Annotated in this window: 55 protein-coding genes, 1 other RNA gene and 1 riboswitch (2 of these 57 cut by a window edge); of the genes, 24 read left to right on the forward strand and 32 right to left on the reverse strand. The window is 66.7% G+C overall.

Translation table 11 applies throughout. The features are described 5' to 3' along the window. Positions 1-698, reverse strand: partial view of a glucose-1-phosphate thymidylyltransferase RfbA gene (rfbA, locus tag AC1DZQ_RS08880; RefSeq protein WP_390203977.1) — the 5' portion only. It extends 172 nt beyond the left edge of the window; only the first 698 of its 870 coding nucleotides appear in the window; it begins with the start codon at positions 696-698; its stop codon lies beyond the left edge, outside the window. Between the two features lie 188 nt (positions 699-886). Between rfbA and AC1DZQ_RS08885 the strand changes: the two genes are divergently transcribed. Next, positions 887-1,924 carry an acyltransferase family protein gene (locus AC1DZQ_RS08885; protein WP_476963228.1) on the forward strand — a complete coding sequence of 346 codons (1,038 nt, stop codon included), beginning with the start codon at positions 887-889 and terminating at the stop codon, positions 1,922-1,924. A 91-nt stretch (positions 1,925-2,015) separates the two neighbouring features. On the opposite strand, the gene AC1DZQ_RS08890 is transcribed toward AC1DZQ_RS08885, so the two are convergent. The 8 genes from AC1DZQ_RS08890 to AC1DZQ_RS08925 all read right to left on the reverse strand — a co-directional run bounded on the left by AC1DZQ_RS08890 (position 2,016) and on the right by AC1DZQ_RS08925 (position 10,671). After that, positions 2,016-3,941: a hypothetical protein gene (locus tag AC1DZQ_RS08890; RefSeq protein ID WP_476963168.1), complete on the reverse strand. Its 1,926-nt coding sequence runs from the start codon at positions 3,939-3,941 to the stop codon at positions 2,016-2,018. A 339-nt stretch (positions 3,942-4,280) separates the two neighbouring features. Further along, a complete protein-coding gene (locus AC1DZQ_RS08895) occupies positions 4,281-5,174 on the reverse strand; it encodes a glycosyltransferase (RefSeq protein WP_476963169.1) in 894 nt (297 codons plus the stop codon). A 17-nt stretch (positions 5,175-5,191) separates the two neighbouring features. Further along, on the reverse strand, positions 5,192-6,286 hold the full coding sequence (locus AC1DZQ_RS08900; protein ID WP_476946889.1) for an NAD-dependent epimerase/dehydratase family protein: 1,095 nt from the start codon (positions 6,284-6,286) through the stop codon (positions 5,192-5,194). Positions 6,287-6,309: 23 nt separating this feature from the next. Next, positions 6,310-7,197, reverse strand: a complete 888-nt coding sequence (locus AC1DZQ_RS08905; RefSeq protein WP_476963170.1) for a glycosyltransferase family 2 protein — start codon at positions 7,195-7,197, stop codon at positions 6,310-6,312. Next, positions 7,197-7,691: a DUF2304 family protein gene (locus AC1DZQ_RS08910; RefSeq protein ID WP_476963171.1), complete on the reverse strand. Its 495-nt coding sequence runs from the start codon at positions 7,689-7,691 to the stop codon at positions 7,197-7,199. The genes AC1DZQ_RS08905 and AC1DZQ_RS08910 overlap by 1 nt, the downstream gene beginning before the upstream one ends. Before the next feature lie 3 nt (positions 7,692-7,694). Beyond that, positions 7,695-8,444 carry a glycosyltransferase family 2 protein gene (locus AC1DZQ_RS08915; protein WP_476963172.1) on the reverse strand — a complete coding sequence of 250 codons (750 nt, stop codon included), beginning with the start codon at positions 8,442-8,444 and terminating at the stop codon, positions 7,695-7,697. Positions 8,445-8,522: 78 nt separating this feature from the next. Further along, a complete protein-coding gene (locus AC1DZQ_RS08920) occupies positions 8,523-9,449 on the reverse strand; it encodes a glycosyltransferase (protein WP_476963173.1) in 927 nt (308 codons plus the stop codon). After that, positions 9,436-10,671 (reverse strand): polysaccharide biosynthesis protein, encoded by a 1,236-nt coding sequence (locus AC1DZQ_RS08925; RefSeq protein WP_476963174.1) that lies wholly within the window; start codon positions 10,669-10,671, stop codon positions 9,436-9,438. The genes AC1DZQ_RS08920 and AC1DZQ_RS08925 overlap by 14 nt, the downstream gene beginning before the upstream one ends. Positions 10,672-10,758: 87 nt before the next feature. Here AC1DZQ_RS08925 and AC1DZQ_RS08930 point away from each other — a divergent pair, with 87 nt between their 5' ends. Further along, a complete protein-coding gene (locus AC1DZQ_RS08930) occupies positions 10,759-11,514 on the forward strand; it encodes a glycosyltransferase (protein ID WP_476963175.1) in 756 nt (251 codons plus the stop codon). Between the two features lie 96 nt (positions 11,515-11,610). On the opposite strand, the gene AC1DZQ_RS08935 is transcribed toward AC1DZQ_RS08930, so the two are convergent. Beyond that, the gene (locus tag AC1DZQ_RS08935; protein ID WP_476963176.1) at positions 11,611-13,401 is read right to left on the reverse strand and encodes a GH25 family lysozyme; all 1,791 of its coding nucleotides are present in this window, start codon (positions 13,399-13,401) and stop codon (positions 11,611-11,613) included. 157 nt (positions 13,402-13,558) lie between these two features. On the opposite strand from AC1DZQ_RS08935, the gene rfbB reads away from it, so the two are divergent. Together rfbB and AC1DZQ_RS08945 are read left to right on the forward strand one after the other, a co-directional pair. Next, positions 13,559-14,557, forward strand: coding sequence for a dTDP-glucose 4,6-dehydratase (gene rfbB / locus AC1DZQ_RS08940; protein ID WP_476963177.1), 999 nt, complete (start codon positions 13,559-13,561; stop codon positions 14,555-14,557). Between the two features lie 3 nt (positions 14,558-14,560). Further along, the gene (locus tag AC1DZQ_RS08945; RefSeq protein WP_476963178.1) at positions 14,561-15,985 is read left to right on the forward strand and encodes a sugar nucleotide-binding protein; all 1,425 of its coding nucleotides are present in this window, start codon (positions 14,561-14,563) and stop codon (positions 15,983-15,985) included. Between the two features lie 80 nt (positions 15,986-16,065). On the opposite strand, the gene AC1DZQ_RS08950 is transcribed toward AC1DZQ_RS08945, so the two are convergent. Together AC1DZQ_RS08950 and AC1DZQ_RS08955 are read right to left on the reverse strand one after the other, a co-directional pair. Then, on the reverse strand, positions 16,066-17,730 hold the full coding sequence (locus tag AC1DZQ_RS08950; RefSeq protein ID WP_476963179.1) for a DUF2142 domain-containing protein: 1,665 nt from the start codon (positions 17,728-17,730) through the stop codon (positions 16,066-16,068). Beyond that, positions 17,727-18,731 (reverse strand): substrate-binding domain-containing protein, encoded by a 1,005-nt coding sequence (locus AC1DZQ_RS08955; protein WP_476963180.1) that lies wholly within the window; start codon positions 18,729-18,731, stop codon positions 17,727-17,729. The genes AC1DZQ_RS08950 and AC1DZQ_RS08955 overlap by 4 nt, the downstream gene beginning before the upstream one ends. Positions 18,732-19,404: 673 nt before the next feature. Here AC1DZQ_RS08955 and AC1DZQ_RS08960 point away from each other — a divergent pair. The 13 genes from AC1DZQ_RS08960 to ssrA all read left to right on the forward strand — a co-directional run bounded on the left by AC1DZQ_RS08960 (position 19,405) and on the right by ssrA (position 29,884). Next, the gene (locus tag AC1DZQ_RS08960; RefSeq protein WP_476963181.1) at positions 19,405-20,628 is read left to right on the forward strand and encodes a CpaF family protein; all 1,224 of its coding nucleotides are present in this window, start codon (positions 19,405-19,407) and stop codon (positions 20,626-20,628) included. Then, the gene (locus AC1DZQ_RS08965) at positions 20,628-21,482 is read left to right on the forward strand and encodes a type II secretion system F family protein (protein ID WP_476963182.1); all 855 of its coding nucleotides are present in this window, start codon (positions 20,628-20,630) and stop codon (positions 21,480-21,482) included. The genes AC1DZQ_RS08960 and AC1DZQ_RS08965 overlap by 1 nt, the downstream gene beginning before the upstream one ends. Then, positions 21,479-22,420, forward strand: coding sequence for a type II secretion system F family protein (locus AC1DZQ_RS08970; RefSeq protein WP_476963183.1), 942 nt, complete (start codon positions 21,479-21,481; stop codon positions 22,418-22,420). Before AC1DZQ_RS08965 ends, AC1DZQ_RS08970 begins: the two co-directional genes overlap by 4 nt. Before the next feature lie 206 nt (positions 22,421-22,626). After that, positions 22,627-22,878 carry a hypothetical protein gene (locus tag AC1DZQ_RS08975; RefSeq protein ID WP_476963184.1) on the forward strand — a complete coding sequence of 84 codons (252 nt, stop codon included), beginning with the start codon at positions 22,627-22,629 and terminating at the stop codon, positions 22,876-22,878. 12 nt (positions 22,879-22,890) lie between these two features. Beyond that, positions 22,891-23,307 (forward strand): TadE family protein, encoded by a 417-nt coding sequence (locus tag AC1DZQ_RS08980; RefSeq protein WP_476963229.1) that lies wholly within the window; start codon positions 22,891-22,893, stop codon positions 23,305-23,307. Next, positions 23,288-23,740, forward strand: a complete 453-nt coding sequence (locus AC1DZQ_RS08985; protein ID WP_476963185.1) for a hypothetical protein — start codon at positions 23,288-23,290, stop codon at positions 23,738-23,740. The genes AC1DZQ_RS08980 and AC1DZQ_RS08985 overlap by 20 nt, the downstream gene beginning before the upstream one ends. 80 nt (positions 23,741-23,820) lie before the next feature. Further along, the gene (locus tag AC1DZQ_RS08990) at positions 23,821-24,234 is read left to right on the forward strand and encodes a pilus assembly protein TadG-related protein (RefSeq protein ID WP_476963186.1); all 414 of its coding nucleotides are present in this window, start codon (positions 23,821-23,823) and stop codon (positions 24,232-24,234) included. Positions 24,235-24,359: 125 nt separating this feature from the next. Further along, a complete protein-coding gene (gene prfB, locus AC1DZQ_RS08995; protein WP_476963187.1) occupies positions 24,360-25,475 on the forward strand; it encodes a peptide chain release factor 2 in 1,116 nt (371 codons plus the stop codon). A gap of 192 nt (positions 25,476-25,667) precedes the next feature. After that, complete coding sequence (ftsE, locus tag AC1DZQ_RS09000; RefSeq protein WP_476963188.1) at positions 25,668-26,489, forward strand: cell division ATP-binding protein FtsE; 822 nt, start codon at positions 25,668-25,670, stop codon at positions 26,487-26,489. Beyond that, positions 26,486-27,400 (forward strand): permease-like cell division protein FtsX, encoded by a 915-nt coding sequence (ftsX, locus tag AC1DZQ_RS09005; RefSeq protein WP_476963189.1) that lies wholly within the window; start codon positions 26,486-26,488, stop codon positions 27,398-27,400. Before ftsE ends, ftsX begins: the two co-directional genes overlap by 4 nt. A gap of 26 nt (positions 27,401-27,426) precedes the next feature. Next, positions 27,427-28,827 carry a peptidoglycan DD-metalloendopeptidase family protein gene (locus tag AC1DZQ_RS09010; protein ID WP_476963190.1) on the forward strand — a complete coding sequence of 467 codons (1,401 nt, stop codon included), beginning with the start codon at positions 27,427-27,429 and terminating at the stop codon, positions 28,825-28,827. Positions 28,828-28,941: 114 nt separating this feature from the next. Next, on the forward strand, positions 28,942-29,412 hold the full coding sequence (smpB, locus tag AC1DZQ_RS09015) for an SsrA-binding protein SmpB (protein ID WP_476963191.1): 471 nt from the start codon (positions 28,942-28,944) through the stop codon (positions 29,410-29,412). Between the two features lie 103 nt (positions 29,413-29,515). Then, positions 29,516-29,884: a transfer-messenger RNA gene (ssrA, locus tag AC1DZQ_RS09020) on the forward strand. Between the two features lie 142 nt (positions 29,885-30,026). Here ssrA and AC1DZQ_RS09025 read toward each other — a convergent pair. From AC1DZQ_RS09025 to AC1DZQ_RS09095, 15 genes are all read right to left on the reverse strand, one after another. Further along, positions 30,027-30,371, reverse strand: coding sequence for an SHOCT domain-containing protein (locus AC1DZQ_RS09025; RefSeq protein WP_243181221.1), 345 nt, complete (start codon positions 30,369-30,371; stop codon positions 30,027-30,029). 33 nt (positions 30,372-30,404) lie between these two features. Beyond that, positions 30,405-30,893 (reverse strand): DUF6325 family protein, encoded by a 489-nt coding sequence (locus tag AC1DZQ_RS09030; RefSeq protein ID WP_476963192.1) that lies wholly within the window; start codon positions 30,891-30,893, stop codon positions 30,405-30,407. Positions 30,894-31,196: 303 nt separating this feature from the next. Then, positions 31,197-31,331, reverse strand: coding sequence for a hypothetical protein (locus tag AC1DZQ_RS09035; protein WP_476963193.1), 135 nt, complete (start codon positions 31,329-31,331; stop codon positions 31,197-31,199). 47 nt (positions 31,332-31,378) lie between these two features. Next, positions 31,379-31,750 (reverse strand): hypothetical protein, encoded by a 372-nt coding sequence (locus tag AC1DZQ_RS09040; protein ID WP_476963194.1) that lies wholly within the window; start codon positions 31,748-31,750, stop codon positions 31,379-31,381. Positions 31,751-31,837: 87 nt separating this feature from the next. After that, entirely contained in the window at positions 31,838-32,206 is a 369-nt protein-coding gene (locus AC1DZQ_RS09045; protein WP_476963230.1) for a fluoride efflux transporter FluC, read from the reverse strand. Beyond that, complete coding sequence (locus AC1DZQ_RS09050; RefSeq protein WP_476963195.1) at positions 32,206-32,655, reverse strand: fluoride efflux transporter FluC; 450 nt, start codon at positions 32,653-32,655, stop codon at positions 32,206-32,208. The genes AC1DZQ_RS09045 and AC1DZQ_RS09050 overlap by 1 nt, the downstream gene beginning before the upstream one ends. Positions 32,656-32,670: 15 nt before the next feature. Continuing rightward, on the reverse strand, positions 32,671-33,384 hold the full coding sequence (locus AC1DZQ_RS09055; protein ID WP_476963196.1) for a metal-dependent transcriptional regulator: 714 nt from the start codon (positions 33,382-33,384) through the stop codon (positions 32,671-32,673). A gap of 16 nt (positions 33,385-33,400) precedes the next feature. Beyond that, the gene (locus AC1DZQ_RS09060) at positions 33,401-34,687 is read right to left on the reverse strand and encodes an Nramp family divalent metal transporter (RefSeq protein ID WP_476963197.1); all 1,287 of its coding nucleotides are present in this window, start codon (positions 34,685-34,687) and stop codon (positions 33,401-33,403) included. A gap of 191 nt (positions 34,688-34,878) precedes the next feature. Further along, positions 34,879-35,673 carry a class I SAM-dependent methyltransferase gene (locus AC1DZQ_RS09065; RefSeq protein WP_476963198.1) on the reverse strand — a complete coding sequence of 265 codons (795 nt, stop codon included), beginning with the start codon at positions 35,671-35,673 and terminating at the stop codon, positions 34,879-34,881. A gap of 84 nt (positions 35,674-35,757) precedes the next feature. Further along, positions 35,758-37,212 (reverse strand): aminotransferase class V-fold PLP-dependent enzyme, encoded by a 1,455-nt coding sequence (locus AC1DZQ_RS09070; protein ID WP_476963199.1) that lies wholly within the window; start codon positions 37,210-37,212, stop codon positions 35,758-35,760. Positions 37,213-37,246: 34 nt separating this feature from the next. Continuing rightward, positions 37,247-37,360, reverse strand: a riboswitch (SAM riboswitch). A 76-nt stretch (positions 37,361-37,436) separates the two neighbouring features. Beyond that, positions 37,437-38,852, reverse strand: coding sequence for a glutamyl-tRNA reductase (locus tag AC1DZQ_RS09075; RefSeq protein ID WP_476963200.1), 1,416 nt, complete (start codon positions 38,850-38,852; stop codon positions 37,437-37,439). 102 nt (positions 38,853-38,954) lie between these two features. Beyond that, positions 38,955-39,767 carry a histidinol-phosphatase gene (gene hisN, locus AC1DZQ_RS09080; RefSeq protein ID WP_476963201.1) on the reverse strand — a complete coding sequence of 271 codons (813 nt, stop codon included), beginning with the start codon at positions 39,765-39,767 and terminating at the stop codon, positions 38,955-38,957. Between the two features lie 76 nt (positions 39,768-39,843). Next, a complete protein-coding gene (gene rsgA / locus AC1DZQ_RS09085) occupies positions 39,844-40,959 on the reverse strand; it encodes a ribosome small subunit-dependent GTPase A (RefSeq protein WP_476963202.1) in 1,116 nt (371 codons plus the stop codon). Further along, positions 40,943-42,331 (reverse strand): 3-phosphoshikimate 1-carboxyvinyltransferase, encoded by a 1,389-nt coding sequence (gene aroA / locus AC1DZQ_RS09090; RefSeq protein WP_476963203.1) that lies wholly within the window; start codon positions 42,329-42,331, stop codon positions 40,943-40,945. The genes rsgA and aroA overlap by 17 nt, the downstream gene beginning before the upstream one ends. A 7-nt stretch (positions 42,332-42,338) precedes the next feature. Next, complete coding sequence (locus tag AC1DZQ_RS09095; RefSeq protein ID WP_476963204.1) at positions 42,339-42,854, reverse strand: DoxX family protein; 516 nt, start codon at positions 42,852-42,854, stop codon at positions 42,339-42,341. Between the two features lie 248 nt (positions 42,855-43,102). On the opposite strand from AC1DZQ_RS09095, the gene AC1DZQ_RS09100 reads away from it, so the two are divergent. Together AC1DZQ_RS09100 and rsrA are read left to right on the forward strand one after the other, a co-directional pair. Then, on the forward strand, positions 43,103-43,939 hold the full coding sequence (locus tag AC1DZQ_RS09100) for a sigma-70 family RNA polymerase sigma factor (protein WP_476963205.1): 837 nt from the start codon (positions 43,103-43,105) through the stop codon (positions 43,937-43,939). Beyond that, entirely contained in the window at positions 43,936-44,196 is a 261-nt protein-coding gene (rsrA, locus tag AC1DZQ_RS09105) for a mycothiol system anti-sigma-R factor (protein WP_476963206.1), read from the forward strand. The genes AC1DZQ_RS09100 and rsrA overlap by 4 nt, the downstream gene beginning before the upstream one ends. Positions 44,197-44,286: 90 nt before the next feature. Here the strand turns inward: rsrA and AC1DZQ_RS09110 are convergent, their stop codons facing one another. The 5 genes from AC1DZQ_RS09110 to AC1DZQ_RS09130 all read right to left on the reverse strand — a co-directional run bounded on the left by AC1DZQ_RS09110 (position 44,287) and on the right by AC1DZQ_RS09130 (position 50,618). Continuing rightward, positions 44,287-44,361, reverse strand: a complete 75-nt coding sequence (locus AC1DZQ_RS09110; RefSeq protein WP_104061284.1) for a 50S ribosomal protein bL37 — start codon at positions 44,359-44,361, stop codon at positions 44,287-44,289. Between the two features lie 115 nt (positions 44,362-44,476). Further along, positions 44,477-45,115, reverse strand: coding sequence for a PadR family transcriptional regulator (locus AC1DZQ_RS09115; protein WP_476963207.1), 639 nt, complete (start codon positions 45,113-45,115; stop codon positions 44,477-44,479). After that, positions 45,115-45,957, reverse strand: coding sequence for a DUF4097 family beta strand repeat-containing protein (locus AC1DZQ_RS09120; protein ID WP_476963208.1), 843 nt, complete (start codon positions 45,955-45,957; stop codon positions 45,115-45,117). The genes AC1DZQ_RS09115 and AC1DZQ_RS09120 overlap by 1 nt, the downstream gene beginning before the upstream one ends. 149 nt (positions 45,958-46,106) lie before the next feature. Beyond that, a complete protein-coding gene (locus tag AC1DZQ_RS09125) occupies positions 46,107-46,706 on the reverse strand; it encodes a GDSL-type esterase/lipase family protein (protein WP_018775290.1) in 600 nt (199 codons plus the stop codon). 111 nt (positions 46,707-46,817) lie between these two features. Beyond that, positions 46,818-50,618 (reverse strand): multifunctional oxoglutarate decarboxylase/oxoglutarate dehydrogenase thiamine pyrophosphate-binding subunit/dihydrolipoyllysine-residue succinyltransferase subunit, encoded by a 3,801-nt coding sequence (locus AC1DZQ_RS09130; RefSeq protein ID WP_476963209.1) that lies wholly within the window; start codon positions 50,616-50,618, stop codon positions 46,818-46,820. A gap of 345 nt (positions 50,619-50,963) precedes the next feature. Here AC1DZQ_RS09130 and AC1DZQ_RS09135 point away from each other — a divergent pair, with 345 nt between their 5' ends. The 5 genes from AC1DZQ_RS09135 to AC1DZQ_RS09155 all read left to right on the forward strand — a co-directional run. Beyond that, entirely contained in the window at positions 50,964-52,442 is a 1,479-nt protein-coding gene (locus AC1DZQ_RS09135; RefSeq protein WP_476963210.1) for a GuaB1 family IMP dehydrogenase-related protein, read from the forward strand. 321 nt (positions 52,443-52,763) lie between these two features. Further along, positions 52,764-54,101 carry a hemolysin family protein gene (locus AC1DZQ_RS09140; protein WP_476963211.1) on the forward strand — a complete coding sequence of 446 codons (1,338 nt, stop codon included), beginning with the start codon at positions 52,764-52,766 and terminating at the stop codon, positions 54,099-54,101. Beyond that, positions 54,098-55,162: a hemolysin family protein gene (locus tag AC1DZQ_RS09145; RefSeq protein ID WP_476946911.1), complete on the forward strand. Its 1,065-nt coding sequence runs from the start codon at positions 54,098-54,100 to the stop codon at positions 55,160-55,162. The genes AC1DZQ_RS09140 and AC1DZQ_RS09145 overlap by 4 nt, the downstream gene beginning before the upstream one ends. A 132-nt stretch (positions 55,163-55,294) precedes the next feature. Continuing rightward, positions 55,295-56,254 (forward strand): metal ABC transporter solute-binding protein, Zn/Mn family, encoded by a 960-nt coding sequence (locus AC1DZQ_RS09150; RefSeq protein ID WP_476963212.1) that lies wholly within the window; start codon positions 55,295-55,297, stop codon positions 56,252-56,254. A gap of 49 nt (positions 56,255-56,303) precedes the next feature. Further along, positions 56,304-56,826 carry the 5' portion of a metal ABC transporter ATP-binding protein gene (locus tag AC1DZQ_RS09155; RefSeq protein ID WP_476963213.1) on the forward strand. 293 nt of this gene lie beyond the right edge of the window, so 523 of the gene's 816 nt are visible here — the first part of the coding sequence; its start codon is at positions 56,304-56,306; its stop codon lies off the right edge, out of view.

Consider the following 56,826-nt stretch of genomic DNA (forward strand, 5'->3'; position numbering starts at 1 on the left):
GAGGCGTCGCTGAGGTCATCGAACGTTCCGGTGTCCAGCCAGGCCGTACCGCGCGGAAGAATCTCCACCTGCAGCTTGCCGCGCTCCAGGTAGGTCCGGTTGACATCGGTGATCTCCAGTTCACCGCGCGCCGAGGGCTTCAGGTTCTTGGCTATGTCGATGACGTCATTGTCATAGAAGTACAGGCCCGGCACGGCGTAGTGGCTGCGCGGCTTCGCGGGCTTCTCTTCCAGCGAGAGAGCCTTGCCGTCGTCGTCGAATTCCACGACGCCGTAGGCCTTGGGATCCCGGACCCAGTACCCGAACACGGCACCGCCGTCGATGTCGGCGTGCCTGCGCAGCTGCGTGCCCATGCCCTGGCCGTAGAAGATGTTGTCACCGAGGACCAGCGCCACGGTCTCGTTCCCGATGTGCTCGGCACCCAGCACGAACGCCTGGGCCAGGCCGTCCGGCGAGGGCTGCTGGACGTAGGTGAGGTTGACGCCGAACTTGGACCCGTCGCCCAGGAGCCGCTGGAACTGCTCCGCGTCATGGGGCGTGGTGATGATGAGGATGTCCCGGATGCCGGCAAGGATCAGCGTGGACAAGGGGTAGTAGATCATCGGCTTGTCATACACGGGGACCAGCTGCTTGCTGATGCCGAGGGTGATCGGGTGAAGCCGGGAGCCGGTACCGCCGGCCAGGATTATTCCACGCATGGGCCCAATCCTTCCGTAACTGAGTCGCCACAGCAAACCAGGCGCCGCTTCGGTCGCTCCGGGGAACGACCCCCTGGGACCGGCGACTGATGGCCGCAAGGTAGAATCGACGGTCTGGACAACATCACGAAGGAAGCCCGGGATTGAGCACAGCCGTACTGAAACCAAAAGCATTTCCGGCCCCCGCGATGGGGAGCCGGCTTGATCCGCGGGGAAACAGCCTCAACCTCATCCGATTGTTCCTCGCCTTCCTCGTGCTCCTGGCGCACAGCTGGCACATTGTCGGTGCGGGTAATGGCTGGGGCTTCCGCGGAGAAAACTTGGGTGGCTGGGCCGTGGCCGGGTTCTTTGGCATCAGCGGGTACCTGATTACCGCGAGCAGGTTCAGCAACCGGATCGGTCCGTACCTCGTGCACCGTGTGGCCCGTATTTTTCCCGCTTTTATTGTGTGTTTGGTGGTCATGGCGTTCGGCTTTGCGCCGACAGCCTACGGCATCCAGCACGGATCGCTTTCCGGCTTCCTTCACACGCCCACCACACCCCTTAATTCCGTGTTTGCGAATATGGGGCTCCACATCGTGAGCTATGACATCGCTGGGACCCCGGCCGGTGTGCCGTATGCCAAGGCCTGGAACGGTTCCCTCTGGACGCTGTATTTCGAGTTCGTGTGCTACCTCCTCGTGGCATTGGTTGGTTTCCTGCCGTTTTTCAAGAAGACGCCTTGGCCCATGATTGCCGCATTCCTGGCAAGCGTGGCCGTGTGGGCCAACATCGACGCCCTCAAGCCCTACTTCCAGTCCAACCTGGACTTTGAGCTCGCCGCACGTCTGGTGCCTTTCTTCCTCGGCGGCGCGGTCGTGCAGGTTCTCAGCTCCAGGATCGGCATTCACAGGGTGGCGGGACCTGTTTCCCTCGCACTGGCGGCGCTGTCGATTTTCTTCGTTGACGGGTTTGGCGGGCAGCTTGCCGCGCCGTTCATTGCGTACGGGTTGCTGTGGATTTCGACGTGGCTTCCGCAGCCGGCCGTCGTCGCACGGCACGATATCTCCTATGGCGCATACATCTACGCGTTCCCTGTCCAGCAGCTGCTGGCGGTCTTCGGGGCATACCACTGGGGGGTGTTCTGGTTCACCGTCGCCGCTGCGCTCTGCACCATACCGCTGGCGGCCGCAAGCTGGTTCTTAGTCGAGCGGCCCGTCATGCGCCGCGCCAAGAAGAGCGTCTAGCGGCCGGGCACTGAGACAGAACGGGCAAAACGAATGAGGCCGGACCCTGGGGGTCCGGCCTCATTCGTTTTGGGGGTTGGCTGCATCCGGCCTACGCCAGGCGGATCAGCCTGTCAGCGCCGCCGTGGACCAACAGATATTCATGGACCGGATCGAACAGCTCAGGGTCAACAATCACGGACAGGGCAGGATGCTCCTTCAGGATGCGGCTGACGATTTCCGGGGAACGGGAATAGTCCTTTGAGATGTCCAGTACGTCAAAACTAAGCTTCGTGGTCGCTGATGACGACATGCCTCGCATTCCCCAATGCCAGCGGGCGGCCAACACCGGGTCAACAGTGCCGGGGCCGGAAATGTAAAGCGTCGACGCCGGCTGCGGCTGCCGGGCGCTCTGCAGCAACCGGTAAACGTAAGCAGGTGTGGCCTTGAGATGGGCCGCCTGACTGGACAATTCCGTCAGCGGGCGCGCAGTGGGCGGAAGCCCTGCCTTCTCCAGCCCGGGGACCGCGAAGCCAAAGACCTGCGTTCCGGTTACTGCCAGGGCGCAAAGAGCTACAGCCAAGCCGGGCCTGCGGACCGGTTCTTCGCCAGGCACTCTAAGCGGTATCAGGGCGGCAGCGGCCACAACGGCGAGTGGCCATGCCAGCAGTAGGACAGCAATGAGGTACTTGTAGAAATAGTAGGAAATAGCACCGTTGTTGATGCTTTGCGAGACAGCGAGCCCTACGCACAGGGCTATCGGGATCAACAGTCCCAGCGACGCGCGGGAGACATCGATGCGTTCCATCCGTAACCGTCGGGAGGCCGTCCGCGCCAATGCGGTGCTGTTGCCGTAGCCCAGAACGAGTGCCAGAGCCAGGGTGAGCAGGGCCAATCCGAAATCGGGGACGGCGATGCCACCCGGGGCATCAAGGATCTTCTGGCTCTCGCCAATCAGCGGTATGACCTGAAGGATGGGCAGCGCAGCACCAAGAAGTGTGAAGGCAGTGGCAGCGACAGCCAGGACCCACCAATTCCGGCTGTAGTCGTGGCGGTGGCGCACCACTGACCACAGCTTCGTAGTCAGGAGCGCTGCAATCAGTGAGACAAGCAACAGCCAGTTGTTGCAGATGCCAACGACACCCGCGCCTACCGCGGCGACGCCCACCACCGGGACGCGGCGCTGGAATGTCAGCAGCGCCAGGACGGTGGCAGTTGCCATGCCGCAGGCCAGATAGAAGTTGCCGAAGCCCTCGTAGACTGGGATTGAGCCGGGACCGTAGACCCACGCAGCCGTTGCGATGGCGATGCCGGGAGCCATTACGGAAGCCCGGCGACGGATAGCGGGGAGGGCGCACATGCCCGCGACAACGATCAGGACAGTGGCCACGCTGCACAATGCCTGCTGGTTGATGTAAGAAACCAGCTCACTGTCGATGCTGATCATTGACGGGCGGAGAATGTCGGACACGGTGGCCAGCAGAGTGTGGAAGCCTTGCGGGTACTCGCCGAAGCCCCAAGACTCTCCCGCGGTGCCCTTCGGAATGGTCGGGATGACCTCACCGTGGCTTCGGATCATGTAGTAGATGCTGAAGTGGGACTGGTAGTCCCACCGGCTCATCATGATGGACAGAGCATCCGCAGCTGTCCTAATGGTCAGCATCGTGAAGAGCGACAACGCCGACAAGGTGGCGGCCAGGAACGGCACGGAGTCAATCCAGGCGACCTTGGGGAGCAGCCGCCGCAGCCGTTGCCGAACCGAGCGGGCCGAGAGCACCCACCAGGCGAGAGTTCCCGCGAGGACCGCGAGTAACAGCGTGCCGTGATCCGTGCCCAGGAGCCGCTCCGGCAACCACCACGACACCGGGACCATGCCGGCAAGGATCAGCCCGTTGAAGAGGATGCGTTGCGAAAGTATCCTGGCAGTCGGGAGCATCAACACCAGTACTCCGGCCAGGCCGAGCGCCGGCACGCCCTGCAGCAGCCCGGAGGACCTCAGGAAGACCACGAGACTAACTGCAACGACGAACGCAGCCATTGCCCGAGCCTGGCGGACTGCCGGACCAGGCCAACCGTGGCTCCGCGGGGACGCCGCAGAGGCCTTGGGGCGAAGTTGTTCTTTGTCTCTTACCGCGATATTCACTGACTCATTCCCCAATTTTCAGACTGTGACGATCCTGCGGTGGTGCGGACGACGCGGTGCGGATAGTGCAATTGACATGGTGCGGCCCGGACAACGCGGTGCAGAAATCACTGTGTGGTGCGGGTAGATCGGTGCAGATGCGCCGGTGGTTGCTGCTCCGGGAGTGTGCCCGCACACTGTGCGCAGGGCGCATGCCCGGCGCTACAGTGGCGGCGCCGGGAACACGGTGTCCTGCTACTTGCGGCAGCGGGGACCGGATACGCCGCGCACGCCGTCTACAATACCAGTCAGCGCGTTGGCGAGCCGTGCAAGCCGGCCGGGCGCCAGCAGCGTGACGATGGCCAGGTGGCGGTAGTCGGCTAGCAGGCCCTTGAGCGTCCACAGCGGAAAGCGCCGGCCGTACTGGCGGGCGAGCAGGATCCGGTTCCTGAAGAGGTAGTAGTAGCGCCAGTCGGCGGCCGTCCTGACCTTCAGCGGCCGGCCTGCGACGGACACGTCCCGGCCAAAGACGTTGGCTGCGGCCGGGCTGCCCAGGGCGTGATTGAGCGCGGCGTTCGGGGCCAGCACGGTGCGCAGCCCCTCGGCCTCGCACCTGAGGAAGAACTCGCTGTCCACGCCGTCGATGAACAGCGTGCCCTGGAAGAGGCCGAGCCGCTCAAGCACCGGCACGGGCACCAGGAGGCCTGACTGCATAGGTTCCCCGCCGAGCTGGATGCCGTTGAGGACCGGGCCGCGGCGCACCGGCAGGCCCCGGACCGACGCCGGGGCAACCATGCCGACGGGGACGCCGGCCTCCCCGGCAGCCGCCGCGGCGGCCAGGAGCGCGTCGACGTAGCCGGCGTCCAGCAGCGAATCCTGGTCCATGGTCAGGACGTAGTCGGGCTTCGTGTCCGACGCCAGGGCCGCGGTGATTCCGGCGTTGAGCGCGGCCGCGATTCCGGAGTTCTCCGGGAGCCGTACTGCCTTGCAGCCCATGGACTCCAATTCGGCCAGGATCCGTGCGGGGTCCTCGGGGCTGCCGTCATCGACCACCACCACGGAATCAACCTGGCCGAGCAGGGCAGCGGCGTTCGCCAGCACGCCGTCGTCGGGGTTAAAAAGCGAAACGACGGCGGTAGTCTGAGGCACTGGGGCGTCCGTCCGGGTCAAGCAGGCTGGACGTCGGGCTGGGCGTCGATCCAGTTGGCGAGGCGGTCGATGCCCTGGGCGAGGTTGTACTGCGGGGTCCACCCGAGCACGTCCTTCGCCGCCGAGATGTCCGCCCACGCGTGCCGGACATCGCCCTGCCGGTACTGTCCGGTGACATGCGGTTCGGGGGCGTTGTAGTGCGCCGCGATGAGCTGCGCCGCGGTGCCGATGGTCTGGAATTCACCGGATCCGATGTCCATGGGCTCGCCCTGGACCGTGGGGGAGACGGCGCCGGCGACAATCGCCGAGGCGACGTCGTCGATCAGGATAAAGTCGCGGCGCACTTCGCCGTCCTCGTAGAGCGGAATGGACTTCCCGCCCATCGCCATGCGGCAGAACAGGCTCATGATGCCGGTGTAGGGGTTGATCAGCGACTGGCCGGGACCGTACACGTTCTGCAGCCGCAGGATGACGGTCTCGACGCCGTAGGACTTGGCCCAGGCCTGCAGGACGTGTTCCTGGGCCAGCTTCGTGGCGCCGTAGACGCTCACGGGGGCCGGGAACGTTGCGGAGGCCTTCATCGGCAGCGGGGTGGCGCCGGGGAAGTCCCACTGGGCCTGGTCCAGCGTGGCGCTGGTGCGCTGGCCCGGGTAGAAGGGCTTGCCGTCGCTGTCGCTCCAGGCGCCCTCGCCGTAGACTGCGCGGCTGGAGGAAAGGACGATCCTGCGCGGAAGCTTGCCGTGGCGGTTGAGCCCGTCCAGGAGCTGGGATGTGCCCACCACGTTGACGTGGGTGTGCCGGGTGGACTCTTCGAGCGACTGGCCCGTTCCGGTCTCCGCGGCCAGGTGGATGACGACATCGGGGGAGTGCTGCGCCAGGACCGTGTCCCAGGTCTGGGCCTCGGCGACGTCGGCGACGACGAGTTCCGCCCGAGCGTCCAGTTCCGCCGGACGCTCACCCGTGGCGTGGATCTGCGGGTGGAGGCTGTCCACCACGACGATCCGGTCGAAGGCGTCGGCGAGGGACGCTGAAATGGCGCAGCCGATGAAACCGGCGCCGCCGGTGACAAGGACAGTTCCGCCGGGGCGTGCGGAGGTTTCAAAAGAAGTCACAGCGGACCTTTCGTTGCGGGCGTTTACTTGCCGAAGGAATGGCGCACGAGTGCGCTGACGGCTGTGGAGTTGCGGTCCAGGACCGCCTGCGGAAGCAGGGAGAGCGCATGCGCCCGGGACGTAAGCCTCAGCATGGCGGCGCGCTTTGCCCGGCGCCAGCCGAGCGCGTCGGCCTGTGCCGCGGAGACGGCGAAGTATTCGCGTTCGCCGGCGAACCGAGAGCCGTCAACGAGCTTGGTTGAGGAGGCGCTGTTGGAGTGTCGGCGGTACTGGAAGCACACCGTCGGCTCGATCAGCAGCTGGTCGCCCTTGTAGATCATGTCCATGATGAGGGCGAGATCCTGGATGATCGGGAACCCGTCCCGGAAGTCCACTTCGCGGATCTTGTCCGTCCGGAAGGCCAGGGAGGGCCAGTACAGCCAGTCCCCGTGCATGAGGTTGCTGGCGATGGCCTCGCCGGCGATGAGCTGCTTGCCGCGGCCGCGGGGCCGGACGATCTTCTGCTTGACGGAGTCCGCCAGCGTGGCCACCACCTGGCTTTGTTCGTCGATGACCTGCACCCCCGGCTGGATGATCGCCGCGTCGGGGAAACGCCGGTGGGCGGCGAGGATCACGTCAACGTAGTTCGGCAGCAGGACGTCGTCGCAGCCCAGGATGACCATGACCTCCTGGCTGGCCATCCCCACGCAGGTGCGGTAGTTCTCCGTGATGCCCGCGTTGATGTCCTTGCGGATGTAGCGGACACGGGCGTCCTGGATCCCGGCCATGTACTCGGGAATTTCCGTTCCGGGGTAGGCGTCGTCGACCACCGTCAGGAGCCAATCGCCGTTCTCCTGGGCAAGGACGCTGCGGACCGTTTCCTTCATGTAGGCGGGGTCGCCCCAGTAAGGAATGAAAATATCGAGGGGCATTAGGCTTCCGAGCTTTCGGCGGGACGGTCGGTGGTGTGCATGCTTCCAGGGGCTGCAGCCCCTGGAAGGGGAGTGGCGAGGGTATCGGGCCGGAGATCAGGCAGGGGATTCGCGGCCGGAGCGGGGCGGGCCTTGTCCAACGCAGGCAGGCGGCGGTGCTGCTCCAGGGACTCGAGCTGGGTGCGCAGGATGGCCACCTCCTCTGCCAGTGTCCTCGTTTCGTCCTCCACGACGGAGATCTCCCACGACAGGTGCAGGCAGACGCCCAGCAGCATGAGGATGCTCATAGCGAAGAGCAGGTTGGACGGGATCTGGACACCGACATATTCGGCGACGATATTCAACAGCCGGGGGAAGGCAGCGAGTACCAGAGTGGCGACGCCGACAATCAGCCAGAGGACGGCGTACTTCTCCCGGAGCTTCTTGCGCCGGAGCATCTCGACGACCAGGGCAACGATGGCAAGCGCCAGCAGGAAGGCGGCGATGTTTCCCATTCCCTAGGCTCCTGCGGGTTCAGCGGCCACGGCGGCCAGTCGTGTGGGTTTCCGGGTGAGGGCGAAGAGCAGGGCGAACACGGACCTTCCGAGGTAGATGGCGGCCTTGACGGGGTTGTGGCTTGGCGTGCCGCCCTGGCGTGCCCGCATCTCCACGGGCACTTGCGTGACCGTGCAGCCTGAGCGGAYGGCCACGACGAGGGAGTCGATCGTGTCGCCCAGATATTCGGCGGGGTAGTGGTCGAGGTACTGGGCGACGGCGCGCTCGTTGGCGGCCCGAAAGCCACTGGTGACGTCCGTCAGGCGCGTCTTGGCCAGACCCGAAATGACTTTGGCCAGCAGCTGCATGGCCCACTTCCGGGGGCCGGTGACCTTGTATTCGCCGCGGTCGGCGAAGCGGGCGCCGATCGAGATATCCGCGTGCTGAAGGCCGGCGAGAACTTCGTCAATGTTCCGGGGATCGTGCTGGCCGTCCGAGTCCACCTGGATTACCTGGACGTAGCCGAGACGCTGGGCGTACTTGAAGCCGGCCCGCATGGCGCCCCCGACGCCGAGGTTGAAGGGCAGGTTCAGGACGGTCGCGCCAGCCGCTGCTGCCTCGTCCGGCGTCGAGTCCGTGGAGCCGTCGTTGACGACCAGCACGTCGTAGCGGGCATTAGTGCGGAGGACTTCACGCACGGTGCTGCCGACTACGGCGCCTTCGTTCCAGGCAGGCATAATCACCAAGACGCGCGGGGAGGGTAGGGCTTCCATATCGTCCAAACTATATCAATTCAGTGCAGGGTCCTCGCCGGCGTGGGCCGCCGGGCCGGCGTCGGGCGCCCCCGGGCGTCAGCGCAGGCGCCGCTCAAGCTCCGCCGGTATGCGCCCCGTGGAGCCCCGGACCGCGTCCGCGAACCCCGCGGCGGCGGCGCGCAGGAGCTTGCCGCGGCCGGGACTAAAGGTAAAGCGAAGGACATGCGCCTTCATCTCCTCAACGAGGCGCCGCAGCACCCAGCCCGGATATTTGCGCAGGTAGCGAAGGGTCAGCAGCGTTCCGTTCCGGCAGATGTAGTAGACCCGGCTCGGGGAATGGTAATTGTAGGAAATTTCCCGGCCCAGCACCCTCAACGGCCGGCCAAAGAACCGGCCGGGTTCGCGCTGTCCCAGGTCGTGGGCGATGTCACAGCCTTCGCCCACCAGCACCGCGAGCCCTGCCGCGCGCGTCCGCATGGTGAATTCGGAGTCAACGCCGTCGATGAACAGGGCCTCCTCGAAGGGACCGATCCTGTCAACGGTGGCACGTGGGATGAGGAAGCCGGACTGCATCGGATCGAAGGCGTGAACGAACGGGCCCTCGACGTGCAGCACGGGGATTGGGTGCCCGCTGTACGAGGCGGCCGTTACGAATCCGACGCCGACACCGGCGGCGGTGGCTTGGGCGTAGGTGGCCAGGCCCCGCCGGACGTACTCGCCGGTAGGACGTGAGTCTTGGTCCAGTGTCAGGAAAAAGTCCGGGTTCCAGCGTGCCCGCGCCGCCGTCACGCCAGCGTTCAGCGCGGCCGCGATCCCGGAATTCTGCTGCTGCCGGACAACCAGGGCGCCGGCCTCCGCGAGGGCCGCCAGGACGGCTTCGGAGCCGGCAGGCGATCCGTCGTCCACGACGACGACGTGCCCCACCTGCTGTTGGAGGGCCCGCACGGTGTCGGCCAGCGATGGATCGGGGCGGTAGGCGGCGACGACCGCGGCGACGGCGGGGGAGGGATCATTCGGCGTCAACGGTTTCCTTGCTTTCTGTGGCGAGCAGTTTCGACCCCGGGATCAGCAAGGTCACGAACAGGATGGCTTCGCTGAGGGCCATGCCCAGCGCGATGCCCGGGGCGTTCCCCATGGACCCGGCGTAGATCATGGCCGCGACCCCGAATACGGCCGAAATCAGCGTCCAGCGAAGCACCAGGCCCTGTTGGCCGGCCGGGATGAGCAGGTTGCGGATGAAAGGGGTGCTGGCGCTCAGGAAGAGGAAGGCGAGCCCGTAGTAGAAGCACAACTGGGTGGTGGCCTGGGCCTGTCCGGCGAAAAGCAGACTGCTGACAAACGGTCCGGCGACCGTCAGGACCGCCGCGCCGATCACCCCGAGTCCGATATGGGACCAGATGGCTGCCAGGTGGCGCCTCTTGCGGCCGGACGCTCCGTGTTCCAAGGTCCAGCCCTGGAAGGCGTTGCCGAGGGCCACCACGGTGAACAGGCCGAAGCGGTAGAGCGTGTCCGCCGTCGCCAGGCTGCCCGACGCCGCCGGCGCGGTGGTGGCGGTCGCAATGGGGGCGGGCGTGGAGGCGTAGGCATTTCCGGCGAGGCTGATGCCCGCCGTCCGGCCCTGGGCCCCCAATTCGCGGACGGCCCCGCGGAGATCGCGGGGCCACCAGTTTCCTCCGGGGGAGTAGGTCCGGTGAAACACGATGAGGGAGGCCAGGGTCGTGACTGCGAGCAGGCCCGTGTAGTACCACAGCTGATGGCTGATCAGCAGAACAGGGACGGCCAAGGCGGTGGCGATGAAGCGGGGGACGGTGTCGTAGACGGCCAGCAGCCGGGGCTGGCCCAGGCCGATGCAGAACCACGACGGCGACATCCCGGCGATGGCCACCGCGCAGGTCATCGCCACGGCTTCCCAGCGGAACGCGGGAACGGCCACCATCGCGGCGACGGTTGCGGCGGCGGGCAGGGTCAGGACCAGGAGTATCAGCCGGGTCCGGATGCTGCGCAGGTAGACGGCAGCACGGTCGGCGCTGCTGGCTGCCCGGGCGACGGCGACGGGCCCGTCCACGTTCCAGCCCCACATCAGCACGGTGGCGCCGAAGGTGCCGATCGCCTGCCCGGAGATGACGCTGGAGATTCCTTCGCCGCCGACAAATCCCGAGATGACCGGGATGAGGAGGAGCGGAGTGATCAAGGACAGCAGGGGCAGAACGGTGAACCCTGAAAGTCGCAGCAGTACGGTTCTCATTCGAGCCGGAATCCTTGTTTCTTAGACATCGTCCCTCGATCCTACGGGATGCCAAGGCGTTGCCCGCGGTCCCCTAGGATGGTGCAGATGAACGATCAGAACCGGTTGCCCGACGTTCCGCTCCGGGCCAGCATCTGCATGGCAACGTACAACGGCGCGGAGTTCGTGGCGGAGCAGCTCGCCTCGATCCTGGCCCAGTTGGGCCCGGATGACGAGATCGTGATCGTGGACGATGCCTCAAAAGATGACACGGTGGCGCGGATCCGGGAGCACGAGGATCCCCGGATCCGCCTGATCGAGGCCGCCGCCAACCAGGGATACGTCCGCTCCTTCGAGCAGGCCGTGCGGGCCAGCCGCGGCGCCGCGATCTTCCTGGCGGACCAGGATGACGTCTGGATCGAGGGGCGGCTGGGCGCCATGCTGGACGCCCTGGCGACGGACGCCGTCGTGGCCAGCAACTTCGATGTGCTCGGCGGGGGTGACCGCCCCCGGATTCCCCGGCTCCGTGCGGCCGACAGCGGCCGCCACCGGGCCAATCTCTGGGGCATCCTGGTGGGCTACCGCGCGTACTACGGCTGCGGGATGGCCTTCCGCCGTGAAGTTATCGGCAGCTTCGTCCCGGTGCCCGCGTACCTGCGCGAGTCCCACGACCTCTGGCTGGCAATCCTGGGCAACACAGCCGGCTCGATCCGTCACCTGGACGCCTCGACCCTGCTGCGGAGGCTGCACGAGAGCAACGCCACCCCGCGCGGCTGGCGATCGCTCCGTGTGATCCTGGCCGCCCGGGTGGTCCTCCTGCGCCTCATGATCGAGGCCCGCCGGAGGCTCCGCACGGCGTCCTGAGCGGCACCCCCAGTGGAAGTTAACGGTCGATACAGCGGGAAGATACGGCGAAGGCCCGGGACCTGACGGTCCCGGGCCTTCGTTCGTCCGGTGCTCCTAGAAGTAGGAGATGTCCACAGTCCGCTTGGCGAGGCTGTTGGTCAGCTGCCAGCTGTTGCCGCGCACAATGCCCACGGTGGTCAGCCTGTCCCCGTTCCAGTCGCCGGTGATGGGACGGTCGGTGCCGACTCCGAAGGCGATGAAGTTAGACACAACCGGGGACTTGATGCGGTTGCTGAGCCACCACTCGCCCTTGCGCCACACGCCGATGCTGGTCTTGCCGTCCCCGTCCCAGTCGCCGACGATGGGCGTATCGGAGGGAATCCCGAAGCCGCTGTACTCGTTGACCACCGGATTGTTGACGTTGTAGCTGACCTGGAAGCTGGAGTTGCGCCAGATGCCGATCCCGTCGCGGCCGGCGCCGTTCCAGTCGCCAACGATGGGAGTGTCGGATCCGACGCCGAAGCCGACGACCTTCCTGATGGCCCTGGTGTTGATGTCGTCCACGAGCCACCACATGCCGTTGCGGAAGATGCCGATCCCGGCCCGGCCGTCACCGTTCCAGTCGCCGACGACGGGCTTGTCGCCCGGGCTGCCGTATCCGAAACAGCGCCGCGGGGCCAAGGGCATCTGCAGGCACCAGTATCCGTCCTTGAACCAGCCGGTGTAGGACTTGCCGTCGCCTGCCCATTTGCCGCTGAGCAGAGTGGCGCCCGGAATGAGGCCGATTGGGTAGGTGTCAGGCGTGGAGGCGAGTCTCCGCAGCTGGTCCAGCGAGCCGTTGAAGACGTTCTGGTCGCCCGGGAACGTGGCCCTGACCGTCTGGGAAGCGTTCGCGAAGGCGTTGGCGTACTGCCAGACCGTGTAGGTGGGCCAACCGCCGGGAACGGACGGTCCATTGGTGTAGTAGGAGGCCAGCCACAGCGGGTTGATCTGGCTGAATTCGGTGGTGTTGCCCAGACAGTCGCGCCAGAAGTAGTAGCTGGTGTAGATCATGGCCTGTTTGTTGGTCATCCGGTAAACGGTCTGGGTGAAGTCCCTTACCCACGTGGCCAGCTGCCCCGGGGAGGCACCGTAGCAGCGGTTGAGGCCGGCGTAGGGGTTGTCCTCGATGTCGAGGACCGGGGGCATCGTGACGCCGTCCGGGGACCAGCCGCCGCCGTTGTTTACGAAGAACCGGGCCTGGGCGGCGCCGTCGGAAACATCGGGGCGGCCAAAGTGGTAGGCGCCGCGGAGCAGGCCGACGGAACGTGCACCGGTGTACTGCGCCCCGAATTCGCTGCTCCGGTAGGTGGTGCCTTCCGTGGCCTTGACGTAGGCGAAGCGGGCGCCGTTGGCCCGCACGGAGGACCAGTTGACGCCGCCTTGCCAGGAGCTGACATCCAGGCCCAGAGGCTGCCCGCGGGTGGCGAAGGGCTGCTCTGAAACCCAGGGCTCGGTGGCCTGGGCGACGGTGACCTGCTGCGTCTTGGCCATTGCGGCCGAGGTCGAGGCCGGATTGAGGCCGGCCCGGCCCATTCGCGCCTGTCCCTGTTCCGGCGCGGGCTCGGGCGCGATGGCGGCCTGCACCCGTGCTGACGGGGACGCGGACGACGCCGGCGCCGCCGCGGTCGCTGGTGGCGTGGCCGGCGCGGTTGCCTTTTTCGGGGCGGCACTGGTTGCCGCCGGCGCAGTCGGTTTGGGGGTCGTCGCAGCCGCCGACGCGGTGGGCGCAGGCGCCTTGGTGGTGACGGCGGGAGAGGGGCTGGGCGCCGGTGCCGCAGCGGCAGGATTGGCCCAGGTCAGCGCAAGCGCGAGGGGAAGGCAGAGTGCCGCGGTGGTCCGTAGTTTGTGGATTTTGATAGTCATCACCGTTACTCCGGAGGATCTGGACAGAGGCCAAGATCACCCCCGCATGTGCGTAAAGAGTAACCAATTGCCATCAGTGTTACCACTGTGGCCAATGTTGCGGCAGGTGTGTCCGCCGTCGGGAGGGGAGAATTTCGGCAGCCGGTAAGCTGGCCTAATGCAGAAACTCCTCGTCACCGGCGGCGCCGGATTCATCGGCTCCAATTTCGTCCACTACGTACTGGAGAACACCGACCACCACGTCACGGTCCTCGACAAGCTCACCTACGCGGGCAATGTGGAGTCGCTGGCGGGCCTGCCTGCAGACCGCTTCACGCTGGTGCAGGGCGACATCTGCGACGCCGCTGTGGTTGAGCGCCTGGTTGCCGGGACGGATGTGGTGGTGCACTACGCCGCGGAATCCCACAACGACAACTCGCTGCACGATCCGCGGCCGTTCCTGGACACCAACATCATCGGGACCTACACCCTGATCGAGGCCGCGCGGAAGCACAACAAGCGCTTCCACCACATCTCCACCGACGAGGTCTACGGCGACCTCGAGCTCGACGACCCGGAGCGGTTCACCGAGAGCACGCCCTACAACCCCTCCAGCCCGTATTCCTCCACCAAGGCGGGCTCGGACCTGCTGGTCCGCGCCTGGGTGCGGTCCTTCGGCCTGCAGGCGACCATCAGCAACTGCTCGAACAACTACGGCCCGTACCAGCACGTGGAGAAGTTCATCCCGCGCCAGATCACCAACGTGATCGACGGCATCCGTCCCAAGCTGTACGGCAAGGGCGAGAACGTCCGCGACTGGATCCACGCCAATGACCACTCGTCCGCTGTCCTGGCGATCATCGCCAAGGGCCGGATCGGGGAAACCTACCTGATCGGCGCCGACGGCGAGAAGAACAACAAGGACGTCGTCGAACTGATCCTCAAGCACATGGGCCAGGCACCGGACGCATACGAGCACGTGGTGGACCGGCCCGGGCACGACATGCGGTACGCCATCGACTCCGCCAAGCTGCGCGAGGAACTCGGCTGGGAGCCGCAGTTCTCCAACTTCGAGGCCGGCATCGAAGACACCATCGCCTGGTACCGGAACAACGAGGACTGGTGGCGTCCGCAGAAGGCCACGACGGAAGCGAAGTACAAGGAACAGGGCCAGTAGATTATGTCGATCGAGTTCTCGAAGAAGCTCACAGCGCACGAAACGCCGATTCCCGGGGTCGTCCTCTACGACCTTCCGGTCCACGGTGACAACCGGGGCTGGTTCAAGGAGAACTGGCAGCGGGAAAAGATGGTGGCGCTGGGCCTGCCCGACTTCCGTCCGGTGCAGAACAACATCTCGTTCAACGAGTCGGCCGGCACCACCCGCGGCATCCATGCCGAGCCGTGGGACAAGTTCATCTCCGTGGCCACCGGCAGGATTTTCGGCGCCTGGGTGGACCTGCGCGAAGGCCCGACATTCGGCGCCGTGTTCACCGCGGAGATGGATCCCAGCCAGGCCATCTTCATCCCCCGCGGGGTGGGGAACGCCTTCCAGACGCTGGAGGACAACACCGCCTACACCTACCTCGTCAACGACCACTGGTCCGCCGGCGCCCAGGGCCAGTACACGTTCCTGAACCTCGCCGACGAGACCGCGGCCATCAGCTGGCCGGTGCCGCTGGGCCAGGCCGAGCTCTCGGACAAGGACAAGGCGCACCCGCGCCTTGCGGACGTCACGCCGATGCCGCCGAAGAAGGTCCTCGTGGTCGGCGCCAACGGCCAGCTCGGCAAAGCGCTGCGCCAGCAGTACGACGGCGACCCGTCCGTTGAGTTTGCCGGCCGGGACGAGTTTGACCTCGGCAGCGAGGACGCCTTCGCCGGACGGAACTGGAAGAACTACTCCACGATCATCAACGCCGCGGCCTACACCGCCGTGGATGCCGCCGAGTCGGCCGAGGGCCGCGCGGCCGCCTGGGCGGCCAACGTCACGGCCGTGGCGCGGCTGGCCCGCACCGCCGTCGAACACGACCTCACCCTGGTGCAGGTGTCCTCCGACTATGTCTTCGACGGCACCCGCGCCACGCACGACGAATCGGAGCCGGTGGCGCCGCTGGGCGTCTACGGCCAGACCAAAGCCGCGGGCGACGCCGTCGTCAGTGTGGTGCCCCGGCACTATATTGTGCGCACCAGCTGGGTGATCGGCGAGGGCAACAACTTTGTCCGCACCATGGCCTCGCTGGCCGAGCGCGGCATCGAACCGTCGGTGGTTGACGACCAGATCGGGCGGCTGAGCTTCACCGAAGACATCGCCGCCGGCATCCGGCACCTGCTGGAATCGGGTGCCGAATACGGCGTCTACAACCTCAGCAACGACGGCGAGCAGCAGTCCTGGGCGGACATCGCCGCGGACGTCTACGAACTCTCCGGCAAGCCGCGGGATGCCGTGACCGGTGTCAGCACTGAGGAGTACTTCAAGGGCAAGGCCGTCTCGCCGCGGCCGCTGAACAGCGCCCTCAAGCTGGACAAGATCAAGGCCACCGGGTTCGTCCCGCCGCTGTCCGCCGAACGGCTCAGGGAGTACATGGGGGCAACGGTTTCCCAGCACTGAGGATTGGCAAAAAAGACCCGTTCACGCGCTTTGAACTTCGCGTGGACGGGTCTTTTTGGCGCTGGCCATGGGAGTTCAGGTCAGTTGGCCGCCGCTGCGGCCACGGGACGCTTGCCGGAGCGCTTCCTCCTGAGCCGCCATGGCCGCTTCGGGAGCAGGGCATGGCCCGGGAAAAGATAGCTGAACAGCTTGGACGCACACAGCAGAACCGCGGCCGCGAAGGCCAGGGTGAGGACCTCCCAGGTCATTGGCGGCTGCCAGCCAGGCACGGTGAACATCGTCTGCCAGTTGGCCGTTTCCTGGAGTCCGACGACGTAGCGGCGGAGCACGTTCACAAAGGCGTAGGTCTGCGCGATGCAGCCGGTCAGCAGCAGGATCCTGGCGATCGTCCGGCTCTGCGGGCTGCGTCCGAACGGGCGGAACCGCATGGCGAGCCCCGCCGAGATGATCGCGATCGTGAACAGCGGCAGGCTATACCGGCCCTGCCAGATGAATCCGGCGGTGTTGATGAGGGCAGCCTGCACCACGGCCGGGACCACCGCCAGCAACGCGACCGCAACCCAGAACGCGGCCTGCAGCCGGTAGGGCCGGACCAGCAGTACCGTGAGGATGAGGCCGAACAGCAGCATGTTCCAGAACATGTGGACGGCCTGTGGAACGGGTGCATCCAGCCACCCCGCGACGCCAATGTACTGGCCGGCAAAATCAAAGGACTTGTCCATCATGGTCAGGAACGCGTTGTAGGGACGCACCTCGCCGTTGACGTTCGAGATCCCGGCCGGGGCTTCACCGGCGGAGGCCGGCGCCCTGAACATCAGGAAGTTCCACGCCACGCCCAGGACGATTCCCACGGTGGTCAGCGCCGTCACCGTCAGCACCACCCGGTTTTTGAAGATGGCGGCGATGTCCGCGCGCCGGAAGAAGAGGCAGGCAACGATTGCGCCGCAGAGGAGCCACAGGAGGGACACGTTCCGGGTGTTGGCCAGTGCCGCGGCCGCTATGCCGACGGTCAGGATGGCCGGACGTGCCCGGTCAAGGTGCCGCGAATTCTCGAGCACGGACACCAGCCCGCAGAAGGCGGCCATGGACGCTGCGATTTCAAGCGAGTTGGGATTGATGCCGCTGGCAAGGAACAGGACCATCGGCGTCGTCCCAATCACAGCCGCGACTAGCGGCCACTTCGGGTGCCGCAGGCGGGACAAGGCGGTGAAGCCGGCAGCGTAGAAGGCGGCGGACAACAGGCCGCTGACGATCCGCATGGCGAAGATCGCCGGCGCACCGGACATGAAGAGGCTGGGCAGCCCGACAAGCCAGTAGTAGAAGGGGTTGTAGAGCCCGGCCGAGGTCACACCGATGGTGAGGTCGTTGTCATCGAGGGGGATCGCCGGGGCGCAGCCTGCGGGTTTCGTCGCCTGGAAGGGGAAACACATCTGCGACTGCACGTTGGCGATGTAGGACGGAACCTGCACATGGACTCCGTGGCCATAGGATTCGCCGGGGCCAGGGAAGAACTGGCCCCGGGCGACTGCGGCCGCCTTGATGGTGTGCGAGGGTTCGTCCGGATAGGCCATGAGCGGTGTGGCCAGGATCCACAGGGTGATGAGGACCGAAAGGAGACCAAAGACGGGAAGGAAGAAGCCCAGCCCGCTGCGGGTGGCCGGGGACAGCGCGAAGCGCCGCACCCGTCCAGTGCCTGGCGCTGAGCCTGCAGGGGAGGGCTGTTCCGCCTCGGTTGCGTGGATCACTGTGCGTCCCCGATCGTGTCAATCAGTTTCTTGGACTCCCGCATGGCCTCTTCGCTGGGTGAGGCGACATTGGCGAAGTACGCTGACGTGACCTGGCCGTCGGGACTGAGGACAAATTCCCCCCAGGACTTCACGAGGGTGCTCAGTTGGTGGTTTGAGTACTCACTGCAGAATGCCTGATAGCCGACGACGCCGAGGGCGTAGCCATGCTCACTTGTTTCGGGCAGCGTGAACTTCACCCCGGTGGGCAGGGTCCGGGTGCTGCCTTCCTGGGCCGCTGTCGCGGCCGAGTCCTTGGACATGCGGACATAGTCGCCGCCGAAGGAGAGCAGCGCGGTTTCAAAGCGGCTGCCGATCGAGCCGAGGTCCATGAAGGCGATGCCCCCGGCGGTCTTGTCGACCTTGTCGGCAAGGTCGGAGTGCTTCTTGACCGTGACGGCGTTCTCGGTCTTCGGCCACGTGGCCGAGACTCCCGAGGTCCACGCGGCGTCGGCGCTGAGGTACTTTGTGGCCGCCTCGGTTTCCACGCTGGGCTCCGTGGCCATGATGGGGACGATGTCATCGGAGGGCAGGGCGGTCCCAGGGTTGATGTCCGCGATTTCAGGCGCGTCCCAGCGCTTGATGGAGCCGGAGAAGATGCCTGCGAGGACTTCGTGGCTTAGCTTTACGTTGCGAAGGCTCGGGTTGTTGAGGGCCACCCCGATGGAGGTCACGGAAACGGGAACGGAAAAAGCCCCGGCCGGTCCGCATACGTCCTTGGTCTGGTTCTGCTGTTCCGGGGTGAGGGGGCCGTCCAGGGCTGCGAAGTAGGCCTGGCGCGTGGCCAGGGCTGTCAGCCCGACGTCGGATCCGTCCGGGGAGTAGTTCAGCGACGTGGCGGTGAGGTCTTTGCTCCAGGCGTTGCTCCAGGCACCGATCGGGTCTTTCTGCACGGGCGTGCCTATCGCCGTGAGTGATCCCCGGACCTCGCTGACGGGCGCGCCGCTGGAGCAACCGGTCACTCCGATTCCCAACAGCAGAATGCAGGCGAGAGCTCCGCCACTGGACCGATTGCGCAAAGAAAATCCCTTTCCGTTCCGGAATCCCTCCGAAACCGTTCCCTATTACCCTAACCGGTCCCGCTGTGTCGAGGGGTTCCCAGATCACGCCGCCGGCAGTCCCCAGGGCGGGAGGTGCTGGTCTGGACTTGCCGGCGTCCTCGCAAAACACGGTGCGGGGATCTTCGTCTGCGTGGTCTTCTTTACCGTGAGCCTCTCTTGCGCCGGCTCAGTCCGGCGGGGCCGCAGCGCTCTGCGCAAGGGCAGGCTCACGGTTTCAGTGCATCGCTTCAGAATGAGAGACGCGTCCTGCGCCGTTGAAGCGCCACGGCGGAATGCAGTCCATGAAGTTCATGCAGAGCACCGCGTTGGAACGCCGGGGCCGGTCTGTTCCCCCGTCGATCGTAGGGCCGCGAGGCGCTGGGTTCAAAAGCGCAGTCTGTGCAATCTGTCGCTTCGATCCGGTGCAACGCGAGACCAGTGAGCCTGTTGTGACCAGTGGGAACAGTGTTGTGCGACGGCGGCGGCTGTTATCCACATGCACTCGGGGCACCCCTTGTCGGGCCGGTCAGCGCCGCCTAGGTTTAAGCCAATTTCATCGCCCCGGCACAGGGGCGGCAGTCATATGGGGGGCCACGTGGAGGCTGTACGCATTGTTGAGGACGAAGTCCGTGAGCTGATCCGCCGGCGGGGCCTGGACCCCCTGCGGGAGTCCGGGGAAGTCCGGCGCCTGGTCGAGGCGGCGGTCAGCGACTACGACGAACGGGCCCTCCTGGCGCCGCTGCCCCCGCTGGGTCCGTTGGAGTCGGCCCGGAGATTCGTCTTCGACGCCGTGGCGGGCTTTGGTGCGCTGCAGCCGCTCCTGGACGATCCGGGCATCGAGGAAATCTGGCTCAATGCGCCGAATGAAATCTTTGTGGCGCGGAACGGCGAATCGGAGCTGACCTCCGTTTCGCTGACGGACCAGCAGGTCCGCGACCTTGTGGAACGCATGCTGAAAAGCTCCGGCCGGCGCCTGGACATGTCCTCGCCGTTTGTGGACGCGGCGCTCCCGGATGGCTCCCGGCTGCACGTGGTGATCCCGGACGTCACCCGGCGTCACTGGGCCATCAATATCCGCAAGTTCGTGGTCAAAGCTAGCCGGCTCGAGCACCTCGTGGAGCTGGGAACGCTGACCCCGCAGGCGGCCAGGTTCCTCGGTGCGGCCGTCGCCAGCGGCCTGAACATCCTGGTCTCGGGCGCCACCCAGGCGGGCAAAACCACCATGCTCAATTGCCTCGCCGCCAGCATCGGCACCCGGGAGCGGGTCATCACGGTGGAGGAAATCTTCGAACTGCAGTTGCCGCTCCGCGACGTCGTGGGTCTTCAGTGCCGGCAGCCGAACCTGGAGGGGCAGGGGGAGATTCCGCTGCGCCGCCTGGTTAAGGAGGCCCTGCGCATGCGGCCGGACCGGCTGGTGGTCGGCGAAGTCCGGGAGGCCGAGAGCCTGGACATGCTCGTTGCTTTGAATTCCGGGCTTCCCGGGATGTGCACCGTCCATGCGAACTCCGCACACGACGCGGTGACGAAAATCTGTACGCTGCCATTGCTCGCCGGCGACAACATCTCGAGCGCGTTCGTGGTCCCCACTGTCGCGTCCTGCATCGATCTGGTGGTCCATTGCAGCAGGCACGCCAACGGGCGCCGGCAGGTCACCGAGATCCTGTCCCTGGGCCGCCGGGTGGAAAACGGGATCATCGAGTCCTCCATGGTGTTCACGATGTCGGACGGGCAGCTTCTGCCCAAGGCCAACTCCATGCCCGCCGCGGAAAAGTTTGCCCGCTCCGGGTACGACGTCGCGGCGTTGCTGGAGCAGCGCTGATGGCGCCCCTGGTGGGGATGTTGGGCGGGGCCGGCCTCCTGCTGATCTGGTGGTCCGCGTGGGAGAAGCCTGAGAGCGTACGGCGCAAGTCCCGGACCAGCCGGCTTGAGGACCTCTTGCGGTCGGCGGGCATCGAAAAGGTCAGCGGGGCAGGGCTGCTCGCCTCGTGCGTTGGGCTCGGGGCATTCACAACGCTCGCGTTCTTCGCCGTTACAGGTTCATGGCCGATCTCGGGATGCTTTGGCCTGTTTGGCGGCTGGCTGCCGATGGCGATGGTCCGGTGGCGTGCCAGAAAGCGCACGGCTGTCCTCCGCCAGCTCTGGCCCGACGTGGTTGATCATTTGCGCTCAGCCATCAGGGCCGGCCTGTCACTGCCCGAGGCTCTTATCCAGCTGGGCGACAAGGGCCCCGTGGAGCTTCGCCACGTGTTCGTGGACTTCGGCTCGGACTACCGGTCGGGAGGCCAATTCGATCCCTCGCTCACCCGGCTCAAGGACCGTCTGGCCGATCCCGTGGCGGATCGGATCGTCGAGGCCCTCCGGCTCACCCGGGAGGTGGGCGGCTCGGACCTCGGGCGACTGCTGGGCACCCTCGCGGAGTTCCTGCGGGAGAGTGCCCGGACCCGGAGTGAGCTGGAGGCAAGGCAATCCTGGACCGTCAACGCCGCACGCCTGGCCGTCGCTGCGCCCTGGATTGTCTTGGTGTTGCTGGCCAGCCGGCCTGAGGCTGTGATGGCGTACAACACCCCAGTCGGTGCTGCGGTCCTTTTGGGCGGCCTTGCCGTCTCCCTGGTGTCCTACGCCATCATGCTGCGCATCGGTGCGCTGCCGGAAGAACAGCGGGTCCTCCGATGACCGGGCTGATGGCGGGTGCCACGGTGTGCGGGGCCGTGCTCGGGGCCGGCCTGTGGCTGTTCCTGGTCCGGCTTCCCTTCATGCGCCCAACGACGTTCGTCGAACGTATCGGACCGCAATTGAGAACCCACAACCTGGAATCCCGGCTGCTGCGCACCGCCCCGAGGAATGTCACGCCGTTTGGGTCGCTGGAACGAATCCTCCGCCCGGTGATCCGGGACGGTGCCAGATCCCTGGGCCGGATCAACCTTGGCGCAACGGCGTTGAACCGCCGGCTCGCCCGCGCCGGCAGCGCCAAAACAGCAGTGGACTTCCGGGCTGAGCAGCTCCTCTGGGCGGCCGGTGGCTTTGTCCTCGCCGTCGGCGTTGTGGCGCTCGCCGGAAGTGTCGGCCGCTTCAGCCCGTTCGTCGCCGTCGTGGCCGTCGTGGGGAGCGCCGTTGGCGGGTTCCTGCTCCGGGACTACCTGTTGGGCGCGCACATCAGGAAGCGGGAGACGCGGATGATGGCGGAGTTTCCCAGCATTGCCGAACTCATGGCCCTGGCTGTCAGCGCCGGCGAGAGTGCCACCGGTGCGCTGGACAGGGTCTGCCGCAGCGCGCGGGGTGAGCTCTCCCAGGAATTTGGCCGCGTCCTGGCCGAGACCAGGTCCGGCAAGCCCCTCGTGGAAGCCCTCCACGAGTTCTCGTCCAGGACGGACCAGGGGCCGCTGCTCCGTTTCGTGGACGGGATGATCGTGGCCGTCGAACGCGGAACACCCCTCGCCGACGTCCTCCGGGCGCAGGCACAGGATGTCCGGGACACCGCCAAGAGGGAGCTCATGGAGTCCGCCGGCAAGAAGGAAATCGGCATGATGGTGCCGCTTGTCTTTGGCGTCCTTCCGCTCACGGTCATCTTCGCCGTCTTCCCAGGACTGGCCGCCATCAGCCTCGGACTCTAGGAACCTGGCGCATAACAACGGCACGAGCAGCAGGCGGCGGGCCACCCGGGCCAGAAAGGACAGGACTCAAGAAAAGTCATACGACGAGGGAACAGGATACGAAGAACGCGCTGCAGGCCCAGACCGGGCCAGCCTGGACGGGCAGCGCACAGGACTCCAGAAAAGACAGAAAACCCAGGAAACCAAAAACCAGGAAAGAGGACACGGTGAAGAACTTCGGAACCCGGGCGGCGTTGGTGGCCTGCGCGCTTGGCATGTTGACCTGGTGGTCTGCTGCGTCGCGACCGCGGGCGGGGGACCACTCTGACGCGGGAGCCGGCCATCCCCAGCGCGGGGACGTCCCCGGCTGGGTCATGATCACCCTCATGTCGGCAGTCCTCGTGGCCGCCCTGCTCGCCCTCGCCGGTCCTGCACTTGAGGGACTCTTCAACCAGGCCATGGACAAGGTCGGACAGTAGGAAGTGGCGACCCTGGACGAGGGGACCGGGCGCCACAGCAATAACCGGCAGCACCGCAAGGACGTTGAGCGCGGCGCCGCCGTCGTGGATTTCGTGCTGATCGGTGCGTTGCTCACCTTGCTCTTCCTCGCGATCGTCCAGCTCACCCTGGTACTTCACGTCCGGAATACGCTGATCGACGCCGCCGCCTCGGGCGCCAGATACGGCACGTTGGCCGACCGCAACGACGGGGACGCCAGGGAACGGACAGTCCAGCTGATCACAACGGCGCTCAACTCGGATTTCGCGCGGGACGTGACCACCAGCGAATCGACGTTCCAGGGTATCCGCACTTTGGAGGTGACAGTCCGGGCACCCTTGCCGGTCATCGGCTTTATCGGGCCCCGGGCGCTCTTGGAGGTGCAGGGCCATGCGGCCATCCAGCCCTGAACGGTCAGCACGCTGCGCCTCACCGGAGCAGGGCAGTGCCGTGGTCGAGTTCGTCTTCCTGTCCGCGCTGCTGATGGTGCCGCTGGTGTACTTCATCATCACCGTGGGCCAGATCCAGGGCGGGTCGTTCGCGGTGGTCGGCGCCGCTGACCAGGCCGCCAAGGTCTACGTGGCCCAACCGGACGCGGCCAGCGGCCGGGCCGCTGCCGATCAAGCCGCGCTGCTGGCGCTCGCCGACTACGGCCAACCGGCGGAAAATGCCAGCGTTGATACCCGCTGCGAGCCTGCCGACTGCCTGGCTCCCGGCTCGGCGGTGACAGTCACCGTCCACCTCACTGTGCCCCTGCCGTTTGTGCCGTTCAGCGATGCACTGCATCTGAACGCGGGCCAGCTCAGCGCGTCGGCAMCCCAGCTGGTGGGCAGGTTCCGGTGAGGAAACCTGCCGGCGCATCCCGGCACCCAAGGCCACGGCACCCCGGACACGAGCCCCGGCCCCGCCGGCAGGAGGGCCAGGTGCTGGTGCTGAGCATCGGCTTCATTCTGATTGCCCTGCTGGTCGCCACCGTCGTCATGGCGGCCTCCAGCGTCTACCTCGAACACAAGAAGCTGCTCTCCGTCGCGGACGGTGCCTCGGTGGCCGCCGCGGACAGCTTCACCCTCGGCCAGCTGGGCAACGCCGGCGGCACACCGTCCGCCGTCCTGAGCGGGGCGAGGGTGCGCAGCGCCGCCGTCGACTATCTGGGCCGCAACGGAGCCTTCGACTGCTTCAGCGCCCTGACGGTGGCGCCGTCCACCGGCAGCCCGGACGGCGCCACCGCCGTCGTGGTGCTGAGCGCGGCCGTCCACCCGCCGGTGGTGAACTTCCTGGTGCCGGACGGCATCCGGATCGAGGCGACGTCGACGGCGCGCTCCCGCCTCAGCCGCTGAGCTGCCCCCGTCACCCCTGTTGCGCTATCAGTAGATGCTGCCAACCAGGGCCGGCAGGCACCCCAAAGTGATAGGGCACCGGGCAGGCCAGGGGGCTAGGACACATAGCGTAGGCTTAAAAAACCATGGCAAACATTGATTTTCCCGCTGAAATCCGCGCACTGCGGGCCACCTACGCGTCCATCGAGAACGTCTCGAACGTCGAGGCGCTCAAGGAAGACATCGCCGAGCTCAGCGAGCGGGCCGGTGAACCCAATCTGTGGGACGACCCCGCCGCGGCGCAGGTCATCACCTCGAAGCTCTCGCACAAGCAGACCGAGCTCGAGCGGCTCAACAAGCTGGTGGCCCGGATCGACGACCTCGAGGTCCTCGTGGAACTCGGTCAGGACGAGGACGATGCCGACTCCATGGGCGAGGCCGCCGCGGAGCTCGAATCGGTCCGGAAGTCGCTGGCCGACCTCGAGGTTGTCACCCTGCTCTCCGGTGAGTTCGACGAGCGCGAGGCCGTGGTGACCATCCGCGCCGGCGCCGGCGGGGTGGATGCGGCGGACTTCGCCGAAATGCTGCTGCGCATGTACCTGCGCTGGGCCGAACGGCACGGCTACCCGACCACCATCATGGATACCTCCTACGCCGAAGAAGCCGGGCTGAAATCCGCCACCTTCGAGGTCAAGGCGCCGTACGCCTTCGGCACGCTCAGCGTCGAGGCCGGCACGCACCGCCTGGTCCGGATCAGCCCGTTCGACAACCAGGGCCGCCGCCAGACCTCCTTCGCGGCCGTGGAAGTGATCCCGCTGATCGAGCAGACGGACTCCATCGACATCCCGGACAACGAGATCCGCGTGGATGTCTTCCGCTCCTCCGGCCCCGGCGGCCAGTCGGTCAATACCACCGACTCCGCGGTGCGCCTGACCCACATCCCCACCGGCACCGTCGTGTCCATGCAGAACGAGAAGTCGCAGCTGCAGAACCGCGCCGCCGCCCTGCGCGTGCTGCAGTCCCGCCTCCTGCTGCTGAAGAAGGAACAGGAGAACGCCGAGAAGAAGGCGTTCGCCGGCGACGTCAAGGCCTCGTGGGGCGACCAGATGCGCTCCTACGTCCTCAACCCCTACCAGATGGTCAAGGACCTCCGCACCGAGTACGAGGTCGGCAACACCTCGGCCGTATTCGACGGCGAAATCGACGATTTCATCGACGCCGGCATCCGCTGGCGGACGGACAACCGCAACGCCGAGAAGTAGCCCGGCGCCCCGCTGGGAGCCTCCACTGGGAGGTCCCTGACAATCGCGCGACACGCCCCGCCGTTCCGGCGGTTCCGCCGTTACCCGTGCGTATAGTCGAGGGGCCGGAGCTCTACTTCCCCCAAACGAAAGCCCTTGCCCCGGCGGCAGAACCGGGCCCACGCGGCCTCGTCCTGCAGGGTACTTAGGGCCATGATCCGTTTCGAAAATGTCACCAAGGTCTATGACCAGAAGGCGCGGCCAGCGCTGGATTCGATCAACCTTGAGATCGACCGCGGCGAATTCGCCTTCCTCGTCGGGGCCTCCGGCTCCGGCAAATCGACCTTCCTGCGCCTGGTCCTCAAAGAGGACCGCGCCTCCTCCGGCGCCGTCTACGTCGCCGGCCAGAACGTCGCCAACATCTCCAGCTGGCGCGTGCCCCGGCTGCGCCGCGGAATCGGCGTCGTCTTCCAGGACTTCCGCCTGCTGCCGCAGAAGACCGTCTTCGCCAACGTCGCCTTCGCCATGCAGGTCATCGGCAAAAGCCGCAGCGTCATCCGCGACACCGTCCCCGAGGTCCTGAAGACCGTGGGCCTGGAAGGCAAGGAAAACCGCCTCCCGCACGAACTCTCCGGCGGTGAGCAGCAGCGCGTGGCGATCGCCCGCGCCGTCGTGAACCGTCCCGGCATCCTGCTGGCCGACGAGCCCACCGGAAACCTGGACCCCACCACCTCCATGGGCATCATGGGCGTGCTGGACAAGATCAACCAGAACGGCACCACCGTGGTGATGGCCACGCACGACGACGACATCGTCAACGAGATGCGCAAACGGGTGGTGGAACTGAAGAACGGGGTCGTGATCCGCGACGAGGCCAAGGCCCTCTACACCTCCATGATTCCCGTGGTGGGCCAGTCGCGCCGCCTGCGCGACGCCAGCGGCCGGGACGAACAGCCGCAGGTCATCCCGCCCCGGGCCGGGTCACGCGCCGAAGCCCGCGCCGAGCTCCGCACCGCAGGGGAGGGCCAGGCGTGAGGCTTGCATTCGTCCTGGGCGAGATCGGCAGCGGCCTGCGCCGCAACCTGTCCATGGTCATCTCCGTGATCCTGGTGACCTTCGTGTCCCTGACCTTCGTCGGCGCCGCCGGCATGCTGCAGCTGCAGATCAACCAGATGAAGGGCTTCTGGTACGACAAAGTCCAGGTCGCCATCTTCCTCTGCAGCGACGGTTCGACGGCGCCCGGCTGCGCCACCGGGCCGGCGACGCCGGAGCAGGAGGACAACCTGCGCACGCTGCTGCAGTCGCCCGCAGTGGCGCAATACGTCAACGACTTCCAGTACGAATCCAAGGACGACGCCTACAAGCACTTCAAGGAACAGTTCTCCAATTCCCCGATCGTTGACTCCGTGACCCCGGACCAGCTTCCGGCGTCCTTCCGGATCAACATGAAGGACCCGGAGAAGTACGAGATCATTAGCGAGACCTTCTCCTCCCAGGCCGGCGTGGAGACCGTGATCGACCAGCGGCAGCTGCTGGAGAAGCTGTTCTCGGCCATGAACGCGGCATCGCTGGTGGCCGTGAGCATCGCCGGCGTCATGATCATTTGCGCCATCCTGCTGATCGCGACCACCATCCGGCTCTCCGCGTTCAGCCGCCGCCGGGAAACAGGCATCATGCGCCTGGTAGGCGCGTCCAAGATGGTCATCCAGCTGCCGTTCATCCTCGAAGGCGTCATCGCCGCGGTGATCGGTGCGGCCCTGGCCTCCGGCACCCTGTGGGCCGTGGCCCACTTCTTCCTCGAAGGCGTCATGTCCAAGCAGTATCCGGACACCGCGTTCATCTCGCCCGGGCAGACCCTGATCTTGGTACCTGCCCTGATTGGCCTGGGCGTTGTCCTGGCCGGGACTTCCTCCCTGCTGACCCTCCGCCGGTATTTGCGGGTCTAGCTTTGCGCAACGAAAAGGGAATGCTTATGACACCGATGGCCCGCCGCCCCGTCCGGCAATCCCTCCGGCTTCGCCTGGTGGGACGCCGCAGCCGGATGATCAGCGCCACGCTGGCGCTGGTCCTTGCCGGGACCATGGGAGCCTCGAGTCCGGCGGCGTTCGCCGACGACCTCGAGGACCAGCAGGCCGCGCTGCGCGACGAGGCGGCCCGGGTCCAGCACTCCCTCGAATTCGTGGACGGCCGGATCGCCCAGGCCGCAGCGGACCTGGTCCTGTACCAGGGCCAGCTGCCCGGCGCCCAGCAGGCCCTCGCTGATGCCCAGGGCCGGGTGGCCGGAGCGGTCCAGGAAGTGGAGGCCCTTGCGGCCCGCGTGGACCTGGCACAGCAGAACAAGGCCAAAATCACGCAGCAGCTCGAGGCGGACAAGCAGAAGATCGCGGACACCCGGAAGCTGATCGGACAGATCGCCACGCAGGCGTACAAGTCCGGCGGCGTCCCGTCCAACCTGTCCCTGTTCTTCGGCTCGAACCAGGGCAGCAGCCTGACGGACACCATCGACCTCGCGGACCAGGCCCTGCGCAGCCAGAACTCCGCGATGGACAAGCTCACGCAGCAGAGCGCCACCAACGTCAACGCGCAGGCCCGGCTGGCCGCCGTCGAGGCTGAAATCACCGACCTCAAGGCTAAAGCCGAGGCCGCGCTGGCCCGGGAAAAGGCCGCCCGGGACGAGGCCGAAGCCAAGAAGGCCGCCGTGGACAAGCTGATCGCCGACACCACCCGGCTCGACGCCGAGCTCCAGGCCGCCAAGCCGGGGATCCAGACTCAGCTCGCCAAGGTCAAGGCCCAGCAGGACGCCGTCGCGGCCGAAATTGTCGAACGAGACCGGAAACTGCGTGAGGCATGGGAAGCCGAGCAGCGCCGCATTGCCGAGGCCGCGGCGGCCGCCGCCCGCGCCCAGGGACAGGCCAAGCCACCGTATGTCCCTGCCCCGCCGGGGCCCCCGTCGGCCTTCGGACTGCGGCACCCCTTCAACGGCGTCCCGATCACCTCCGGCTTCGGCTGGCGTGCGACGCCGCCGGGCACCATCGACTTCTACGGCCAGGGCGGCTACATGCACACCGGCATCGACTTCGGTGCCGCCTGCGGCACGCCCGTCTACGCCGCGGCCGCCGGCACCGTCTTCTCGGCCGGCTGGGCCAACGACGGCGGCGGCAACAACGTGAAGATCTCCCACGGGGTGGTCCAAGGCAACTCGCTGACCACGATCTACTACCACAACACTTCCGTGACGGTCTCGGTCGGCCAGCACGTCAACCAGGGGCAGCTGATCGCCTATTCGGGCACCACCGGCAACTCCACCGGCTGCCACTCGCACTTCGAGACCTGGCTCAACGGCCGGGCAGTGGACCCGATGAACCTGCTGTAGCCGATGCTGAAGGCGGTGCTGCAGCATCCGCGGCGGCGGCCGCCCTGCCGTAAACTGGAAAGACTCCGCACCACCTGGCCGGAGTGAACCACCAACAAACCGAGGAGTCCTACCGTGCCCAAAGAAAGTGGCCGTAAGGTAGTGGCCACCAACCGCAAGGCCCGGCACGACTACCACGTCCTTGACACCTATGAAGCCGGCATCGCGCTGATGGGCACGGAAGTGAAGTCCCTGCGCGAGGGCCATGCCTCGATGGTGGACGGCTTCTGCACGTTCTACAACGACGAGCTGTGGATGGAGGGCATCCATATCCCCGAGTACAACCAGGGGAGCTGGACCAACCACGCCGCACGCCGCCGCCGCAAGCTGCTGTTGCACCGCGAAGAGCTCACGAAGATCTCGCACAAGATCCGCGAATCGGGTTTCACGATCGTGCCGTTGCAGCTGTACTTCGTGGACGGCCGCGCGAAGGTCGAAATCGGCGTCGCCCGCGGTAAGAAGGAATACGACAAGCGCCAGACGCTGCGCGAACAGCAGGACAAGCGCGAGGCCCAGCGCGTCATGCGCGAACGCAACCGCCGCTAGCCGCGCAGGGCCGCCGGGGGAATGTTTCCTGGACGCCGTGCGTTATGCTTGGTAGTCCGGGAAGGATACGAAAGTGTCCGGTCCGGGTTTGATAAAAAAATACGGGGATGATCGGTTTCGACGATGTTAGTCGCGACAGGTGAAGCGGGCCGAGGATGCAGAATTATCTCGTAAACGCTGTCTGCAAACCAATAAGTGCCGAATCAAAACGCACTGACTTCGCTCTCGCTGCCTAAGCAGTAAGACAGTCCGTCAGCCCGAGGTTGCTATTGCCCCGGATCCTGGCGTCATTTAGATAGCCACTGCTGTTTACCTCCGTCATCGGGGTAAACGGGACTCTTAGATGACTGGGCCCGGATCAGCCAGCTGTTTGTAGCATGGCTGGGGCCGAGAAAATCCAACGCAAACTGCGCCCGGAGAAGCCCTGACAACACGACATCGGACGGGGGTTCAATTCCCCCCATCTCCACATGGGAGCCCGGCAACGGCGCTCCACCCCGTATTGGGTTCACAGAACTCCCCGCTGACTTCGGTTGGCGGGGAGTTTTGTGCTTTAAGCCAAAGAGGAGGGAAGCGTCTTCCGACACTTCCCTCCTCCTTACAGTTGCTTGGCACTACATGCCGAGGATCTTCGCCTTCTGGACGCCAAACTCTTGTTCCGTGAGAATCCCTTGATCCTTCAGCGCCCCGAGCTGCTTGAGCTGTTCGAGGGCTTCGTTTGAGATGCCGCCGGCAGCCGGGGGAGGGGGTGGTGGCTGCTGGTAGACCGGCTGCTGGTAGGCCTGCGGCGGTGGCTCCTGCTGGGCCATCTGCGAATCGTAGGCCTCCTGCTGCTTGGCCGCCGTCGCGGCGTCCTTCTCGGCAAACTTGTTGGCCTGGCGGCGCTGGACCCGGCCGCTGACTGCACTGGCTGTCCCGGCAACCACCGCCGTCCGCCCTATACCTCTGAGAAGTCCCATAATTTTCTCCTGTCGGATTGCTTCCTGTGTGTCTTACGCGTCGGGTGCCGGCGACACGGCGGGTGCCGTCGTCTGGGCGTCGAGGGCCTCGAGGGCATCGAGTGCTTCCATCACGTCCGGAGCAGGGATCCGCGTGCTCGCGATGAGCTCGCCCCCGCTGTCGCGGACAGCCGCCACGAACGGTGCTGCCCAGGTGTTCTCGTAGACAATCAGCGCGGCGACCGTCCCGGGGAGCAGCGCGGCCGATGCCTCGGCGATGTCATCGTCGCCCAAAAGTCCGGTCTGCGCTCCTTCGAAGTAGGAGAATCCCGCGGCGGGACCGCCTGGATCGGTGAGTTCGAGAACCTCGACAGTTCCGTCGTCGTTCTTCATGACGACGAGGAGATCGAAGAGGCGGATCACGCCCTGCTCGACGAGCTTAACGAGTTCCTCACTCGCCCGTCCCGTCAGTCCCTCTATGGGAAACTCGAGGAGTACGAAGTCGACCGGCCCGTGGGCCTCGGTCTCCGGTGTGGTTGTCACTGGTATTCCTCCGGTCTGTGTCGAGCACGCTGTCTGGCGCACTGGTCTTAGTGTGGGCGGTCCCTGCAGGGGCGTCACCACCCGCGTCGAATGATTCCGATGGGGGGCCGCCCCGCTCAACGGCTGGAACTGCCCCGCACGGACAAGGCCCCGGATCGGACCTGGCGGTTGGATCCCAAGACCACTAAAGCGCCAACGGGGGATTGCCACATCATCCGTTTCGGGTGAGCCCCCATCCCGCCGGGACGTGTCCGGGCAACACCACAAAGGGCCGGAAGCAACGGCTTCCGGCCCCTCTGGTGTTCAGCGCTTCTTGATGTGTGCCACCGGATCGGTGTGGTCATCAACGATGTGTTTCGCCTTTTTCTCGGCCCGTTTTTCCTTGATGGTCTTAACCGACTTCTTCGACACGCTCTGGTGCGGCGTCTTGTCAGGCATGGTGCTCTCCCTCACGGCAGGGGCCCGGAGTAGCCCCGTCTTTTAAGCTACGCCTCGGGAACCGCGGCGTCCACGATACCAGCGAAGCGGCTGCCGACGCCGTCGTACACGCTGCGTACGAGCCCGGGCCCGAGCACCGGGATGTCGCGGGCTTCATGGTGCGCGCAGCAGACATAGGTGAAGTCCGGCCACCATTTTTTGGGCCGGGCCGCTTCGGAGAATCCGCAGACGGAGCAGGTGAGCTGGACCCAGACGGGCCGTTTGCCGGTCCGGTTTGCCTTGGACTGGACCAGCCATGCCGGCGGGTTGTCCAGCAGCTCGCCGAGCTCGGCCTCGGACATCCGGGGCGGGATGCCGTGACGGTGCGCCATTTCCAGCGGAATGTCGAGGATTTGGGCTGCTTCACGTCGGGTAACCATCCTTCAACGATACGGGAACGACGGCGGCCCAAAGCCACCAGGGCGCCCCGGTGTAAGGCTCGACACACCGGCGGCGGGCTGAGATCCTCAGCCGGCGAGGGCGAGTCCGAGGGCCGCGGCCGCGAGACCCGCGAGGAGGTTCAAGCCAATATTGAGTGCCGCCGCACGGTACCGCGCTTCGCTGACCAGGCGGACCGTCGCGGTGGTCCATGAGCTGAACGTTGTCAGGCCGCCGGCCAGCCCGGTCGCGATGGCGGCGTGCCAGTCGGCCCCCAACTCCAGGTGGCCGCTCAGACCTACGGACCAGCCGATGATGAACGATCCGGCGACGTTGACCGTGAACGTCGCCCACGGCCAGTGCGGATGGGAGCCGTGGTGGTGCGCAAACCAGGAGTCGACGGCGAACCGCAGGAGCGCTCCCGCCACCCCGCATACCCCGACCACGAGCGCGGTCATCATTGGGCACCGCCGCGGAGGTCGGCAATCGCCTTGCCGGTTTTCCAGCCGGCAGCCGCGGCGCCGAGGCCCAGGACGAGCGAGAGCCCGAGGTAGGCCAGCCACATGGCATGGAAGCCGCCGCGGATCTGCTGGTCAATGGCTATCACCAGCGCCGAGAAAGTGGTGAAGGACCCCAGGAGGCCGGGGCCGATGCCGGCCCGCAGCCAGAAGGCCGTCTGGGGCCGCGCAATCCATAGGGTAGTCAGGGTGGCCAGGACGAAACTTCCGGACACATTGATCGCCAACGTGGTCCACGGCACCGCGCCGGTGCTTTCGGGAAAAATCAGGCCGGCACCGAACCGCAGCTCGGTTCCGATCAGCCCGCCGACGGCGACGGCGGACCAGGCCTTCCAGCCCGGCACGCCGGGGCGCGGGACGGCCCGCCGCTCGTCCAGCGCGCTCTTCACTCAGCCCCCTTTCATTCAGAGGCCGGGGACGCTGCAGCCTGCGTGCGCGGCATCGCTGTGGATCCAGAGGGAAGAGGCGACTTCGTCAGCGAAATCGAATTCGCGCGGTGCCGCGGCGGAACCGATCCGCACGACCATCGGGCCGCCGAACGGCCTCCGGCCCACAACCTCCACTTCGGCGTCGAGGTCGATGTCCTCGGCGGCGAGGTAGCGCAGGAGCTCCGGGTTCTCGTCGCTGATCCGGATGATCCGGCCGGTATGGCCGTCGTCGAGTTCGCTCAGGCGGTGGGCGGCGGGCACCAGCACGGAGCCGTCCGCTGCCGGGATGGGATCGCCGTGCGGGTCCCGTGCCGGGTTCCCCAGCTTGGCCGCCATCCGTTCAATGAAGGTGTCGGAGACGGCGTGCTCGAGGAGTTCGGCTTCGTCGTGGACCTCGTCCCAGCGGTACCCGAGCTCCCGGACGAGGAACGTCTCGATCAACCGGTGCCGCCGGACCATGGACAGGGCGAGCCGGACTCCATCGCTGGTGAGCGTGACGGCGCTGTAGGGCTTGTGGTCTACGAGGCCTTGGTCCTTGAGCTTGCGGACCATTTCCGAGACCGAGGAGTTGGCGACGCCCAGGCGCTGCGCCAGCTGCGTGGAGGTGATGGGCTTGCGCTGCCACTCGGTGAACGAATAGATGACCTTGACGTAGTCCTCGATCGAGGAGGAGGGCGTACTGGTCTTCACAGACCTAAGCCTACCGTCAGCTGCCTCCGGAGAAAGTGAGCCACAGCAGGACCAGGTTAAGTGCCACGACGAGCACCACGCTGATGATGGCTGCGATCCGCAGGGCCATGCCGTCGGCAAACCGGCCCATCAATGCCTTGTTGCTGGTCAGCACCACCAGCGGGACGAGGACAAACGGAATTCCGAAGCTGAGGACCACCTGGCTCAGGACGAGTGCCCAGGTGGGGTCGAAACCCACCGCCAGCAGCACAACGGCCGGAATCAGGGTCACCACGCGGCGGGCCATGACAGGAATCCGGATCTTGAGCAGACCCTGCATGATGGTTCCGCCTGCGTAGCAGCCCACCGAGGTCGATGCCAGGCCGGACGCGAGCAGCCCGACCGCGAAGATCACGCCGACGATGGGTCCGAGATTGGCGGTGATGGCGGCGTGCGCGCCCTCGATCGTGTCGGTTCCCGCTTCGCCGCCGAGGGTGGAGGCGGCAAGGAGGAGCATGCCGATGTTGACCAGTCCGGCGATGGCCAGCGCGGCCACGACGTCGATCCGGGTAGCCCGGACCAGGCGAGCGATGGCCGACGGCGGAACATGCAGGTGTTCGTCTGGCCGGTGCCGGTCCCGGGACAGGGCCGAGTGGACGTAGATGGCGTGCGGCATGACGGTGGCGCCGAGCATGCTGGCGGCCAGCAGCACCGTGTCCGGGCCCTGGAAGCGGGGCACGAGCCCGGCCAGGGCGGCCCCCGGATCCGGCGGGCTGATGAACAGCCCGGCCAGGAAACCGATGCTGATGATGCCGAGCAGGAACATGATGATGAATTCGAACGGCCGCTGTTTGTGCCGGGCCTGCAGCGCGAGCAGGAGCATCGACACCGCGCCGACAATCAAGGCGCCAAGGGGGAGGGGGAGTCCGAACAGCAGGTATAGGGCGATTGCCCCGCCCACCACCTCGGCGAGGTCGGTGGCGGCGGCCACGACTTCGGCCTGCAGCCAGAAGGCGCGGCGCCAGAACGGCTTGAGCCGCTCACCGAGGATCTCCGGGAGGCTCTTGCCCGTGACGATCCCGAGCTTGGCAGACTGGTACTGCACAAGGACTGCCATGATGTTGGCGGCCACGAGGACCCACACCAGCAGGTAGCCGTACTGCGCGCCGGCGGTCAGGTTGGCGGCCACGTTTCCGGGGTCCACATAGGCGATCGACGCCACGAACGCCGGCCCCAACAGGCCGATCAGCGCCCTGCGGGCACCCGGATGTTTGTAGGTGGGGGCGTCCTGCGCCGGTTGCCCGTGTCCCGTTAACTCCAGCACTGCCAGCTCCTGTGATTGGCGCGTCCGCGTTGACGCGATGATCGGCGCGGGCGGAAAAGCAGCCTGCGTGAAAGTTTCATGTGCCTACAAGTAATTATTAGGCATACCGAAACAATAAGCCCCGACAGGCTGCGCGTGCAATCCGGGAGGTGTCTCGCCGTAACAAGCCCGGGCCCTGCTCAGTCCCGGCGTCAGGCCCGGAAGGCCCGCCACGTCTGGGTCAGGTAGGGCAGCCGGAGCACGTCGCCTGGGGCGTGCCCCAGGTGCTCGTGCAGGTACCAGTCGAGGTTGGCCGAGACTTTGGCCCGGGTGGTATCCGATGCCGCGAGGTAGTAGCTGCGGGACTTGGTCAGCTCCTGGATGTCCTCCGTGGTGACGGAATCCTCCCACCGCGTCAGGTGGCTCTCCAGTCCGGTGAACTCGGGGCCCACGGGCGGGCGGAAGTGTGGTTTGTGGACGTCCCCGGCGTGCATGATCCGGGAGAGCCGGTGCACCCAGGGCACACTGGTGTCCAGCTGGTTCCAGATCAGGCCCAGCACGCCGTGTGGCCGCAGGATCCGGGCAATCTCGGTGCTGGCCAGGTGGGGGTCGCACCAGTGCCACGCTTGGGCGACCGTGACCAGGTCGAAGGACTCCGGCTCGAGACCGGTGTTCTCGGCGCTGCCCTCGATGGCGGTGACGGCCGGCAGGGTCCGGCGCAACTGCTCGAGCATGTCGGCAGAGGGGTCAACGGCGACCGTGCCCAGTCCGCGCTCTGCCAGAAGCGCAGTGAACTTGCCGGTGCCGGCGCCAATGTCGGCGGCGTCCCTGGCCCCTGCCGGGACCAGCCAGTGGGCCGACTCCTGCGGATAGCCGGGGCGGACGCGTTCATAGTGCTCCCCGCCGTCCTGGAAGCTTTGCCCGAGTTCCTGGCGCCGCTCACTGTGCAGCTTGGGTCCACTGTGCAGCTTGGTTCCGCTGTGGAGCCTGGGGCCGGCGCTTGCCACGTGCGATCTCCTTCGGGAAGGTCCTGCTTGTTTTTTCAGATACCTTTCGAATTTACCGCACCCGCGCCGGGTCCCGATCCTGCCCTAGTCGAGGGTGCAGGGCGCAGCGCCGGCGGTGCCGGGGGTGTTCGGCGCCCAGTGGGGGTAGCTGCGGGTATCGTTGGCCGGAACCCAGCGGCCGGCGTCCACCACGTAGTCCCAGCCGAGTCCGTTCTGCCGCAGCTGCTGCAGGCCGGCCAACAGCCGCTCGGCATCCTCCAGCCGTGAGCCGAGGCCGAAGCTGGCCCGCAGGGAGCCGGCGGGCAGGCCGAGCCGCTTGAGCAGCGGGTGGGCGCAGAAGCGGCCGTCGCGCAGGCCAATGCCGTGTTCGGCCGACAGGTAGGCGGCCACCAGCCCGGCGTCGTAGCCTTCCACGGAAAAGTTCACGACGCCGATCGTGCCGGTGCCCGGCTGATCGCCTCCGGAGGAAGAAGCGGGGGACGAATCGGCAAAAATCCGGTGCACGGTTACTCCCTCGATGCCCTGGAGGCCTTCGACCAGGAAGGACCGGATGGCGTCCTCGTGAGCCTGCCACTGCTCCGGGTCCAGGGCTGCGATGACCTGGGTGGCACGGGCGAGGGCTGCCGCGCCGAGGACGTTCGGGGAGCCGCCCTCGTGCCGGGCGGGTCCGGTGGTCCAGCTGACGGAGTCGAGCCGGGCGTCGCTGACCGCGCCGCCGCCGGCCAGGTGCGGGGTGCCGGCGTCGAGCCAGTCCGTCCGCCCCACCAGCACGCCGGCGCCGAACGGGGCGTACAGCTTGTGCCCCGAGAAGGCGAGGTAGTCGACGTCGTCCGCGGCGATGGCGATCCGCCGGTGCGGGGCCAGCTGCGCGGCGTCGACAATGATCCTGGCGCCGTACTCGTGCGCCAGTGCGGCCAGGGTCCGGATCGGCAGGATCTCCCCGGTGACATTGGAGGCGCCGGTGACGGCCAGCAGGCTCACGCCGCCGCGCGCGAGCTCGTCCCGCAGCCGGTCCACGGTGGCCGCGAGGGTGGGGGCGGCCACGACGCTGCGGTGCGGGACGTTCTGCCAGGGCAGGAGGTTGGCGTGGTGCTCGATGTCGAGGTAGAGGACCTCGCCCGCGGGCCGCCCGTCGCGCAGCGGCAGGCAGCCGGCCAGCAGGTTCAGGGAATCGGTGGTGTTGCGGGTGAAGATCACGGAATCGTCCGGCCGGCCGCCCACGAAGTCCCGCACGATGTCCCGGGCGTTCTCGTAGACGGAGGTGCTGATCTGCGATGCGTAGCCGGCGCCGCGGTGCACGCTTGCGTAGTACGGCAGGATTTCGTTCAGGTAGGCCGAGACCACGGACAGGGCCGGGGCAGAGGCGCCGTAGTCGAGGTTGGCGTAGCGGGCGTGGCCGCCGGTGATCAGCGGGGCCTGGATTTCGGCCCCGGTGACGGCGGCCAGCGGGCGGGCCGCGAGGGCGAGGCGGCCAGCAGCCTGCCGCGGATCGGCGGCGGCGTGGAATTTGGGGGCGACGGGGAAAATGGCAGTTGTCATGGGACCTCACTCGAACAGGACCCCACACCGTGGGAATCCGCGCTTGCCGGGTCCGTTCCGGACCGGCCAGGTCGTCACCCGGGGCACCCCACCGCGACTGGAGGGTTGCCGGCCAGCAAACCGGGGTTTAGCGCTGGCACTCGTGACCTGCATCGAGCGTAGGACATTCGCGCGGCCGCGGAAAAGGCGGCCGCCGATTGTGAAGCGGATTGTTACGGACAGGGCTACGAAGCAGCCGGAGCGACCGGGACTGCTTCCAAGGACGCCGTCTCTTCCCAGGGCGGCCGCTTCTGTCCTGCCAGATTGCCGATCCGGGGGTTCCTGTCGCCGGTGAGCTGAACGCTGAGGCCGAACAGGACTTCCAGTGCGGCCGCGTAGTCGTGCTGGCGGCCGTCCGCGGCCAGTTCCCGGGCGCGGACGGTTGGGGTGTGAAGCAGTCGGCGGACAATTCGACGCATCGCGAGGTTCACATCCTGCGCCTGGGCGCCGCACCCGTGTTGCTTCATGACACGCTCCATTTCAGCCTCGAGGACCTGGTGGACGTGCCGGCGCAGGGCCACGATGGCGGCGTCGACTACGCGCAGCTCCTCTTGTTTTTCGAAGCTGCGCGCCGCCTGCCGGACCAGGGCACCGGCGAGGCGGAGCGCCTCGGCATCCGCCGGCGGAGCCGCGAAACGCACTGAATCCAGGGTGATCAGTTCGACGCCTGGCAGATCCGCCACCCGGGGGTCGAAATCACGGCTGGGGGCGAGATCGATGACGGTGAGGGCACGGCCCGAGTCATCCCTCCAACCGGCCAGTTCGGCGGCACTTATGCGCGTCTCAGTGCCGCTGCAGCCAATGATGATGTCTGCCCGGGCTATGGCGGCAGGCAGCTCGCGTGCGGTCAGCGCCGTGCCACCCCTGCTCGCCACAAACGCGTCTGCGCGGCCGGATTGGGAGAAGACGGAAATGGTTGGGCATCGTCTGCTCCTGAGGATCTCCGCGACGCAGGCGGCATAGGAACCGGTGCCGAAGAGGACCACGGAAGCATCTGCCAGGGACGGGTGCTCTGATCCAGCGGCTGCCAGTTCGAGGGCCACACAGGCTATGGACCTGCTGGAGCCGCCGAGCGCAGTCCGCGCCCCCACGTCCCTGCCCGTGCGGGACGCCTCCTGAAACAGCCGGACTAAAAGCCCGCTCGCGGTGCCTGCAGCTTGTGCTGCAGCGAGGGCGCGGCGGACCTGGCCGGCGACTTGACGCTCACCCACCACAACGGAGTCCAGGCCGGCTGCAACGGCGAAGAGATGCTCTGCGGCCGAGGCTCCAGACGCGTGCTCGAACAGGGAGGCGAGCCGGGCCACGGGCAGGCGCGTGCAGAGGCGGACAGAACCGAGGGCCTCGGAGCAGACGGCTTCAATATGTTCCCTGGACGCCACCTCGCAGTAGATTTCGAGCCGGCTGCATGTGGACACGACCACGGACCCGGACACGGCGGAACTGCTGGCGAGCAGATGCTGGCCCAGCTCCGAGGAAACAGCCTGGAGCAGGGTGGCGGACTCAATGTCCAGATCCCGGTACTTCGCCACGAGCACCAGCAGAACGGGGCCGACGTCGGGGTCGCGGGATTCGGGATCCGCGGGTTGAACCGATCCAGACATGGCCGCCCTCCTGCCACTCGCTGCCCACTCCACGCCCTGACCGGCAGCGAAGGTTGGGGACAGCGTCGTACAGAGGCCCTTGGGAATTCTTGAGGGTGGGGCCTAGAGGAGGTCGTCGAGTCCGGGGTTGAGCCGCTTGAGGACTTCCGAGTGGAGGATCGAATTGGTGGCCAGGGCGTTGCCGCCGAAGGGCCCGTCCTCGCCCTCGAGCGAGGTGAAACGGCCGCCGGCCTCGGTCACGATCGGCACCAGGGCGGCCATGTCATAGAGGTTCAGCTCGGGTTCGCAGGCGATGTCCACGGCACCCTCGGCCACGAGGCAGTACGACCAGAAGTCACCGTAGGCGCGGGTCCGCCATACTTCCTCGGTCAGGCCCAGGAATTCGTCCAGGTTCCCGCGTTCCTTCCAGCCGCCAAGGCTGGAGTAGGACAGCGAGGCGTCCTCAAGATTGGAGACGTTGGAAACCTTCAGCCGCGTGGCGGCGGCGAGCGAGCGGCCGGTGTAGGCGCCCGCACCCTTGGCGGCCCACCAGCGCTTGCCCAGTGCCGGCGCGCTGACGACGCCGACCACCGGCTCGCCCTCATCGACGAGGGCGATCAGGGTGGCCCAGACCGGGACGCCGCGGACAAAGTTCTTGGTGCCGTCGATCGGGTCGATGACCCAGCGGCGGGAACCGTGGCCCGAGCTGCCGAATTCTTCGCCCAGGACCGCGTCGCGCGGACGTGACCGGGAGAGCTGGCCGCGGATGGCCTCTTCCGCGGACTTGTCGGCATCGGTGACGGGTGTGAGGTCCGGCTTCGTCTCGATCCGGAGGTCGAGCGCCTTGAAGCGGCTCATGGTCTGGGAATCGACCGAATCTGCCAGGACATGGGCAAGGCGCAGGTCATCGTTGTAGCTCGAAGCGGGTTGGCTCATGGTTCCAAACTACCGTCAAACCGGGCTGCCGGACGGGAGGCTGCGGCCCGGCGCCGCGGCCCTGTTGCCGGTCCGGCTAGGAGACGGTGCCCAGTTCCTTGGTTTCCTGTGCTTCCATCCGCGGGTCCGTGCCCAGCAGCCGGCGCAGGGACGCGAGCCTGGCCGGTCCCGAGGGTCCCGCGTGACCGGCCGCAACCCACTTGTCGACGCCGCAGTTGACGGCGGTGGCGTCATGCTTGCAGCCGCGTTCGCAGTCATCGGTGCCCGGTTCCAGGTCCGGGAAGGAACGGAGGATCCGGTCCGGGTCCACATGGGCCAGCCCGAAGGACCGGATGCCGGGGGTGTCGATGATCCAGCTGCCGGCCGGGGCATCGTTGACCTTGAGGGCCAGTGCCGAGGAGGACGTGTGGCGGCCGCGGCCGGTGACCGCGTTGACGCCTCCCGTGGCCCGCTCGGCCCCGGTCAGGGCGTTGACCATAGTGGACTTGCCGACGCCGGAATGGCCCAGCATCACGGTGACCTTGCCGTCGAGGTAGTCGCGCAGCTGGGACACCGCGTCCTTGTCGAGCCGGGCGGAGAGCCCGTCGTCGGAGCGGGCGTCGATGCCGGAAGCGGCGGAGTCAGCGGTCTTGGAGATGATGACGGGGAAATCGAGGTGTTGGTAGTTGGCCAGCAGCTCGGCTGGATCCTTGACGTCGGCCTTGGTGACGAGCAGCAGCGGCTCAATGCCGGCGTCGTACGCGGCCACCAGAGCGCGGTCGATGAAACCGGTCCGCGGCTCGGGATTTGCGGCGGCGACCACCACCACCAGCTGGTCGGCGTTGGCCACGACGGCGCGCTCGATCGGGTCCGTGTCGTCGGCGCTGCGGCGCAGGAGCGTCTTGCGGTCCTGGATCTTGACCAGCCGCGCGAGGGTGTCGGGCTCGCCGGTGACGTCCCCGACCAAGGAGACAAAGTCGCCGGCAACCACGGGATTGCGGCGCAGCTCCCGGGCCCGCGCCGCGATGATCTTGCGTTCGTCGGGGGTCCCTTCGCCGACGACGGCGGTGTAGCGGCCGCGGTCAACGGTGATGATGCGTCCGGTGACGGCCTCGTCGTAACTGGGCCGGTCCTTGGTGCGGGGGCGGGTGCCCTTCTTGTTGGGGCGGATCCGGACGTCGGACTCGTCCCAAGAATCAGTGCTGCGTGCCACCGGCAGTGTCCTCATCTGTGGCAGGTCCCTGCGCCAGCATGGCTTCCCAGAGCTGCGGGAAGTCGGGCATAGTTTTGGCTGTGGTTGCGATGTCCTCGACCTCCACGCCGGGTACGGCAAGGCCGAGGATTGCGCCGGCGGTTGCCATGCGGTGGTCCGCGTAGCTGTGCACGACGCCGCCGTGCAGCTCGGCCGGGCGGATGATAAGGCCGTCGGCGGTCTCTTCGGCGTCGCCGCCGAGGCGGTTGATTTCAGCCACGAGGGCCGCGAGCCGGTCCGTTTCGTGGCCGCGGAGGTGGGCGATGCCGCTCAGCCGTGAGGGGCCGGCGGCGAGGGCGCAAAGCGCCGCCACGGTGGGGGCGAGCTCGCTGGTTTCGTCGAAGTCGCCGCCCTTGATTTCCGGCCCGCCGCTGACGGTCAGGGTGCCGCCGTCCACTGTCACGGTCGCGCCCATGGCGGTCAGGATGCCGCGCCAGAGATCACCGACCTGGGTGGTTTCCGCGGGCCAGTTCGGGATCCGCACGGTGCCGCCGGTGGCGAGGGCAGCCGCGAGGAAGGGTCCGGCGTTGGAAAGGTCCTGCTCGATCCGCTGGTCGAAGGCGCGGATCGGACCGGGGGAGACGACCCAGTGGTTCGGCACCGAGTCATCGACCGTCACACCCACGCCGCGGAGCACGGCCACGGTCATGTTGATGTGGTCCAGGCTCGGCACCGGTTTGCCGGCGTGCTCCAAGTGGAGTCCCTCGGTGAACCGGGCTCCGGCCAGCAGCAGGGCGGAGACGAACTGGGATGATGCGCTGGCGTCGATGATCAGGTGGCCGCCGCGCACTTCGCCCGTGCCGTGGACGGTGAACGGCAACGATGACGCCGGACCGCCGTCGGGTGCGTTCACTGCCACGCCCAGCCCGGCCAGGGCCTCGATGATGGTGCCCATGGGGCGCTTGCGGGCGTGCGGGTCGCCGTCGAAACGGGACTCACCGCGGCGCAGCGCTGCCACCGGAGGCACAAAGCGCATGACCGTGCCGGCCAGGCCGCAGTCAATCGCGGTGTCCGCCGCGGCGGCGTCCATGCTGATCGGGACGATTTCCAGGTCGGGGCCGAAGGCGCCGTCGCCGGGGACCTCCGTGACCGTGGCCCCCAATTGCCGCAGGGCCTCAATCATCAGCGCCGAATCCCGGGAGTGCAGGGGGGCCCGCAGGCGGGACGGTCCGTCCGCGAGGGCGGCGAGCACGAGGTACCGGTTGGTCAGGGATTTGGATCCCGGAACGGTGACAGTGGCATCGACCGGCCGTGCGGCGAAGGGGGCGGGCCAGTGCGGACCGACGTCGGCCGGATGGGACGGGGCAGTTGCTGAGGGGGTGGTGCCAGTCATTACCGTCTTAGGCTCCAGCTGTGTGGTCTACGGCCTTGCGGACGACTTTGTCGGCCTTCTTCAGCTTCTTGGTGGTGGTCTTTCGGGCATCCGCGGCCAGGTGCCCGGCGCGCCAGGCCAGGCTGGGCTTGCCGGCGGTATCCACCGCGGCAAGGAGCACGCCGCCGGTGAGGGTGACGTTTTTCAGGAGCTGTTTGCGGCGGGCGTCGCGGGCCTCCTTCGAGGAAATGTCCGCGCTGCGCCATTCGACGTAGCCGTTCAGGACCGAAATGACGGCGAGCAGGGTGGCCGCCAGCCGGGCGGACTTGCCGAGGGCGAAGCAGACGCCGGCACCGATCTGGGTGCCGCCGATCACCCGTGCCACGACTTTTTCGTTCGGCTGGAACGGCAAGGCGTCGGCCGTACGGCGCAACAAGGGGGACAACTGGGCCGCAGTGTCATCCGCGTTCTTGAGCTTGTCCATGCCGGCGAGGACGAAACTGGAGGCGAGCATGGGCCGGGCGAGAAAGCGGACAAACGACATGAATTTCCTCCTGGATGGACGAACAGCGGCTTCACTGCGGGAGAACCGGTTCTAGTCTTGCACTTTTGCGGAATATTTGCCTGCAGGACGTGGTTGTGAAAGGCAGATCCCAGCAGGCTAACGAAGGCGGAGATTTGACTCTGGTCAAAGACAGGGCGGAACTGGAAGCCGGTTCCGGGCAAGGGTGGACCCTCGCGCTTCCGGCGGTTCCGGGTGCCCGTCGGAAGGTGACAGTAGACTTGAACGCAATGAGCACCATGGACCCGGCCGTTGCGGCCATGCACGAGGTTGCCGGAAACGACGCCACGCCCACCAAGACACCTGATGCCGGCGCGTCCGGCGCACCAGAACGGCCCGCTGCGCAAATTCCTACTGTGCAGATTTCCGCCGCGCACGCTGTGCAGACGCCAGCTGATGGACCCGCCGCCTTGGAAACCGAAGTGGACGGAAAGCCCATCGATGTCTCCACCGAGTCCGCGGAAGAGCGCCGCGTGCGCTTTGAGCGTGACGCCATGCAGTACGTGGACCAGTTGTATTCGGCGGCCATGAGGATGGCGCGGAACCCCTCCGACGCCGAGGACCTGGTCCAGGAGGCGTACACGAAGGCGTTTTCCGCGTTCCACCAGTACAAGCCCGGAACCAATCTGAAGGCCTGGCTGTACCGCATCCTCACCAACACGTACATCAACCTGTACCGGAAGCGTCAACGCGAGCCGCTGCAGTCGAATTCGGACACCATCGAGGACTGGCAGTTGGCCCGGGCCGAGTCGCATACGTCCTCGGGACTGCGTTCGGCGGAGGCCGAGGCCCTTGACCACCTGCCCGATTCGGATGTGAAGCGCGCCCTCCAGTCGATTCCGGAGGAGTTCCGGCTGGCCGTGTACTTCGCCGACGTCGAGGGCTTCGCGTACAAGGAAATTTCAGACATCATGAACACCCCCATCGGGACCGTCATGTCGCGGCTGCACCGCGGCCGGAAGATGCTGCGGGACATGCTTGCGGACTATGCCGCCGAACGAGGATTCAGGGCCGCCATCGAGTCAAGCGCCGCGGCCGACAGCAACAAACAGGAGAACAGGAAATGAGCGACTGCCAGGGACTGGGCGATTGCGACGACGCCCGGATGCAACGTATCTACGAATATCTGGATGGTGCGCTCACGCGTGAGGACATCGGAGAGATCAAGGACCACCTGGACAGTTGCCCGGAGTGCCTGGAGCAGTACGACCTCGAATGCGTCATCCGCGTGATGGTCAAGCGTTCGTGCACGGAAGCAGCTCCGGAAAACCTCAAGAACTCCATCCTGGACCGGATTCACTCGATCCGGACCGTGGAAGCCTGAGCCCGGCTCCCGTACCGACATAAACGAATGACCCCGGAAACCGTGAGGTTTCCGGGGTCATTCGTCTAAAGCTGTCATTCCAAGCTTTGCTTAGGCGTTGGGGCGCTTACCGTGGTTCGCGCCGCCACGCTTACGGTCACGACGTTTGCGTGCACGTTTGCTCATAGCTGGCCTCCTTAATCTTGGTACTCAAAAGAGCTGCCCTCAAGTCTCCCACATCGCGGCACCCGCCGCGAACCGGGGGGCCCGCGCTACGGGCCGTGGCAAACTGGTGTTGGGCTCAGCCCTCCAGCGAATTGCGGATCGAGATCCGGGCCTGGTCCAGCACCGTCCTGACCGTTTCGAGCGTGACGGCGGTGACGGGACGGCTCCCGGCGTGCCGCCGCAGTTCCACCCGCATGTCGTCGCGGAAGGCCTGCACAAGCATTTCCGCCTCCTTCAGCCGCCGTTCGCCCTCGGGGGAGTACCGCGGGCTGCCGGCGGCGCCCTCCGTGCCGGTCCCGCCCGCAGAAGCCGCGGCGCGGGCCGAAGTCCGGGCCGCCTCCGCCGTTGCCGCGAGATCGGCCCGGAGGCCGCGCATGTTGACGCGGATGTCCTGGCGCAGATTGTCGGCCAGGCGCCGAACCGAGGCCGAGATGTCGTTCTCGACGCCGGCGAGTTCGTCCCGCCGGCTGTTCAGCTCCGTGAGACCCGCCGGGGTGATGCTGTAGTTGGTGCGGCGGCCCTCCGTGTGGGTGGCCACGAGCCCTTCCTCCTCGAGCTTGCCCAGGCGCGGGTAGATGGTTCCGGCGCTGGGGGAGTAGGTGCCGCCGAAACGCTCGCTGAGCGCCTTGATGAGTTCATAGCCGTGCTTGGGGCCTGATTCGAGCAGGGCGAGCAGGTACAGCCGCAGCGCGCCGTGGGCGAAGACGGGAGGCATCAGAGGGCCGTTTCGGTGTCCGCGGTGGGCTGGCCGTGGAAGATCGACGTTTTTCCCGAGACCGAGTTGGTCCGGACCAGCATTAGCTTGGCGTCCGGTCCCGCGATGGTCTGCACCGTGCCGCTCGACTGGGCGTACCTCAGTTCATCGATGACCACCGCCCCGCTGGCGGATTTGGCGACGATGTCCACGCCGACGTCGTGCGGAAGCCGGATGGTGACGTCGCCGGAGACCGAGTTGGCGCCGAAATCTTGAGTAAAGCTGTGCAGGTCGAAGTTCAGGTCGCCGCTGACAGTGTTCGCGCGGATGTGGCTGAATTCGCCCGAGGCCGTCACTTCGCCGGAGACGCTCTTGGCGGTCAGGACGCCGCTGTGATTCCGGGCAATCACCTCGCCGCTGACCGTATTGACGGACAGGTCACCGGAGGTGCCGTCGGCCAGCACGGAGCCAGAGACGGTGTTGAGCCGGGCATGGCCGCTGGTCCCGGAAACCATGCCGTCGCCGCTCACCGTCCCGGCCTCCACCTCGACGCCGGCCGGCAGGGCGATGCTGATGACCACCGAGTTGCTGCTGCCGTTGTTGACCGTGCTCATCAAGTTCTTGAACCAGCCCTGCGGGCCGTGCAGCTGGTGGCGGACTTCCAGGCGGCCGTTGACGACCGAAACCGACAGCGGATCGCCTTCGATTTCGGAGACCTCGATCCTGGCAACGTCCTCGTCATGGGTGACGATATCGAAGCGGCCGCGGACGATGCCGAGCTTGAGCGAGCGGACGCCGTCGACGTCGATGGTCTGCGGGCCGGTCACGGTCCAGGTGTTCTCGGATGTGTTGTGCTCGGTCATGATTCCTCCGGGAAGGCGATACGGATGCGAATAATTGCGATATATCGCGACTATGAAAGTCACGCTATATCGTCAATTAGGCGACGTCAAGCTATATCGCGAGATCCCCCCCCGGGGTAGAGTGAAACCGGGCCGGTCCCGGGAGGGGGCTACTCCGGGGCGTCCAGGCCCAGCCACTGGAACCAGCCGCGGTGCAGCACGAGCCACGCCATGAGGCCATAGCCGGCCTGGCCGGGCGTGCCGCCGTTGGCCGCGAGGTCCTGGCGCCATTGCTCGTGGTTCAGCAGCGGCGAGAACGTGTCGACATAAAGGTGCTTCCGGCGCGTCGTGACGTCGGCGAATGCGGTGTTCAGTTCGCCGAGCCTGCGGTTCTGGGTCGGGTCCAGCGTGGGCGGCGGGCCCACGACGAAGACCTCGATCTTGTTCTGGGAGGCGGAGTCCAGGATGTTGGCGAGGTTCAGGCGACTGCGGGCCGTGGACAGACCGAACTCAATGTCGCGTCCTGACAGGCCGATCACCAGGCGGTTTTCGTGGTGGTTGCCGAAGCGGCGGCCTGCCTCCTCGAGCCAGCGCGCCGCGATGCCCTCGGTGCCTTCTTCCGGGCACGGCAGGGAGTAGCACTCCAGGGCGACGCTGTCCTGCGGTGTGCGGGCCAGGACCCGCCCCAGCCAGCCCAAGGCGCGCGGATCACCGAGCCCGGCCAACAGCTCGTCCCCAACGGCTGCGATCCGCAGCTTCCGATCTTCCACGACTACCTCTTCACTTCAACGCTGTCGATCAAGCTGACCACTAATAGTCCATTAAACAGAACTGCCCGGCCGGAGTGTTGTGTTTCAGTCTCCGGCCGGGCAACTATGACGCTATTTACGAGCGAATGCCTGCTTGAGCAGGCTGTCCTGTTCTGCCGAGTGGCGCTTCATCGACCCTGCCGCGGTGGAGGCCGAGGCGGGGCGGGAGATGAGGCGGACCCGGCGGTCCAGGGCGTCCGGCAGGTTCAGGCCGATGAACGGCCACGGACCCTGGTTGGCCGGCTCGTCCTGCGCCCAGACCACTTCGGCGTTCGGGTACTTGGCCAGCTCCGCGGCGATCTCGTCTGCCGGCAGCGGGTACAGCTGCTCGACGCGCACGATCGCCGTGGTCTTGTTCTCGGTCTTCTGCCGGGTGGACAGCAGATCGTAGTAGAGGCGTCCGGAGACCAGCAGCACGCGTTCGACGGCGTCGGCCTGCAGCTGCGCGTGTTCCGGAATGACCGGGCGGAACGAGCCGGTGGTGAAGTCCTCCACGGACGACGCGGCGGCCTTGAGGCGCAGCAGCTGCTTGGGCGTGAAGATGATGAGCGGCTTGCGCGGCCTGCTGTAGGCCTGGCGGCGCAGCAGGTGGAAGTGCGAGGCCGACGTCGTGGGGTTGGCCACGATCATGTTCTCTTCGGCGCACATCTGGAGGAAACGCTCGATGCGTGCGGAGGAGTGGTCCGGTCCCTGGCCCTCGTAGCCGTGCGGCAGCATGAGAACCAGCGAGGACCGCTGGCCCCATTTCTGCTCGGCGGAGGAAATGAACTCATCGATGATGGTCTGCGCGCCGTTGACGAAGTCACCGAACTGCGCTTCCCAGAGCACCAGGGCATCCGGGCGTTCCACCGAGTACCCGTATTCGAAGCCCATGGCGGCGTATTCGGAGAGCAGCGAATCATAGATCCACAGCTTCGCCTGGTCATCCGAGAGGTGGGACAGCGGAAGCCATTCGTCGCCGTTGGCGCGGTCGTGGAAGACCGCGTGGCGCTGCACGAAGGTGCCGCGGCGCGAGTCCTGGCCGGCGAGCCGGACGGGGACGCCTTCCATGATGAGCGAGCCGAACGCGGCCAGCTCACCGAAGCCCCAGTCGATGCCGCCTTCACGGGACATCGCCTCACGCTTCTCCAGCAGCTGCTTGAGCTTGGCGTGGACGGTGAAGCCGTCCGGGATATCGGTGTGGGCCTTGCCGATGCGGGCCAGGGTCTCCGCCGAGATCGCCGTGGAGACCGGGGCGCTGACACCGGAATCGGACTGCTGGGCCATGGGGCGTTCGAGGTCCGACACCGCGGCGGAATCGGCCGTGATGATCGGGATCGGGGACGTCTGGGCCGCGTGGGTTTCCGCGAAGACGCGTTCCAGGCGTTCCTGGTAGTCGCGCAGCAGCTGTTCGGCTTCTTCCTCGGTGATGTCACCGCGGCCGATCAGCGATTCGGTGTACAGCTTGCGGACCGAGCGCTTGGCCTCGATCAGGTTGTACATCAGCGGCTGGGTCATCGAGGGGTCGTCGCCCTCGTTGTGGCCACGGCGGCGGTAGCACACCATGTCGATGACAACGTCCTTGTGGAAACGCTGACGGAACTCGTAGGCAAGCTGTCCGATGCGGACGACGGCCTCCGGGTCATCGCCGTTCACGTGGAACACCGGTGCCTGGATCATCTTGGCGACGTCCGTGGAGTACGTGGAGGAACGCGAGGACGACGGCGCGGTAGTGAAGCCGACCTGGTTGTTGACCACGATGTGGATGGTGCCGCCGGTGCGGTAGCCGCGCAGCTGGGAGAGGTTGAGCGTTTCCGCGACCACGCCCTGGCCTGCGAACGCAGCGTCGCCGTGCACCATGATGGGCAGCACGGGGAACGCCTCGCCCTGGTCCAGCCGGTCCTGCTTGGCGCGGACGATGCCTTCGAGGACGGAGTCGACCGCCTCGAGGTGGGACGGGTTCGCGGCGAGGTAGACCTTGGTCTCCTTGCCGTTGTCCGAGGTGAACATGCCCTCGGTGCCAAGGTGGTACTTGACGTCGCCGGAGCCCTGCACGGAGCGCGGGTCCTGGGTGCCTTCGAATTCGCGGAAGACCTGGGCGTAGGTCTTGCCCGCGATGTTGGTCAGCACGTTGAGCCGGCCGCGGTGGGCCATGCCGATCGCCACTTCGTCGAGTTCGTCGTCGGCGGCGTCGGAAATGATCGCGTCCAGCAGCGGAATCAGGGACTCGCCGCCTTCGAGCGAGAAGCGCTTCTGGCCGACGAACTTCGTCTGCAGGAAGGTCTCGAAGGCCTCGGCGGCGTTGAGCTTGGAGACGATGCGCAGCTGCTCGTCGCGGCTCGGCTTCGAGTACGGGTGCTCCAGCTGGTCCTGGAACCACTTGCGCTCGGCCGGGTCCTGGATGTGCATGTATTCGATGCCGGCGGTGCGGCAGTAGGCGTCGCGGAGGACGCCGAGGATGTCGCGGAACTTGAGCATCGGCCTGCCGCCGAAGCCGCCGGTGGGCCACTCGCGGTCCAGGTCCCACAGGGTCAGGCCGTAGGTCAGGACGTCGAGGTCCGGGTGCTTGCGCTGGACATACTCGAGCGGATCGGTGTCCGCCATGAGGTGGCCGCGCACGCGGTAGGCGTGGATCAGCTGCTGGATCCGGGCGACCTTGTTGATCTCGTCGGCCGGGTCCACCTGCAGGTCCGGGCTCCAGCGCACGGGCTCGTAGGGGATACGCAGGGACTCGAAGATCTCGTCGTAGAAGTTCTGCGCGCCCAGCAGGAGCTGGTGCACCAGCTTGAGGAATTCGCCGCTGCCGGCACCCTGGATGACGCGGTGGTCATAGGTGGAGGTCAGCGTGAGGACCTTGCTGATCGCGTTCTGCGCAATGATCTTCTCGCTGGCACCCTGGAACTCGGCCGGGTAGTCCAGTGCGCCGACGCCGATGATGGCGGCCTGGCCCTTGGACAGGCGCGGCACCGAGTGGACGGTGCCGATGCCGCCGGGGTTGGTCAGGGACACGGTGGTGCCGGAGTGGTCGTCGGCGGTCAGCTTGCCGTTGCGGGCGCGCTTGATCAGGTCCTCGTAGGTGTGCCAGAACTCGGAGAAGTTGAGGGTCTCCGCCTTCTTGATGTTCGGGACCATGAGCAGGCGGGTGCCGTCAGGCTTGGGCATGTCGATCGCGATGCCGAAGTTCACGTGCGCCGGCTGGACAGCCACCGGCTTGCCGTCGATCTCGTCGTAGAAGACGTTCATCGACGGGAACTGGGACAGGGCCCGGATGACGGCGTAGCCGATCAGGTGCGTGAAGGAGACCTTGCCGCCGCGGGCGCGGGCCAGGTTGGAGTTGATGACCACGCGGTTGTCGATCAGCAGCTTTGCCGGGATGGCGCGGACGCTGGTGGCGGTCGGCACTTCCAGGCTGGTGACCATGTTCGAGGCGATGGCCTTGGCCGGGCCGCGCAGGACCGAGACGACGTCTTCTTCGGGCGCCGTCGGGGCTTTGAGGTTCTTGGGCAGCTGCGCCGGGATCGGCGCGGTGCCGGGGCCGGCGTCGGAAGTCCTGCCGCCGTCCCGGGCGACGGTGGCCGGGGCTTTCTTGGCTGCGGGTGCGGGCGCCGCCGCGGCGGCGGGAGCTGCCGGGGCAGCGGGCGCGGCCGGCGCAGGTGCTGCCGGTGCGGCAGGCGCTACAACGGGAAGTTCACGGGTGGCAGGATGCACAGCTGTCGCGGTGCCGGACGTTCCGTTGACGGAAGAGGCGTCGCTAGCTGCGAAGGATTCGAACAGGGGCCACCACTTGGCGTCGACCGTGTTCTTGTCCTGCTGGTAACGCTCGTACAGTTCGTCAACGAGCCACTCGTTTCCGCCAAATTCCTCTGGTAGACGGTGGCTAGGCTGCTCTGGCACTTGAAATACGCCTCTTCCATGAGTTTGATTCCCTCTGGCTTCCACGGTGCCTCGGCACAACGATTGAGCCAGTCTCTGCGTCCAGTGAACCCAGACCCATGCCAGTCTAGTGAGGATTCTTGCCAAACCGCCAATAAGCGTGACCCAAATCATGATCCGCCCCCGCAGCCGCTGAATTGCAGTGCAGAAGTGGCGCAGAATCGGCCCCGACGAGGTGCCGGACGCGATGCCTTACACAGTGCCGGACGCGATGCCGGCCCCGCCGGAAACCGCCCTAGAATCAAAGGAGAGAGAACCCGTTTGGCGCCGACAGCGCCAGCTGCGGGTGCCAGCAAAGGAGCAGCAGTGCGATTCCTGAATGAGCCGACCACCGATCTGACCTACTCGGACCTCTTCCTGGTGCCGTCCCGGTCCGATGTCACCTCGCGCCTGGACGTCGACCTCGCGGCCGATGACGGGACCGGCTCCGCGATCCCGCTGGTGGCGGCGAACATGACGGCAGTGACGGGGAAGCGGATGGCCGAGACCATGGCCCGCCGCGGCGGGCTGGGAGTCCTGCCGCAGGACGTCCCGCTCGATGTCATCCGTGACGTTACGGCCTGGATCAAGGGACGCCACCCGGTCCTCGAGACCCCCGTCACGCTCGCGCCCACGGACACCGTCATTGATGCCCTCCACCTGATGGGCAAGCGGCCGCACGGGGCCGTTGTAGTCGTGGATGATGCCGGCGCGGTCACCGGTGTTGTCCGTGCCGCCGACTGCGAGGGCCAGGACCGTTTCGCGTCGCTGGCCTCCGTCATTCGCCACCAGCCGCTGGTGCTCGACGCCGGCATGCTCGGGGCCGGATCGTTTGGGACCGGATCGAGCGCGGATGCTGTGCTGGCCCTCCGCCGCGCCTTTGAGGCGATGGACGCTGCCGGGACCGACTACGCGCCGGTGCAGCAGGCCGGCGTCCTGGCCGGAGTGCTCACCCGCAAGGGCGCCCTGCGCTCCACGCTTTACCGGCCGTCCCTGGACGACGACGGCAAACTGAAAGTCGCCGCCGCCGTCGGAATCAACGGCGACGTGGCCGGGCGGGCCGCCGAGTTGCTGGCTGCCGGCGTGAACGTGCTGGTCCTGGACACCGCGCACGGGCACCAGCAAAAAATGTTCGACGCGCTCGCCGCAGTGAAGGGACTCAACCCCGGCGTACCGGTGGTCGCCGGCAACGTCGTCACCGGCGACGCCACGCGTGAGCTCATCGAGGCCGGAGCGGACATTGTCAAGGTCGGCGTAGGCCCCGGCGCCATGTGCACCACGCGCATGATGACGGCCGTTGGCCGCCCCCAGTTCAGCGCCGTCCTGGAATGCTCCGCTGCGGCGCGGGAAGCCGGCGGCCGGGTATGGGCCGACGGCGGCGTCCGCTACCCACGCGACGTCGCCCTCGCCCTGGCCGCCGGGGCCAGCCAGGTCATGATCGGCTCCTGGTTTGCCGGCACGCACGAGAGCCCCGGGGACCTGCAGCTCGACGCCTCCGGCCGGCAGTACAAGGAGAGCTTCGGCATGGCGTCCGCCCGCGCGGTGCAGAACCGCAACCAGCGCGAGGGCGCCTTTGAAAAGGACCGCAAGGCCCTGTTCGAGGAGGGCATCTCCACGTCCCGCATGTACGTGGACGCGGCCCGGCCCGGCGTCGAGGACCTGCTGGACATGATCACCGCCGGACTGCGCAGTTCCATGAGCTACGCCGGTGCCGCCGACCTCGCCGCTTTCCGGGAACGTGCCGTGGCCGGAATCCAGTCCGCAGCCGGGTACGAGGAGGGCCGGCCCGTCCCGCAGAGCTGGTGAGTCCGGGGCGGCCGGTGGCGCGGGCGGTCGGGGGATGGCGGCGACTGCTCCTGTAGACTGAAATTCTTATGGACAGTAAATCTAGGTGCCGGCCTGGGGGCTGTCAGCGGAGTACGGAAACCGTACCCGCGCAGTCCACCCGCAGAGCCGGCAAACCCCGTTCACGCGCCCATCATTCTCCGGCCGCACGCCATTCCGGAGCTTTCCAGGAAACAGGGTCGGCCACCGCCGACCATCCTCCGCCAGGCAGGGCATTCCGGCATTTACGTCCCCTGCAGCGGAGCGTGCCCTGCGCCGCTGCTGCGGAAGCAGGCCGCTGAGATGGAATGGCTACTCCTCGCAGCAGGCCTCCTGCTCATCCTCGGCACCGGCTTCTTTGTCGCCGTGGAATTTTCCCTGGTCGCCCTGGACCAGGCCACCGTGCAGCGCGCCGTTGACACCGGCGACACCGCCGCCGAGCCCTTGCTCAAATGTCTCAAGTCGCTCTCCACCCAGCTCTCCAGCTGCCAGCTGGGCATCACCATGACCACGCTGCTGACCGGCTATGTCATGGAACCGTCCGTGGGCAAGCTGCTTGAGGGTCCCCTCACCGCGCTCGGCGTCCCGCCGGCGGCGGCCGCCTCACTGTCCCTGGTCCTCGCCATGGCGGTGGCCACCCTGCTCTCCATGGTGATCGGCGAGCTGGTGCCCAAGAACATGGCCATCGCGCTGTCCTTCCCGATCGGCAAGGCCGTGGCCCGGCCCCAGCTGGTGTTCACCGCCATTTTCAAGCCCGCCATCGTGGTGCTCAACGGGTTCTCCAACAAGGTCCTCAATGTCTTCGGCCTTGAGGCCAAGGAGGAAATCTCCGGCGCCCGCACCCCGGCCGAGCTGGCCTCGCTTGTGCGCCGTTCCGCGGCCATGGGCACCCTCGACGCCGGAACGGCCAACTTCATCGCCCGAACCCTGAAGTTCTCCGGGCGGACCGCCGCGGACGTCATGACCCCCCGCATCCGCGTGGAGACCATCGACGCCGACCAGCCGGTTTCGGACATCGTCGAGGCCGCCAAGCGCACCGGATACTCCCGGTTCCCGGTGATCGGCGAGTCCTCCGATGACATCCGCGGCGTTGTCCACATCAAGAAGGCCATCGCCGTGCCCGCGGACCGCCGCGCCAAGCTGCAGGCGGGAGCCATCATGACCGATGTGCTCCAGGTCCCCGAAACCATCCACCTGGACGCGCTGCTCGCCGAACTGCGCGAGGGCAACCTGCAACTGGCCGTCGTCCTGGACGAGTACGGCGGAACCGCCGGCATCACCACCCTGGAAGACCTTGTGGAGGAAATCGTCGGGGAAGTGGCCGATGAACATGACAAGGTCCGGCCCGGCCTGCTCCAAAGTGCCTCGGGGGACTGGTACTTCCCGGGCCTGCTCCGGCCCGATGAACTCTCCGAACAGATCCCGGGCCTGACCGTGCCCGACGAGGCTGCCTACGAAACGGTGGGAGGCTACGTCATGAGCCAGCTCGGCCGCATCGCGGCAGTCGGCGACACTGTCGACGTCGTCGGCGGGTCGCTCAGCGTGACCCGCATGGACGGCCGCCGGATCGACCGGATCTGTTTCCGGCCCATCCGGGTATCCGGCGACGGCCAGCCCGCCAGCCAGGCAGGTGCCGCATGAGCGACTGGGCAGGGATCCTGTGGCTTGCGTTCCTGCTGGTAGGCAACGCCTTCTTCGTGGCAGCCGAATTCGCGGTCATGTCTGCCCGCCGCAGCCAGATCGAGCCGCTGGCGGAGGCAGGTTCTAAGCGCGCACAAACTACGCTGCGGGCCATGGAAAACGTTTCCCTCATGCTCGCGTGCGCCCAGCTCGGCATCACCGTCTGCTCGCTGCTGATCCTGCAGGTGGCTGAGCCCGCGATCCACCATCTCCTGGCCGTGCCGCTGGAAGCGGCGGGCGTCCCCGTGGAGGTCGCGAACATTGTGGCCTTCGCCGTCGCCCTGCTGCTGGTGACGTTCCTGCACGTCACATTCGGCGAAATGGTGCCCAAGAACATTTCCGTGTCCGTCGCGGACAAGGCGGCGTTGTTATTGGCGCCGCCGCTGATGTTCATCGGCCGGCTCGTCAAGCCTGTCATTGCGGCGCTTAACTGGTCCGCAAACCACATCCTGAAGCTGATGCGGATTGAGCCGAAGGATGAGGTCACCTCCACTTTCACCCTTGAAGAAGTGCAGTCGATCGTGCAGGAATCCACCCGCCACGGGCTCGTGGACGACGACGCCGGACTCATTACCGGAGCGCTCGAGTTCTCGGAACACACCGCGTCCCGTGTGATGGTTCCGCTGGGCAAACTCGTCATGCTCAAGGCGGCCACCACGCCGGTTGAATTCGAAAAGGCAGTGAGCCGGACCGGGTTCTCGCGCTTCCCGATGCTCGATGACGACGGCATGCTGGCCGGCTACCTCCACATCAAGGACGTGCTGTCCATCCCGGACGCCGGGTACCACCAGCCGATTGCGGAAAGCCGCATCCGGTCGCTGGCGAACCTCGCCATGGACGACGAAATCGAGCAGGCCATGTCCGTCATGCAGCGCACGGGCTCGCACCTGGCCCGCGTGATCGGCCCGGACGGGTTGACCCAGGGAGTGTTGTTCCTGGAAGACGTGATCGAGCAGCTCGTCGGCGAAATCCGGGACGCGACGCAGGCCACCGGCTACCGCAGGCTGGGCCAAGACCAGTAACGGACAGCCCAGGAGCGGACGGGCGGCAGCAGGGCACGCCGTGTATCCCTAAATAGGAATGATTCCTATTTAGGGATACACTCGGGCTGTTCCTATTGCTCCTGATTCTCAATAACAGATCCGAGGTCTTCCGTGCGTCATCCCGCTGCCCGAGCCCTGCTGGCTGGTCTTGCCGGCCTAGGTCTCCTGCTCACCGCGTGCAGTCCGACGTCCGGCAGCTCGCGGGGAACCGCAGGCGATGGCGTGGTCGACGTCGTCGCGTCCACCAGCGTCTACGGCGACATCGTCTCCCGCATCGGCGGCGACAAGGTCCGCGTCAGCTCCATCATCAACCGCACCAGCCAGGACCCGCACTCCTACGAGGCCACCACGCAGGACAAGCTGGCCGTCTCCAAAGCCGAACTCGTGGTGGAGAACGGCGGGGGATACGACGCCTTCATCGACACCTTGGCAACCGACACCGGGCTGGAGCCCGGCAACGTCATCAACGCCGTGGAGGTTTCCGGCCTCGCCACCGAAAGCCCGGCCGCGGCGAGCCCCGACTCCGCCGGCCACACCCACGAGCCCACCGGGCTGAACGAACACGTCTGGTACAGCCTGCCGGCCATGTCCCGCCTCGCGGACGCCGTCGCCGACAAGCTGGCCTCGCTGGAACCGGCCTCGGCGCAGACGTTCCAGACCAACGCGGCGGCCTTCAAGGACTCGCTCGGCGGCCTGGAAACGAAACTCGTCGCCATCAAGACCTCGTCACGCCACGCGCCCGTGGCCGTCACCGAGCCCGTACCGCTGTACCTGCTCGAGGACGCCGGACTGGAGAACGAGACCCCGGCCGAGTACACAGCGGCGATCGAGGAAGACGCCGACGTCCCGCCCGCCGTGCTCAAGTCCACCGTCGATCTCGTGGCATCCCGGGGCGTCCGGCTGCTGGCCTACAATACTCAGACCGAGGGACCGCAGACCGTGGCGGTGAAAAAGGCCGCCGAGACCGCTGGCGTCCCGGTCGTGAACTTCAGCGAAACCCTCCCCGACGGCCAGTCCTACCTTCAGTGGATGACCGGAAACGTGGAGAGCATCGGCAAGGCCCTAGGATGATCGCAACAGCGGGAGCAGCCATCTCCGCGGAAAATCGAGGAAACCCCCTTTGACACCGGTAGTGAGCCTCCGAGGCGCGTCCCTGGCGTTCGGCCAACGGACTCTCTGGGAGGGCCTGGACCTGGACATCAACCCAGGTGAATTCTTTGCCGTGCTCGGTCCCAACGGCAGCGGCAAGACCACCTTCCTGAAGGTCCTGCTGGGGCTGCAGGAGCTGAGCACGGGAACTGCCGTGCTCGACGGCCATCCCGTTGAGCGGGGAAGCCGCCGGATCGGCTACGTGCCCCAGCAGAAATCCTTCGACCCCGATACGCCGCTGCGCGCCCGCGACCTCGTGGCCCTCGGCGTCGACGGCCACCGCTGGGGCATCCGCCTGGGCGGCGCCAAGGTGAACCGGAAGGTCGACGAACTCCTGGAGCTCGTGGGCGCCACCGACTACGCGAAGGTGCCGGTGGGGCAGCTTTCCGGCGGTGAGCAGCAACGCCTGCGCGTGGCCCAGGCCCTCGCGACCGATCCCAAGGTGCTGCTGTGCGACGAGCCGCTGCTCTCCCTCGACCTTCAGCACCAGCAGG

The sequence above is a fragment of the Arthrobacter sp. P1_C12_2 genome (assembly GCF_056406415.1).

Coding starts and splice junctions, on each gene's coding strand:
- AC1DZQ_RS08885 (WP_476963228.1), top strand. CDS start 887: ATGGGGAGCCGGCTTGATCCGCGGGGAAACAGCCTCAACCTCATCCGA.
- AC1DZQ_RS08890 (WP_476963168.1), bottom strand. CDS start 3,941: ATGGCTGCGTTCGTCGTTGCAGTTAGTCTCGTGGTCTTCCTGAGGTCC.
- AC1DZQ_RS08905 (WP_476963170.1), bottom strand. CDS start 7,197: ATGCCCCTCGATATTTTCATTCCTTACTGGGGCGACCCCGCCTACATG.
- AC1DZQ_RS08910 (WP_476963171.1), bottom strand. CDS start 7,691: ATGGGAAACATCGCCGCCTTCCTGCTGGCGCTTGCCATCGTTGCCCTG.
- AC1DZQ_RS08925 (WP_476963174.1), bottom strand. CDS start 10,671: ATGAGAACCGTACTGCTGCGACTTTCAGGGTTCACCGTTCTGCCCCTG.
- AC1DZQ_RS08930 (WP_476963175.1), top strand. CDS start 10,759: ATGAACGATCAGAACCGGTTGCCCGACGTTCCGCTCCGGGCCAGCATC.
- AC1DZQ_RS08935 (WP_476963176.1), bottom strand. CDS start 13,401: ATGACTATCAAAATCCACAAACTACGGACCACCGCGGCACTCTGCCTT.
- rfbB (WP_476963177.1), top strand. CDS start 13,559: ATGCAGAAACTCCTCGTCACCGGCGGCGCCGGATTCATCGGCTCCAAT.
- AC1DZQ_RS08945 (WP_476963178.1), top strand. CDS start 14,561: ATGTCGATCGAGTTCTCGAAGAAGCTCACAGCGCACGAAACGCCGATT.
- AC1DZQ_RS08965 (WP_476963182.1), top strand. CDS start 20,628: ATGGCGCCCCTGGTGGGGATGTTGGGCGGGGCCGGCCTCCTGCTGATC.
- AC1DZQ_RS08970 (WP_476963183.1), top strand. CDS start 21,479: ATGACCGGGCTGATGGCGGGTGCCACGGTGTGCGGGGCCGTGCTCGGG.
- prfB (WP_476963187.1), top strand. CDS start 24,360: ATGGCAAACATTGATTTTCCCGCTGAAATCCGCGCACTGCGGGCCACC.
- ftsE (WP_476963188.1), top strand. CDS start 25,668: ATGATCCGTTTCGAAAATGTCACCAAGGTCTATGACCAGAAGGCGCGG.
- AC1DZQ_RS09010 (WP_476963190.1), top strand. CDS start 27,427: ATGACACCGATGGCCCGCCGCCCCGTCCGGCAATCCCTCCGGCTTCGC.
- AC1DZQ_RS09025 (WP_243181221.1), bottom strand. CDS start 30,371: ATGGGACTTCTCAGAGGTATAGGGCGGACGGCGGTGGTTGCCGGGACA.
- AC1DZQ_RS09035 (WP_476963193.1), bottom strand. CDS start 31,331: ATGCCTGACAAGACGCCGCACCAGAGCGTGTCGAAGAAGTCGGTTAAG.
- AC1DZQ_RS09040 (WP_476963194.1), bottom strand. CDS start 31,750: ATGGTTACCCGACGTGAAGCAGCCCAAATCCTCGACATTCCGCTGGAA.
- AC1DZQ_RS09045 (WP_476963230.1), bottom strand. CDS start 32,206: ATGACCGCGCTCGTGGTCGGGGTATGCGGGGTGGCGGGAGCGCTCCTG.
- AC1DZQ_RS09070 (WP_476963199.1), bottom strand. CDS start 37,212: ATGACAACTGCCATTTTCCCCGTCGCCCCCAAATTCCACGCCGCCGCC.
- AC1DZQ_RS09075 (WP_476963200.1), bottom strand. CDS start 38,852: ATGTCTGGATCGGTTCAACCCGCGGATCCCGAATCCCGCGACCCCGAC.
- hisN (WP_476963201.1), bottom strand. CDS start 39,767: ATGAGCCAACCCGCTTCGAGCTACAACGATGACCTGCGCCTTGCCCAT.
- aroA (WP_476963203.1), bottom strand. CDS start 42,331: ATGACTGGCACCACCCCCTCAGCAACTGCCCCGTCCCATCCGGCCGAC.
- AC1DZQ_RS09095 (WP_476963204.1), bottom strand. CDS start 42,854: ATGTCGTTTGTCCGCTTTCTCGCCCGGCCCATGCTCGCCTCCAGTTTC.
- AC1DZQ_RS09100 (WP_476963205.1), top strand. CDS start 43,103: ATGAGCACCATGGACCCGGCCGTTGCGGCCATGCACGAGGTTGCCGGA.
- rsrA (WP_476963206.1), top strand. CDS start 43,936: ATGAGCGACTGCCAGGGACTGGGCGATTGCGACGACGCCCGGATGCAA.
- AC1DZQ_RS09115 (WP_476963207.1), bottom strand. CDS start 45,115: ATGCCTCCCGTCTTCGCCCACGGCGCGCTGCGGCTGTACCTGCTCGCC.
- AC1DZQ_RS09120 (WP_476963208.1), bottom strand. CDS start 45,957: ATGACCGAGCACAACACATCCGAGAACACCTGGACCGTGACCGGCCCG.
- AC1DZQ_RS09140 (WP_476963211.1), top strand. CDS start 52,764: ATGGAATGGCTACTCCTCGCAGCAGGCCTCCTGCTCATCCTCGGCACC.
- AC1DZQ_RS09145 (WP_476946911.1), top strand. CDS start 54,098: ATGAGCGACTGGGCAGGGATCCTGTGGCTTGCGTTCCTGCTGGTAGGC.